General features: G+C 74.2%; 55 protein-coding genes, 1 tRNA gene and 1 riboswitch (2 of these 57 only partly in view). Of the genes, 36 read left to right on the forward strand and 20 right to left on the reverse strand.

The genetic code is table 11. From position 1 onward, the window contains the following. The 3 genes from FB458_RS15590 to FB458_RS15600 all read right to left on the reverse strand — a co-directional run. A protein-coding gene (locus FB458_RS15590; RefSeq protein ID WP_141849303.1) for a glutathione peroxidase crosses the window boundary here: on the reverse strand, positions 1–152 show its 5' portion. 331 nt of this gene lie to the left of the window's left edge; the window shows 152 of its 483 coding nt (coding positions 1–152); the start codon lies at positions 150–152; the stop codon falls past the left edge of the window. Positions 153–294: 142 nt separating this feature from the next. Beyond that, entirely contained in the window at positions 295–609 is a 315-nt protein-coding gene (locus FB458_RS15595; protein WP_141849304.1) for an AzlD domain-containing protein, read from the reverse strand. Continuing rightward, a complete protein-coding gene (locus tag FB458_RS15600; RefSeq protein ID WP_141849305.1) occupies positions 606–1346 on the reverse strand; it encodes an AzlC family ABC transporter permease in 741 nt (246 codons plus the stop codon). The genes FB458_RS15595 and FB458_RS15600 overlap by 4 nt, the downstream gene beginning before the upstream one ends. Before the next feature lie 31 nt (positions 1347–1377). Between FB458_RS15600 and FB458_RS15605 the strand changes: the two genes are divergently transcribed. Next, on the forward strand, positions 1378–1812 hold the full coding sequence (locus FB458_RS15605; RefSeq protein ID WP_141849306.1) for a DUF6314 family protein: 435 nt from the start codon (positions 1378–1380) through the stop codon (positions 1810–1812). A gap of 10 nt (positions 1813–1822) precedes the next feature. Here the strand turns inward: FB458_RS15605 and FB458_RS15610 are convergent, their stop codons facing one another. Further along, positions 1823–2668: an alpha/beta hydrolase gene (locus FB458_RS15610; protein ID WP_141849307.1), complete on the reverse strand. Its 846-nt coding sequence runs from the start codon at positions 2666–2668 to the stop codon at positions 1823–1825. Positions 2669–2746: 78 nt separating this feature from the next. On the opposite strand from FB458_RS15610, the gene FB458_RS15615 reads away from it, so the two are divergent. Further along, complete coding sequence (locus FB458_RS15615) at positions 2747–3040, forward strand: TFIIB-type zinc ribbon-containing protein (protein WP_141849308.1); 294 nt, start codon at positions 2747–2749, stop codon at positions 3038–3040. Between the two features lie 13 nt (positions 3041–3053). Here the strand turns inward: FB458_RS15615 and FB458_RS15620 are convergent, their stop codons facing one another. Then, positions 3054–3635: a GNAT family N-acetyltransferase gene (locus FB458_RS15620; RefSeq protein WP_141849309.1), complete on the reverse strand. Its 582-nt coding sequence runs from the start codon at positions 3633–3635 to the stop codon at positions 3054–3056. Between the two features lie 35 nt (positions 3636–3670). Here FB458_RS15620 and FB458_RS15625 point away from each other — a divergent pair, with 35 nt between their 5' ends. Beyond that, positions 3671–4165 carry a hypothetical protein gene (locus FB458_RS15625; protein WP_141849310.1) on the forward strand — a complete coding sequence of 165 codons (495 nt, stop codon included), beginning with the start codon at positions 3671–3673 and terminating at the stop codon, positions 4163–4165. Between the two features lie 36 nt (positions 4166–4201). Here the strand turns inward: FB458_RS15625 and FB458_RS15630 are convergent, their stop codons facing one another. Beyond that, complete coding sequence (locus tag FB458_RS15630) at positions 4202–6193, reverse strand: HNH endonuclease signature motif containing protein (protein ID WP_141849311.1); 1992 nt, start codon at positions 6191–6193, stop codon at positions 4202–4204. A gap of 108 nt (positions 6194–6301) precedes the next feature. Here FB458_RS15630 and paaA point away from each other — a divergent pair, with 108 nt between their 5' ends. The 5 genes from paaA to paaE are packed head-to-tail and all read left to right on the forward strand — an operon-like array spanning position 6302 to position 10093. Beyond that, the gene (paaA, locus tag FB458_RS15635) at positions 6302–7402 is read left to right on the forward strand and encodes a 1,2-phenylacetyl-CoA epoxidase subunit PaaA (protein ID WP_141849312.1); all 1101 of its coding nucleotides are present in this window, start codon (positions 6302–6304) and stop codon (positions 7400–7402) included. Continuing rightward, on the forward strand, positions 7392–7682 hold the full coding sequence (paaB, locus tag FB458_RS15640) for a 1,2-phenylacetyl-CoA epoxidase subunit PaaB (RefSeq protein WP_141849313.1): 291 nt from the start codon (positions 7392–7394) through the stop codon (positions 7680–7682). Before paaA ends, paaB begins: the two co-directional genes overlap by 11 nt. Next, positions 7679–8452, forward strand: coding sequence for a 1,2-phenylacetyl-CoA epoxidase subunit PaaC (gene paaC, locus FB458_RS15645; protein WP_141849314.1), 774 nt, complete (start codon positions 7679–7681; stop codon positions 8450–8452). Before paaB ends, paaC begins: the two co-directional genes overlap by 4 nt. Beyond that, entirely contained in the window at positions 8446–8964 is a 519-nt protein-coding gene (gene paaD, locus FB458_RS15650; RefSeq protein WP_141849315.1) for a 1,2-phenylacetyl-CoA epoxidase subunit PaaD, read from the forward strand. Before paaC ends, paaD begins: the two co-directional genes overlap by 7 nt. A 4-nt stretch (positions 8965–8968) precedes the next feature. Next, entirely contained in the window at positions 8969–10093 is a 1125-nt protein-coding gene (gene paaE, locus FB458_RS15655; RefSeq protein ID WP_141849316.1) for a 1,2-phenylacetyl-CoA epoxidase subunit PaaE, read from the forward strand. A 3-nt stretch (positions 10094–10096) separates the two neighbouring features. Here paaE and FB458_RS15660 read toward each other — a convergent pair whose 3' ends face one another. The 3 genes from FB458_RS15660 to FB458_RS15670 are packed head-to-tail and all read right to left on the reverse strand — an operon-like array spanning position 10097 to position 12105. Then, positions 10097–10765 (reverse strand): SDR family NAD(P)-dependent oxidoreductase, encoded by a 669-nt coding sequence (locus tag FB458_RS15660; protein ID WP_141849317.1) that lies wholly within the window; start codon positions 10763–10765, stop codon positions 10097–10099. Positions 10766–10819: 54 nt separating this feature from the next. Further along, positions 10820–11299: a dihydrofolate reductase gene (locus tag FB458_RS15665; RefSeq protein ID WP_141849318.1), complete on the reverse strand. Its 480-nt coding sequence runs from the start codon at positions 11297–11299 to the stop codon at positions 10820–10822. Continuing rightward, positions 11296–12105 (reverse strand): thymidylate synthase, encoded by an 810-nt coding sequence (locus FB458_RS15670; RefSeq protein WP_141849319.1) that lies wholly within the window; start codon positions 12103–12105, stop codon positions 11296–11298. The genes FB458_RS15665 and FB458_RS15670 overlap by 4 nt, the downstream gene beginning before the upstream one ends. A gap of 181 nt (positions 12106–12286) precedes the next feature. Here FB458_RS15670 and dapA point away from each other — a divergent pair, with 181 nt between their 5' ends. From dapA to FB458_RS15685, 3 genes are read left to right on the forward strand one after another with little or no spacing between them, the layout of a single operon-like run. Beyond that, positions 12287–13201, forward strand: coding sequence for a 4-hydroxy-tetrahydrodipicolinate synthase (gene dapA / locus FB458_RS15675; protein WP_141849320.1), 915 nt, complete (start codon positions 12287–12289; stop codon positions 13199–13201). A 58-nt stretch (positions 13202–13259) separates the two neighbouring features. Next, the gene (locus tag FB458_RS15680; RefSeq protein ID WP_246061279.1) at positions 13260–14951 is read left to right on the forward strand and encodes a ribonuclease J; all 1692 of its coding nucleotides are present in this window, start codon (positions 13260–13262) and stop codon (positions 14949–14951) included. 7 nt (positions 14952–14958) lie between these two features. After that, positions 14959–15897 (forward strand): endonuclease/exonuclease/phosphatase family protein, encoded by a 939-nt coding sequence (locus FB458_RS15685; RefSeq protein ID WP_141849321.1) that lies wholly within the window; start codon positions 14959–14961, stop codon positions 15895–15897. Between the two features lie 32 nt (positions 15898–15929). On the opposite strand, the gene FB458_RS15690 is transcribed toward FB458_RS15685, so the two are convergent. The 3 genes from FB458_RS15690 to FB458_RS15700 form a co-directional block, all read right to left on the reverse strand. Beyond that, positions 15930–16460, reverse strand: coding sequence for a hypothetical protein (locus FB458_RS15690; RefSeq protein ID WP_141849322.1), 531 nt, complete (start codon positions 16458–16460; stop codon positions 15930–15932). Between the two features lie 155 nt (positions 16461–16615). Next, complete coding sequence (locus FB458_RS15695; protein ID WP_141849323.1) at positions 16616–17986, reverse strand: aminotransferase class V-fold PLP-dependent enzyme; 1371 nt, start codon at positions 17984–17986, stop codon at positions 16616–16618. 36 nt (positions 17987–18022) lie between these two features. Then, a riboswitch (SAM riboswitch) is annotated at positions 18023–18134 on the reverse strand. A 118-nt stretch (positions 18135–18252) separates the two neighbouring features. Further along, positions 18253–19788 carry a M36 family metallopeptidase gene (locus tag FB458_RS15700; RefSeq protein ID WP_141849324.1) on the reverse strand — a complete coding sequence of 512 codons (1536 nt, stop codon included), beginning with the start codon at positions 19786–19788 and terminating at the stop codon, positions 18253–18255. A 256-nt stretch (positions 19789–20044) separates the two neighbouring features. Between FB458_RS15700 and FB458_RS15705 the strand changes: the two genes are divergently transcribed. Continuing rightward, positions 20045–22801: a DNA translocase FtsK gene (locus tag FB458_RS15705; protein ID WP_141849325.1), complete on the forward strand. Its 2757-nt coding sequence runs from the start codon at positions 20045–20047 to the stop codon at positions 22799–22801. Between the two features lie 120 nt (positions 22802–22921). On the opposite strand, the gene FB458_RS15710 is transcribed toward FB458_RS15705, so the two are convergent. Further along, positions 22922–23200, reverse strand: a complete 279-nt coding sequence (locus FB458_RS15710) for a GlsB/YeaQ/YmgE family stress response membrane protein (RefSeq protein WP_141849326.1) — start codon at positions 23198–23200, stop codon at positions 22922–22924. Between the two features lie 126 nt (positions 23201–23326). Here FB458_RS15710 and FB458_RS15715 point away from each other — a divergent pair, with 126 nt between their 5' ends. Both FB458_RS15715 and FB458_RS15720 read left to right on the forward strand, forming a co-directional pair. Beyond that, positions 23327–24001: a LuxR C-terminal-related transcriptional regulator gene (locus FB458_RS15715; RefSeq protein ID WP_342778065.1), complete on the forward strand. Its 675-nt coding sequence runs from the start codon at positions 23327–23329 to the stop codon at positions 23999–24001. A gap of 25 nt (positions 24002–24026) precedes the next feature. Further along, positions 24027–24359: a TfoX/Sxy family protein gene (locus FB458_RS15720; protein WP_141849327.1), complete on the forward strand. Its 333-nt coding sequence runs from the start codon at positions 24027–24029 to the stop codon at positions 24357–24359. Between the two features lie 234 nt (positions 24360–24593). Here the strand turns inward: FB458_RS15720 and FB458_RS15725 are convergent, their stop codons facing one another. Genes FB458_RS15725 through kdpF form a run of 6 tightly spaced genes read right to left on the reverse strand, consistent with a single transcriptional unit; the run spans position 24594 to position 32328 of the window. Beyond that, complete coding sequence (locus tag FB458_RS15725; RefSeq protein ID WP_141849328.1) at positions 24594–25274, reverse strand: response regulator; 681 nt, start codon at positions 25272–25274, stop codon at positions 24594–24596. After that, complete coding sequence (locus FB458_RS15730; RefSeq protein ID WP_141849329.1) at positions 25271–27817, reverse strand: ATP-binding protein; 2547 nt, start codon at positions 27815–27817, stop codon at positions 25271–25273. The genes FB458_RS15725 and FB458_RS15730 overlap by 4 nt, the downstream gene beginning before the upstream one ends. Positions 27818–27862: 45 nt before the next feature. Beyond that, positions 27863–28438, reverse strand: coding sequence for a K(+)-transporting ATPase subunit C (gene kdpC, locus FB458_RS15735; protein ID WP_141849330.1), 576 nt, complete (start codon positions 28436–28438; stop codon positions 27863–27865). A 40-nt stretch (positions 28439–28478) separates the two neighbouring features. Further along, on the reverse strand, positions 28479–30506 hold the full coding sequence (gene kdpB, locus FB458_RS15740; protein ID WP_141849331.1) for a potassium-transporting ATPase subunit KdpB: 2028 nt from the start codon (positions 30504–30506) through the stop codon (positions 28479–28481). After that, positions 30503–32158 carry a potassium-transporting ATPase subunit KdpA gene (kdpA, locus tag FB458_RS15745; RefSeq protein ID WP_211356064.1) on the reverse strand — a complete coding sequence of 552 codons (1656 nt, stop codon included), beginning with the start codon at positions 32156–32158 and terminating at the stop codon, positions 30503–30505. The genes kdpB and kdpA overlap by 4 nt, the downstream gene beginning before the upstream one ends. Further along, positions 32158–32328: a K(+)-transporting ATPase subunit F gene (kdpF, locus tag FB458_RS22275; protein ID WP_141849333.1), complete on the reverse strand. Its 171-nt coding sequence runs from the start codon at positions 32326–32328 to the stop codon at positions 32158–32160. The genes kdpA and kdpF overlap by 1 nt, the downstream gene beginning before the upstream one ends. Before the next feature lie 36 nt (positions 32329–32364). Between kdpF and FB458_RS15755 the strand changes: the two genes are divergently transcribed. After that, on the forward strand, positions 32365–33093 hold the full coding sequence (locus tag FB458_RS15755) for a potassium channel family protein (RefSeq protein ID WP_141849334.1): 729 nt from the start codon (positions 32365–32367) through the stop codon (positions 33091–33093). Position 33094: 1 nt separating this feature from the next. Here FB458_RS15755 and FB458_RS15760 read toward each other — a convergent pair whose 3' ends face one another. Beyond that, the gene (locus FB458_RS15760) at positions 33095–34345 is read right to left on the reverse strand and encodes a dipeptidase (protein ID WP_211356065.1); all 1251 of its coding nucleotides are present in this window, start codon (positions 34343–34345) and stop codon (positions 33095–33097) included. Positions 34346–34387: 42 nt separating this feature from the next. Between FB458_RS15760 and rimO the strand changes: the two genes are divergently transcribed. The 21 genes from rimO to polA all read left to right on the forward strand — a co-directional run. Beyond that, complete coding sequence (gene rimO / locus FB458_RS15765) at positions 34388–35929, forward strand: 30S ribosomal protein S12 methylthiotransferase RimO (protein WP_141849335.1); 1542 nt, start codon at positions 34388–34390, stop codon at positions 35927–35929. A 22-nt stretch (positions 35930–35951) separates the two neighbouring features. Further along, positions 35952–36659, forward strand: coding sequence for a CDP-diacylglycerol--glycerol-3-phosphate 3-phosphatidyltransferase (pgsA, locus tag FB458_RS15770; protein ID WP_141849336.1), 708 nt, complete (start codon positions 35952–35954; stop codon positions 36657–36659). Next, positions 36656–37153, forward strand: coding sequence for a CinA family protein (locus tag FB458_RS15775; protein WP_425460851.1), 498 nt, complete (start codon positions 36656–36658; stop codon positions 37151–37153). Before pgsA ends, FB458_RS15775 begins: the two co-directional genes overlap by 4 nt. Continuing rightward, a complete protein-coding gene (locus tag FB458_RS15780; RefSeq protein ID WP_141849337.1) occupies positions 37150–37869 on the forward strand; it encodes a ribonuclease FAU-1 family protein in 720 nt (239 codons plus the stop codon). The genes FB458_RS15775 and FB458_RS15780 overlap by 4 nt, the downstream gene beginning before the upstream one ends. A 50-nt stretch (positions 37870–37919) precedes the next feature. Beyond that, complete coding sequence (gene hisI / locus FB458_RS15785) at positions 37920–38318, forward strand: phosphoribosyl-AMP cyclohydrolase (protein ID WP_141849338.1); 399 nt, start codon at positions 37920–37922, stop codon at positions 38316–38318. Continuing rightward, entirely contained in the window at positions 38311–39873 is a 1563-nt protein-coding gene (locus FB458_RS15790) for an anthranilate synthase component I (protein ID WP_141849339.1), read from the forward strand. Before hisI ends, FB458_RS15790 begins: the two co-directional genes overlap by 8 nt. Then, on the forward strand, positions 39870–40481 hold the full coding sequence (locus FB458_RS15795; RefSeq protein ID WP_141849340.1) for a Trp biosynthesis-associated membrane protein: 612 nt from the start codon (positions 39870–39872) through the stop codon (positions 40479–40481). The genes FB458_RS15790 and FB458_RS15795 overlap by 4 nt, the downstream gene beginning before the upstream one ends. Positions 40482–40545: 64 nt before the next feature. Beyond that, the gene (locus FB458_RS15800; RefSeq protein WP_141849341.1) at positions 40546–40818 is read left to right on the forward strand and encodes an HGxxPAAW family protein; all 273 of its coding nucleotides are present in this window, start codon (positions 40546–40548) and stop codon (positions 40816–40818) included. A gap of 138 nt (positions 40819–40956) precedes the next feature. Then, a complete protein-coding gene (locus FB458_RS21655) occupies positions 40957–41508 on the forward strand; it encodes a DUF4190 domain-containing protein (RefSeq protein ID WP_211356066.1) in 552 nt (183 codons plus the stop codon). A 53-nt stretch (positions 41509–41561) separates the two neighbouring features. Next, on the forward strand, positions 41562–41990 hold the full coding sequence (locus FB458_RS15810; protein WP_141850639.1) for a DUF2752 domain-containing protein: 429 nt from the start codon (positions 41562–41564) through the stop codon (positions 41988–41990). Between the two features lie 56 nt (positions 41991–42046). After that, positions 42047–42859, forward strand: coding sequence for an indole-3-glycerol phosphate synthase TrpC (gene trpC, locus FB458_RS15815; RefSeq protein WP_141849342.1), 813 nt, complete (start codon positions 42047–42049; stop codon positions 42857–42859). Then, on the forward strand, positions 42856–44100 hold the full coding sequence (gene trpB, locus FB458_RS15820) for a tryptophan synthase subunit beta (RefSeq protein WP_141849343.1): 1245 nt from the start codon (positions 42856–42858) through the stop codon (positions 44098–44100). Before trpC ends, trpB begins: the two co-directional genes overlap by 4 nt. Beyond that, positions 44097–44912: a tryptophan synthase subunit alpha gene (gene trpA / locus FB458_RS15825; RefSeq protein ID WP_141849344.1), complete on the forward strand. Its 816-nt coding sequence runs from the start codon at positions 44097–44099 to the stop codon at positions 44910–44912. The genes trpB and trpA overlap by 4 nt, the downstream gene beginning before the upstream one ends. Then, positions 44909–45850 carry a prolipoprotein diacylglyceryl transferase gene (gene lgt / locus FB458_RS15830; RefSeq protein ID WP_141849345.1) on the forward strand — a complete coding sequence of 314 codons (942 nt, stop codon included), beginning with the start codon at positions 44909–44911 and terminating at the stop codon, positions 45848–45850. Before trpA ends, lgt begins: the two co-directional genes overlap by 4 nt. A gap of 222 nt (positions 45851–46072) precedes the next feature. Next, positions 46073–50629: a glutamate synthase large subunit gene (gltB, locus tag FB458_RS15835; protein WP_141849346.1), complete on the forward strand. Its 4557-nt coding sequence runs from the start codon at positions 46073–46075 to the stop codon at positions 50627–50629. Continuing rightward, on the forward strand, positions 50622–52079 hold the full coding sequence (locus FB458_RS15840; protein ID WP_141849347.1) for a glutamate synthase subunit beta: 1458 nt from the start codon (positions 50622–50624) through the stop codon (positions 52077–52079). Before gltB ends, FB458_RS15840 begins: the two co-directional genes overlap by 8 nt. Positions 52080–52155: 76 nt before the next feature. Next, positions 52156–53616 (forward strand): pyruvate kinase, encoded by a 1461-nt coding sequence (gene pyk / locus FB458_RS15845; RefSeq protein WP_141849348.1) that lies wholly within the window; start codon positions 52156–52158, stop codon positions 53614–53616. 49 nt (positions 53617–53665) lie between these two features. After that, positions 53666–53739, forward strand: a tRNA-Leu gene (locus FB458_RS15850). 99 nt (positions 53740–53838) lie between these two features. Next, the gene (locus FB458_RS15855; RefSeq protein ID WP_141849349.1) at positions 53839–54477 is read left to right on the forward strand and encodes an ANTAR domain-containing response regulator; all 639 of its coding nucleotides are present in this window, start codon (positions 53839–53841) and stop codon (positions 54475–54477) included. Positions 54478–54678: 201 nt separating this feature from the next. Then, the gene (locus tag FB458_RS15860) at positions 54679–55278 is read left to right on the forward strand and encodes a GNAT family N-acetyltransferase (protein WP_170185705.1); all 600 of its coding nucleotides are present in this window, start codon (positions 54679–54681) and stop codon (positions 55276–55278) included. Positions 55279–55341: 63 nt separating this feature from the next. Continuing rightward, positions 55342–57325, forward strand: the 5' portion of a protein-coding gene (polA, locus tag FB458_RS15865; RefSeq protein WP_141849351.1) for a DNA polymerase I. It continues 719 nt past the right edge of the window; the window shows 1984 of its 2703 coding nt (coding positions 1–1984); it begins with the start codon at positions 55342–55344; the stop codon falls past the right edge of the window.

The raw sequence follows: 57325 nt of genomic DNA on the forward strand, positions 1-57325 counted from the left end.
CGGTCGTGCAGCGCCTGCAGGCCCTCGTACTGCGGCGTGAACCCGCACTGCGACGCGGTGTTGACGACGAGGACGACCTCGCCCTCGTAGCGGGACAGGTCGACGTCCTGGCCGTCGATGCTGCGGGCGGTGAAGTCGGCGATGCTCGTCATGGGTCCATCCTGTCGGGTCGTGCGCGACGCCGCGGCGGCGCCCTCGTGGGGGTCGCCTGCTTTTCGGCGCCGGTGGCGTCCACGGATGGCCGGACGTCCGCACGATCGAGGCACCGGTGCCTCGATGGTGCGGACGCAGGGGTCAGGCGGCCCAGCCGGCGTGGCGCAGCAGCGCCGCGGTGAGCGCGGCGAGCACGACGACCACGACGAACGGCGCGCGCAGCAGCAGCGCGACGGCAGCCACGGCGAGCCCCGCCGCGCGGGCGTCGAGGACGAGCCGCTGGTCGGCGACCACGGTCTGCACGACGACCAGCGCGGCCAGGAGCGCGACCGGCAGCAGCCCGGTGACCCGACGCACCCGAGGCCCCTCCAGCCAGCGTGCGGGGACCAGGTGCCCGGCCAGCTTGAGCAGGTAGGCCGCGACGCACGCCGCCAGCACGGGGACCCAGGTGCTCACGCCGTCCCCTCCGGCTCGTCCCCGACCGGACCGGCGCCCGTACGGCGCCCCCACCACCCGACCGCGACCGCGGCGAGCGCGGCGACGAGGACCGGCACGCCCGGCGGGGTCACCGGCGACAGCAGGGCCGCGACGACCGCCGCCGCGACCCCCGTCGCGGCGGCCTCGCGCGAGCGCAGCCGCGGCCACAGCAGCGCGAGGAAGGCGGCCGCGGCGGCGGCGTCGAACCCGTACGTGCGGGGGTCGCCGAGCGCGTCGCCGAGCACGGCCCCGAGCAGGGTGGTGAGGTTCCAGCCGAGGAGGACCAGGGCGCCGGTGAGCCAGAACCCGCGTCGCTGGGCCGACGGCTCGCGCTGCCCGACGGCGACGGCGGTGGACTCGTCGATGGTCAGGTGCGCGGCGAGCAGGACGCGCGGGCCGTGGGCGTGCAGCAGCCGGGCCACCTGCAGCCCGTAGAGGCCGTTGCGGACCCCGAGCAGCGAGCTGGTCGCGACCGCCGCGACCCCGCTGCCGCCCGCGCCGACGATGCCGGCGAAGGCGAACTGGGACCCGCCCGAGAAGAGCAGGAGCGACAGGACGCAGGTCTGCCACACGTCGAGGCCGGAGGCGACCGACAGGGCGCCGAACGAGACGCCGTACGCGCTCGTGGCGAGCCCGACCGACACGGCCTGCCGGGTCACCGCCCGGCGCGCGGTGCGGGCGGGTGCGTCGTCCCCACCCTCGCTCACGCGCCGCATGCTGTCACAGCGCGCGTGGGAGACTGGCGGGGTGACCGAGACCCGGACCCCCCCGACGGACCTGCTGGGGGAGTGGGCCTTCCAGCGTCGCATCGACGACCGCGCGGGCCGCCGCCGCGGCACCGTCCAGGGGCGGATGCGGCTGCTCGAGCAGCCCGACGGGCGGGTGCTGTGGCAGGAGAAGGGCGAGCTGCGCTGGCCCGGGTCCGACCCCCTGCCCGTGCAGCGGACCCTGTACGTCGTCCCGCGGGAGGACGACGAGGACGCGTGGATGGTGACCTTCGCCGACGGCCGCGACTTCCACCCGTGGCGACCCGGCGAGGTCGTGGAGCACCCGTGCAACGCCGACCTCTACCGCGGGCTGGTCCACCCGCCGACGCCCGGGAGCCGGGGCTGGTCGGTCATGTGGGAGTGCACCGGACCGGACAAGGACTACTCGATGACGACGCTGGTCCGGCCCGCCTGACCGGACGCGGTCAGCCGGCCGCCGGCAGGTGCCGGTGGACGAACCCGAGCGCGTCGCCGAGGACCTCCTCCTTGTTGGTCTCGTTGAGGATCTCGTGGCGGGCGCCCGGGTACGACCTCTGCTCGGCCCGGTCGCCGGCCAGGTGCTGCCAGCCGCCGCGGGACGGCTCGATCGGCACCAGCTGGTCGTCCTCGCCGTGGAGCCACAGCACCGGGACGGCATCGACGCGTCCGGCGTCGGTGATGAGGCCGATCTCGCGGTGCAGGGCCTCGAGGGTGGGTCGCTTGAACGGCCCGTGCCAGACCAGCTCGTCGTCGACGTACGCCTGCCCGACGGCGGCGTCGCGCGAGAGCGTGTCGGGGTCGATGGGGACGTCGGGGATCTCGTCGGCGCCGAGCAGCGCCTCGACGGCGTCCCAGCGGCCGATGACCGGACCGGAGAGCACGACGGCGGCCAGCTCGGCGCCGTACCGCTGGGCGTAGCGCGCCCCGATCATCCCGCCCATCGAGTGGCCGAGCAGGACGACCGGCAGCTGCGGGTGCTCGGCGCGGGCCCGCTCGAAGAGCAGGTGCACGTCGTCGACGACGGGCTCGAAGTCGGCGACCAGGACGCGCTCGCCGTCGCTGCGGCCGTGCCCGAGGTGGTCGAGCCCGTAGACGGCGGCGCCGTCGGCGACGAGCTTCTCGGCGACCCACTGGTAGCGGCCCACGTGCTCGCCGTAGCCGTGCACGAGCAGGACGACGTACGTCGGGTCGATGCCCTCCCACGCCTTGCCGTGCAGCGCGCCGGCGTGGCCGGCCAGCTCGAAGGTCGTCGCGGTGAGGTCGTCGGGAGAGGTCGGGGACGTCGTCGTCATGGCGTCACCCTAGACCGGGGGGCCGACAGACCCGGTCGCGTCGTGGAACTCGTTGACGGACAACGGCGTTGGACCCGTATGACGCCCCAGGACGCCACGTCGCCCACCTGCCCCAAGTGCGCGGCACCGATGCGCTCCTACGAACGCAACCGGGTGCTCGTCGAGCAGTGCACCGGCTGCGGCGGCCTGTTCCTCGACCGCGGCGAGCTCGAGGCGCTCGTCGCCGCCGAGCAGGCGTGGCACGCCGGTTCGATCCCGGGCGACGCTGGTCGGCACGACGACCGGCCGCGGTACGACGACCGTCGTCACGACGACCGGTACCGCCACGGCCGGAAGAAGAACTCGTTCCTCTCCGAGCTGTTCGACGACTGACGCCCCGTCCGGCTCAGATGGCCGACGACAGCCGCAGCTCGCGCAGGACGTCGGTGTCGCTCGGACCGATCACCCGGTCGCGGAACGCCCCGTCCGGCTCGAGGCCGGCGGCGGTGAGGAAGCGGCGGACCGCGACGGCCGGGTCCGGGATCCAGGCCCGCAGCACGGTCGCGCCGGCTCCCCGGGCGGTGTCGACGGCCGCGTTGACCAGCCGCGACCCGTGGCCCTGCTCGCGGGCGCCGGGGTGCACGCCGAGGACGAGCAGCTCGGCGTCGTCGGAGCCCGCGTCGGGGTCCTCGCCGGGTCCGACGGCGGCCATCCCGACGACCTGCTCGCCCGCGCAGGCGACGAGCAGCCGGTGCCGCGCGCTCGGGGGGTGCTCCAGCGACTCGCGCCACACCCGCGCGAAGGCTGGGGGCTGGAGGTCCCCGAGGGCCTCCGGTGGCAGCAGGGCGCCGTACGTCTGCACCCACACCGCGGCCTGGACCACCCCGACGGCCGGCGCGTCGGCCGGGCGGGCGAGCCGCACGCTCGCGTCGGCGACCGGTCCGCTCCCGTGAGCGTGGCCGTGCGGGTGGTCGTGGTCGGCGTTCACCGTGCCATCCAAGCACCGCGTGGTGGGATGGCCGGGTGAGCCCCGTCCTCCCGCTCCTGCGCACGGCCCGCCTCGGGACCGTCGCCGTCGTGGCCGCCGGAGCCGTGCTGGTGGCCGGGTGCGGCAGCCCCACGCCCGGTGCCGACTCGCCGCGGGCGGCGGTGACGACGTTCTTCCACGCGCTCGGCGACAAGGACGCGGACGGCGCGTGCGCGGTGGTGTCGACCAACGGCCGACCGCTGGAGGGGGTCGCCCTCGAGCAGTGCACGCTCGGGTTCCAGAAGGTCCTCGGCAGCCTGTCCGACCAGCAGGACATCGCGGCCCTGAAGAACGCCGTGGTCTCCGGGGCGAGCGTGAACGGCAACCGGGCCACCGTGCGGCAGTCGCAGATCACCGACCTGCCGGAGGGGTTCGCCACCGACATCGACCTCGTCCAGATCGACGGTCGGTGGTACATCGACTCCAAGACCGACCCCACCGGGGACTCGACGACGTCCAGCGGCGGTCCCACCGGCGGTCCCACCGGCTGAGGGCCGCAGCTGGGCAGACGCACCCGGGCCCCGTCGTCAGGCGGCGCGGTCGGTGGGTCGGTCGGGGTGGGTGTCGTAGGTGTGGCCCAGGGGTGAGGTCCAGGTGCAGGTGCCGTCGGGGTGCAGGACGTACCGCCAGGGGGTGTGGGTCTTGAGGCGGTGGTGGCCGGTGCAGAGGGCGGCGAGGTTGGTGGCGGTGGTGGGCCCGGTCGGGTAGGGCTGGACGTGGTCGAGCTGGCAGCGGGTGGCGGTGGTGGTGCAGCCGGGAAAGCGGCAGTGGCCGTCGCGGGCGCGGACGGCGCGGACGGCGCGGGCCAGGGCGGCGCCGGGTCGGTAGGTGGTGGGGTCGTGGGTGGTCAGGGTGCCGGTGTCGGGGTGGGCGCCGTGCAGGCGGAGGCGGGTGTCGGGGTCGGCGAGGAGCCGGACGATCGCGTCGGGCAGCAGGACGCCCACGCGGGGGTGCTCGACCCCGACGAGCCAGGGCAGCGCCGTACGGATCGACGGCGACGCTGTGGGCGGCGCTGAGGGCGGCGCTGAGGCAGGCGCTGAGGGCGGCGCTGAGGGCGGCGCTGAGGGCGACGCTGAGGCAGGCGCTGAGGCAGGCGCAGGTGGTCTGCCCCGTCGGTCGGCCTCGTCGTCCGCGTCCGTCCCCGGGGAGGTGGGACGGTCGCTCACCAGCCGCAGGTGGGCGCGGGCCCGGACGACGGGGACGCCGTGGACAACGGCGTCCTCGTCCTCCAGGACCAGGCGGTCGCGCAGGACGGGATCGCGCAGCAGGGCGTGGACTCGGGCGGCCAGGTCCCGGGCGGCGAGGTCGTGCGCGCTCGCGTCGACCGGCCCTTCCATCGAGTCGTCGGCCGGCACCTCGACCGGCACAGCAGCGGCGTCGTCGGCGGCGGCGCCCGGGGACACGGGCCAGTCGACCAGCGGGACGGTGAGGTCGACGGTGGTGGTGACCGTGGCCTGGCCCAGGACCAGCGCCACGAGCGCGTCGGCCCGAGCGGCTTCGACACCGCGCCGACGCGGACGGGTCCCGTCGTCCGCCTCCGACCGCGGCCCGCCGTGTCCCACCTCGTGTCCCACCTCGTGTCCCGCCTCGTCTCCCACCTGGTCTCCCACCTGGTCTGCCACCTGGTCTCCCACCTGGTCGGGGTCGCGGAGCCGGGACGAGGCGGCGGTCTCGTCGGCGCGCAGGAACTCATCCGCCAGGGCGTCGATCACCGCCCACATCGCCAACGAGTCCTCGCTTCGCAGCACCGCCGACCACGACGACACCCCCGGCTCGAGCCCGGCCCGCACCCGCACGTGCCGGCCCTCGAGCGCCGCGGCCGTGTGCCGGCGCAGACCGTCCGGGTCGACGTCCGCGGCGACCTGCGCGACCCGCTGCCGCAGCGCGGGCGTGGCCAGGTCCGGCAGCCGCCGCCGGTAGCGCCGCTTCCCCAGCTCCGGGTGCACCGCGACGAGGTCGAACTCCCCCCGCTTGTCCACCGCGACCAGCTGCGCCTGCCCGGCCACCACCCGCGCATGGTGCCCCGACAGCCGCCCGGCCCGGGCCAACGCGAACGTCTCCGGCAACGACCCGACCAGCATCCGCGCGTCCTCGAGCACGCCCTCGGTCGCCCGGGGCGACAGCTGCAGCACCGGCAGCAACGTCGCCGCCGTGTCCTCGTGCGCGGACAGTGCTCCCCGCAGACGCTGCGGAGCGCCGTCCAGCCCCCGCTCGCGCCGGTCCGCCGCCCACTGCTCCTCCAGCGCCTCGACCGCCTCCTCGTCCCGCCGCGCGAGCGCCTCGATCGCCGCCACCTGCGCCGCGTCGACCACCGCCGACAACCGTCGGCACAGCTCGACCACCGCCACCGCCTCGGCCGGCGGCAGCGCCAGGAGGGCGGCGTCGTCGTACGAGCCCAGGGTCGGTGCCACCGACCACGGCGAGAGGAGACCGTCGGCGACCTCCTGGGCGAGCACAGCCCAGGAGACGGGCCCGGCGGCGCCGTCCGTGGCCGGACTCTCGACCGCTGCTGACGGCATGCTCACCCCCCTGGGTTCGAACGTATGTTCGAAGTCTACCGGAGTGCGACCTACCCCACAAGGCCTCCGATGCGGTGTTGACGTCGGGGAAGGAGGGATACTCGAGGCATGTACGGCACCGAGACGGTCGACGACGTCGTCACCGGACCGCCCACCCCCGACGAGCCGCTCAACGCGGCCGAGACGAGCGCGTACGACGCCGCCGTGCGGGCCGCCCAGCAGGCTCCGGACCGCGCCGAGCGAGAGGCCTCCTTCGAGGAGCTCATCGCGGCCGACCAGCGCATCGAGCCGCGGGACGCGATGCCCGAGGCCTACCGGCGCACGCTCGTGCGCCAGATCGCGCAGCACGCGCACTCCGAGATCATCGGCATGCAGCCGGAGGGGGCCTGGATCACGCGCGCTCCCTCGTTGCGCCGCAAGGCGATCCTCGTCGCCAAGGTGCAGGACGAGGCCGGCCACGGCATGTACCTCTACTCCGCCGCCGAGACGCTCGGCGTCGACCGCGGCGAGCTGCTGGAGATGCTCCACGAGGGCAAGCAGAAGTACTCCTCGATCTTCAACTACCCCACCCTCACCTGGGCCGACTGCGGCGCCATCGGCTGGCTGGTCGACGGCGCGGCGATCATGAACCAGGTGCCGCTCTGCCGGTGCTCCTACGGCCCCTACGCCCGCGCGATGATCCGCGTCTGCAAGGAGGAGTCCTTCCACCAGCGGCAGGGCTTCGAGATCCTCTGGACGCTCATGCGCGGCACGCCCGCGCAGCAGCAGATGGCGCAGGACGCCGTCGACCGCTGGTGGTGGCCGGCGCTGATGATGTTCGGCCCGCACGACTCCGGCGAGGCCGCGAGCAACGGCCACACGGCGCAGTCGATGGCCTGGGGCATCAAGCGGTTCAGCAACGACGACCTGCGTCAGAGGTTCGTCGACATGATGGTGCAGCAGGCCGACCGGCTCGGCGTCCGCATCCCCGACCCCGACCTGCGCTGGGACGAGGAGCGGCAGCAGCACGACTTCGGCGCCATCGACTGGTCAGAGTTCAAGGCCGTCCTCGCCGGCGACGGCGCGTGCAACGCCGAGCGGATCGCCCACCGCCGCCGCGCCCACGACGACGGCGCCTGGGTCCGCGAGGCCGCCCTCGCCCACGCCCGCAAGCACGAGGCCCGCCAGCAGGTCCAGCAGGACCAGCAGGAGGTCGTGCGTGCCTCCTGAGCGCGACCAGCCGCTGTGGGAGGTCTTCGTCCGGGCCAAGCGCGGCCTCAGCCACGTCCACGTCGGCTCGCTGCACGCGCCCGACGCGACGATGGCGCTGCGCAACGCCCGCGACCTCTACACCCGCCGCCAGGAGGGCGTCTCGCTGTGGGTCGTCCGCTCCGACGACATCACGGCGAGCAGCCCGGGGGAGAAGGACTCGTTCTTCGACCCGGCCGCCGACAAGGTCTACCGGCACCCCACCTTCTACGACGTCCCCGACGACGTGGAGTACCTGTGACCTCCCGTACGACGACCCCCGCCGACCCCGCGACGGCCGCCTACCTCCTCGGCCTCGCCGACGACGCGATGGTCTACGCCCAGCGCCTGGGGGAGTGGCTGACCAACGCCCCGCAGCTCGAGGAGGACATGGCCCTGGCCAACGTCTCGCTCGACCTGCTCGGCCAGGCCCGGGCGCTCTACCCCCGGGTCGGCGAGCTCGACGGCACCGGCCGCGGCGAGGACGACTTCGCGATGTGGCGCGACGAGCGCGACTGGCGCAACGTCCACCTCGTCGAGCAGCCGCGCGGCGACTTCGCCGACGAGATGGCCCGGCTGCTGTGGTTCTCCACGACCCGCCTCGAGCTCTTCTCCGCCGGCGCGTCCGACCCGGTCCTCGCCGGCGTCATGGCCAAGGGCGTCAAGGAGCTGGGCTACCACGTCGACCACGCCGCCCAGTGGGTCGTCCGCCTCGGTGACGGCACCGACGAGTCGCACCGGCGCATGCAGGCCGCCCTCGACCGCGTGGCGCCGTACGTCGACGAGCTGTTCACCGACGACGAGACCGTCCTCGCCGTCCCGGAGGCCGACCGCGGCCCGCTCCCGTCGCAGCTGCGCGAGCACGTCGTCCGGCGCGTCGACCGCGTCCTGCACTCCGCCGGCCTCACCCGCCCCGAGCCGGGCGCCTGGCGCGCCAAGGACGGTCGCCGCGGCATCCACTCCCGCCCCATGGGCAGCCTGCTCGCCGAGATGCAGTACCTCGCCCGCTCGCACCCCGGGGCGACCTGGTGACCACGACCACCCGCACCAGCCCCGCCGAGCTCGAGGCCGCGCTGCGCGACGTGCCCGACCCCGAGGTCCCCGTCCTCACCGTCGGCGACCTCGGCATCCTCCGCTCGGTGGCCGCCGACGAGGCCACCGGCCGCGCGACGGTGACGGTCACGCCGACGTACAGCGGCTGCCCGGCCACCGAGGCGATCGCCGCCCACCTCACGTACGTCGCCCGCCGGTCCGGGTGGGAGGTCGACGTCGTCACCCGCCTCGACCCGCCGTGGACGACGGACTGGATGTCGGACGCCGGCCGGGAACGCCTGCGCCGCTTCGGGATCGCGCCGCCCGGTCCCGCCGCCCACCGCGACGGCCGCAGCCCCGTCGAGCTGCACCTCACCCGTCGGGTCGTCGCCTGCCCGCACTGCGGGTCGCACGACACCGAGGAGCTCTCCCGCTTCGGCTCGACCGCGTGCAAGGCCCTGCGGCGCTGCCTCGCGTGCCGCGAGCCCTTCGACGAGTTCAAGGCGATCTGATCCGATGCCGTTGCTGGACAAGCCCGCTCGCGCGCGGGCCACCTTCCACCGCCTGCGCGTCACCGAGGTCGAGCGGCTCACCGACGCCTCGGTCGCGGTCCGCTTCGCCGTCCCCCGCGAGCTGTGGGACGACTACCGGTTCCGTGCCGGTCAGCACCTCACCCTGCGGGCGACCATCGCGGGCGAGGAGGTGCGCCAGTCGTACTCGATCTGCGAGCGGCCCCTGCCCGCAACGGGTCTGGCGGTCGGGCAGACCCTGCGCGTCGCCTCCGCCGAGGTCCCCGGCGGCCGGATGTCGACCTGGCTCAACCGGGTCCTTCAGGTCGGCGACGAGGTCGACGTCCTGCCGCCGCTGGGCACCTTCGTCCTCGAGCCGCGAGCCGAGCAGGCCCGCCACCACGTCGCGATCGCCGCCGGCTCCGGGATCACGCCGGTGCTCGCCGTCCTGCAGACCGCCCTCGCCGACGAGCCGCTCAGCCGGGCGACGCTGCTCTACGGCAACCGGCGCACCGACACGGTGATGTTCCTCGAGGAGCTCGAGGACCTCAAGAACGCCCACCCCGGCCGGTTCCAGCTCGTCCACGTCCTCAGCCGCGAGCCGCAGGACGTCGAGCTCTTCAGCGGCCGGCTCGACCGCGAGCGCCTCACCCGGATCCTCGACACCCTCGTCCCGACCGACGGCGACACGCAGTGGTGGCTGTGCGGGCCGCTCGGCCTCGTCACGACCGCCCAGGACGTGCTCGCCGAGCGCGGCGCCGCCAGGGACCACGTCCACCACGAGATCTTCCACGCCGACGACGCCCCGGCCCGCCCGTCAGCGCCGGAGCCGGTCGACGACGGCGCCCCGCCCGCCGCCGTCGTCACCGTGACCCTCGACGGCCGCAGCACCGACGTGCCGATGCGCTCGCGCGAGGAGACGGTCCTCGCCGCGACCCTACGCGCCCGCCCCGACGCGCCGTACAGCTGCACCGGCGGGGTGTGCGGCACCTGCCGCGCCCGCCTCGTCGAGGGCGAGGTGACGATGGACCGGCACTACGCCCTCGAGGACGACGAGGTCGCCGCCGGCATCGTCCTCACCTGCCAGGCGCACCCGGTCACCGACCGGGTCCGCCTCGACTACGACGCCTGACGGTCAGTCCGCGGACACCTGGTCGCGCACCTGGTCCCGCCCGGTGTGCAGCGCCCACAGCCGCTCCGCGAGGACGGCCGGGTCCTTCTCCTCGTCCCCCTCGACGATGGCCCCGCCGATGACGAGCTGGGCGACGTGGATGCCCTCGGGTCGCAGCTCCTCGTGGAGCAGGTCGATCCACGCCCGCTGCCCGGCGAAGGCGATCGACGTGCCGGTCACCGTGCGGCCCGGGGTCACCGCGGAGCCCCCGTTGACGAAGAGGATGGACGGCGAGGCGCCCTCGCCGAGGAAGCGCATGCCCGGCAGGACCTGGTGGACCGCGGCGACCGGCCCGTAGATCGAGAACTCGACGGGCCCGCGCAGGTCCTCGGGGGTCGTCTCCAGCACCGGGCGCATGAAGTCCTTCTGCGGCAACGGGCTGTACTGCAGGACCTCGATCGGCCCCACGCTCTCGGCCACCTCCTCGAGGGTGTGCCGCAGGCTGGCCGGGTCCCGCACGTCGGCGGTGAAGCCGTGCGCGGTGACCCCGTCCTGCTCGAGCTCGGAGGCGAGGGCGTCGACCCGGCCGCGGTGGCGCGAGACGAGCGCGACGGAGAACCCCTCGCGACCGAAGCGGCGGGCGGCGGCCGCGCCGAGCCCGCGCCCGGCGCCGATGATGGTGAACGTCGTCATGCGCGGGTCCCTACCCGAGACCCGCGCCGCCGACGCCCCGAGGCGCAGGGCGCCTCAGGACGCGCGGCCGCGCCGGGTGTAGGTGACCCACGCGTAGCCCTCGTGGGCGTCGCGGCCGGTCTCGTCCCACTGCTCCATGTCGATCCGCGGGAAGCGGACGTCGCCGGTGGGCAGCTGGTCGACCTCGGTGATGAGCATCCGCTGCGCCCAGGGCATCGCCTCGCCGTACACCTGCCCGCCGCCGGCGACGAAGACCTCGCCCTCGGGCCCGGCCAGCGACAGCGCCTGGACGAGCGAGTGCGCCGTCTCGACGCCCGGCTGGAGCCAGCCGAGCTGGCGCGTGACGACGATGGTGCGCCGGCCGGGGAGCGGACGGCCGATCGAGTCCCACGTACGGCGCCCCATGACGACGGTGCGGCCCATCGTCGTGCGCTTGAAGTACGCGAGGTCCTCGGGCAGGTGCCACGGCATGGTGCCGTCGGCGCCGATGACCCCGTTGCGGGCGACCGCGGCGATGAGCGAGACGGCGGTCATACCGCGATCGGCGCCTTGATCGCGGGGTGCGGGTCGTAGCCGACCAGCTCGACGTCGCCGAGGTCGAAGCCGTCCAGCGCCTTGCCTGACGCGAGCTTGAGCTGCGGCAGCGGACGCGGCTCGCGGCTCAGCTGGAGCCGCGCCTGGTCGAGGTGGTTGAGGTAGAGGTGCGCGTCGCCGAGGGTGTGGACGAAGTCGCCGGGCTCGAGGTCGCACACCTGGGCGACCATCTCGGTGAGCAGCGCGTACGACGCGATGTTGAACGGCACCCCGAGGAAGACGTCGGCCGAGCGCTGGTACAGCTGGCAGGAGAGCCGCCCGCGACCGCCGTCGCGCCCCGGCGCGACGTAGAACTGGAAGAGGGTGTGGCAGGGCGGGAGGGCCATGTCGTCGACCTCGGCGACGTTCCACGCCGACACGATGTGCCGGCGCGAGTCGGGGTTCGTGCGGATCGACTCGACGACCTTGGCGACCTGGTCGACGTGCCGTCCGTCGGGCGTCGGCCAGGAGCGCCACTGGTGCCCGTAGACGGGTCCCAGCTCGCCGTCAGCGTCGGCCCACTCGTCCCAGATGGTGATGCCGCGCTCCTGCAGCCAGCGCACGTTGGTGTCGCCGCGCAGGAACCACAGCAGCTCGCCGACGACCGAGCGGACGTGGACCCGCTTCGTCGTGACGATCGGGAAGCCCTCGGAGAGGTCGAAGCGCATCTGGTGCCCGAAGACGCTCAGCGTCCCCGTACCCGTGCGGTCCGACTTCTCCACGCCCTCGGTGAGGACGCGGTCGAGCAGGTCGAGGTACTGACGCACGTCCGGAACCTACCGCACACCCGGTGCCCGGCCCGGGGGCTCGCCCGGTCCGCCCGCCCGAGTTGGACTCCCCGCGGGCCCGTGGCACAGTAGAGCCAGTCGTGGCGCTGCCTGAACCCCCGAGCGGGCAGCGCCACGACGCATGTCCGGAGCCGTACGACGCCCCGGATACGCTGGGGGCATGCCCACCGCTCCCGCCTTCGGTCGCGCGCTCACGGCGGTCGTCACCCCGATGGAGGACGACGGCGGCCTCGACCTCGGCGGGTTCCGCCGCGTGGTCGAGCACCTCTTCGCGCACGGTCACGACGGCGTCGTCGTCAGCGGCACGACGGGGGAGTCACCGACCACGTCGGACGAGGAGAAGGTCGCGCTGCTGCGGGCCGCCGTCGAGGTCGTCGGCGAGCGCGGCGCGGTCGTCGCCGGGGTCGGCAGCAACGACACGGCCCACTCGGTGCACTGCGCCCGCCAGGCGGCGGACGCCGGCGCGACCGGCCTGCTCGTCGTCACGCCGTACTACAGCAAGCCCACCCAGGAGGGCATCGCCCGGCACGTCGAGGCGGTCGCCGACGCGACCGACCTGCCGGTCATGGTCTACGACATCCCCGGCCGGTCCGGGGTGCCGATGACGACCGAGACGCTGCTGCGCCTGGCCGAGCACCCGCGGGTGCGCGGCGTCAAGGACGCCAAGGCCGACCTGTGGGCCTCGACCCACGTCATGGCCGCCACCGACCTGCAGTACTACAGCGGGGACGACGTCCTCACCCTGGCCCACCTCACCCAGGGGGCGGTGGGCTACGTCGGCGTCGCCACCCACGTGCTCGGCGACGAGTACGCGGCCATGCTCGCCGCCGTCGACCGCGGCGACCTCACCGAGGCGGTCGCGATCCACCGCCGCACGATCCCCGTCGTCGACGCCGTGATGTTCACCTCCCAGGGCGCGATCATGGCCAAGGCGGCCCTGCACGAGCTCGGCCTCATCGGCTCGCCCGCGGTCCGCCTCCCGCTCGTCACCTCGCCCCCCGAGCACCTCGCGCGGCTGCGCGCGGCGCTGGCCGCGCTCCCGGCGTCGACCGCGCGCCTGGCCGCCGCCCCCTGACACCAGCCCGACGCCCGGCACCGCCGGGCCCCGACCTCGACAGAGAGAGTCACCACCCTTGAGCAGCTCACCGCGCGACACCGTCGTGCCCCTTCCCCCCGCCCTGCCCGACGGAGGCCTGCGCGTCGTCGCGCTCGGCGGCCTCGGGGAGGTCGGCCGCAACATGACCGTCCTGGAGACCCAGGGCCGCCTGCTCGTCATCGACTGCGGCGTCCTGTTCCCCGAGGACCACCACCCCGGCGTCGACCTCATCCTCCCGGACCTGGAGTACCTCGAGGACCGCATCGACCGCGTCGAGGCGATCGTCCTCACCCACGGGCACGAGGACCACATCGGCGCCGTGCCCTACCTGCTGCGGATGAAGGCCGACATCCCGCTCATCGGCTCGCAGCTGACGCTGGCCCTCATCGAGGCCAAGCTGCGCGAGCACCGGATCAAGCCGTACACGCTCGGCGTCAAGGAGGGGCAGCGCGAGAAGCTCGGCGTCTTCGACCTCGAGTTCGTCGCCGTCAACCACTCGATCCCCGACGCGCTCGCCGTCATGGTCCGCACGAAGGCCGGCTCGGTCCTGCACACCGGCGACTTCAAGATGGACCAGCTGCCGCTCGACGGCCGGCTCACCGACCTGCGCGCGTTCGCCCGGCTCGGCGAGGAGGGGGTCGACCTCTTCCTCACCGACTCGACCAACGCCGAGGTCCCCGGCTTCACCACCCCCGAGCGCGACATCGCCCCGGCCATCGACACGGTCTTCCGGGGCGCCCGCCGCCGCGTCATCGTCGCCTGCTTCTCCTCGCACGTGCACCGCGTCCAGCAGGTCCTCGACGCCGCCGCCCGCAACGGCCGCAAGGTCGCCATGGTCGGCCGGTCGATGGTGCGCAACATGGGCATCGCCGCCGAGCTGGGCTACCTGTACGTGCCCGACGGCGTGCTCGTCGACGTCAAGAAGCTCGACGACCTGCCCGACGACCAGGTCGTCCTCGTCTGCACGGGCAGCCAGGGCGAGCCGATGGCGGCGCTGTCCCGGATGGCCAACCGCGACCACCGGATCGACGTCGGCGAGGGCGACACCGTCCTGCTGGCCAGCTCGCTCATCCCCGGCAACGAGAACGCCGTCTACCGGGTCATCAACGGCCTGATGGTGCTCGGGGCCACCGTCGTCCACAAGGGCAACGCGAAGGTGCACGTCTCCGGTCACGCCAGCGCCGGCGAGCTGCTCTACTGCTACAACATCGTCAAGCCGAAGCACGTCATGCCGGTCCACGGCGAGTGGCGCCACCTCGTGGCCAACGCCGACCTCGCGGTCAAGACGGGCGTCCCGCGCGAGAACGTGCTCGTCACCATGAACGGCGGCGTCGTCGACCTCGTCAAGGGGCGGGCCCGGCTCGTCGGCGAGGTCCCGATCGGCTTCATCTACGTCGACGGCTCGTCCGTCGGCGAGACGACCGAGGCGCTGCTCAAGGACCGCCGCATCCTGCGCGACGAGGGCTTCATCACCTGCATCGCGGTCATCGACCGGGCCACCGGCAAGATCGCCGCCGGCCCGGAGATCACGGCCCGCGGCTTCGCCGAGGACCAGGCCGTCTTCGACCAGGTCATCCCCAAGGTGGAGCAGGCCCTGGCCGAGGCGACCGGCAACGGCGTGCGCGACGAGCACCAGCTCCAGCAGGTCATGCGCCGCACCATCGGCGGCTGGGTCGGCGGCAAGCTGCGCCGCCGGCCGATGATCATCCCCGTCGTCATCGAGGCCTGAGCCGCGGGTGCTCCGCCGCGTCGCCGGGTGGCTGCTCGCGCTGCTGCTCCTCGGCGGCACGGCGGGGGTCCTCAGCCGGTACGTCGACCTGCCCTCCCGCCTGCTGGCGGTGGTCCAGTCGCTCGTGCCGCTGTGGTGCGTCCTCGTCGTCGTGGCGACCCTCGCCGCGACGTGGCGGCACCGTCGCCTCGCGGTCGCCGGGCTGGTGCCGAGCGTGGTCGCGCTGGCGCTGCTCGGGGCGCCGTACCTGCGCCGGACGGTGCCCCCCGGCCCCGGCGCGCTGACCGTGATGTCGGCCAACCTCGAGTTCGGGCAGGCCGACGCCACGCAGGTCGTGGCCGCGGTCCAGGCCCACGACGTCGCCGTGCTCGTCCTGCTCGAGGTCACCCCCGACGCCGTACGGCGCCTCTCCGCCGCCGGGCTCGACGGGCTCCTGCCGGCAACGGCCGGCAGCGCGGAACCGGGGGCCGAGGGCTCGCTCGTGCGCAGCCGCTGGCCGCTCACCGCGCTCGCCGACGGCGACGGGCCCGCCGGCACGCCCTCCGCCTTCCGCCAACCGCTCGTGCGGGTCCAGCGGCCGGGGGCGCCGTTCGTGCTCCAGGCCGTCCACCCGCTGCCGCCCACCGCCTGGGAGCCGCAGTGGCGCACGAGCCTCACCCGGCTGGCCGAGCTGCGCCGGGCCCGGCCGACGGACGAGCCGCTCGTGCTCGCCGGCGACTTCAACGCCACCGACGACCACCCGCTCTTCCGCCGGGTCGCCGACGGGATGTCCGACGTCGCCCGCGACGCGGGGGAGGGCTGGGCGCCGACGTGGCCGCAGGACGCGGACGTCCCGCCCTTCGCGCGGATCGACCACGTCCTCGTGCGCGGGTTCTCGACCGTGGCCGCGGGCACGGTGCACCTCGACGGGACCGACCACGCCGCCGCGTGGGGGACGGTCCGCTGACCGTCCCCCGGCGAGCAGCCCGCGCGCCGCCGTCAGGCGGCCGGGACGAGGACCCGGTCGGCGGTGAGGCTCGAGGTGCCCGTGCCGAGCACGACGACGTTCGCGCCGGTCTTGAGGTCCCCGACGGAGCCGCTCTTGGCCTTGACGCCCTTGCCCTGGCCGAGGGTGACCTTGGTCGACCCGCCGAGCGCGTAGGTCTCGTTGACCCCGTCGGCGGCCTTGACCGTGATCGAGGAGCCCGAGACGGCGGTGACGGTGCCGCGGATGGCGTCGTGGGTGACGACCTTCCCGGCCTTGTCCTTCGTCGTCCACTCGGCGTGCAGGACGTCCTTGAGCCGCGCCAGCTCCTCGGCGCGGGGCTTGCGGTGCTTGGCCTTGTCGCCCTTCGTCGCGGTCGTCCCCGTCGAGGACGACGCGCCAGGGGTCGCGCTCGCGGTCGCCGACGGGGTGGTCGACGAGGAGTCGGACGCGTTCGCGACCGCGATGGTGCCGGCGGTGGCGCCGCCGACGAGCACGACGGCGGTGCCGCCGATGACGAGGGCACGGGTCCGGGTGGTCCACATGATGGTTGTCCTCCTGCTGGGACGGTCCCGACGCGGTGGGCGCCGGGGTCACCGGTGGACCGGTGACGAGGAGCATCGTGCAGCGCCCACGTTCGAGGAGCGTCAAGCCCGGGTCAGGTCGTCCTCTGAGCGGCTGTGCCCGGCCTGTGCCGGGATCACCAGGGGCGGGGCAGGGTGGTCTCGCGGTGGTCGCCCTCGGCCACCCAGCCCTGCTCGCCGCGGACCCAGCGCCGCTGCGGGCCGTGGGCGGCGAGCTCGGCGACCGCGGCGACGAGCCGCTCGACGTGCTCGACCGTCGCCGCGAGGCCGACGCTGGCGCGGACGGCCGTGCCCGGCACGTCACCCCATGGATCGGTGAGCAGGTCGTCGACGAGGACGTGGGCGCAGAACCGCCCGTCGCGCACGCCGATGCCGTGCTCGGCCGAGAGCACCGCGGAGACGAGGGCCGAGTCGAGCCGGTCGACGGTGAAGGCGACGACGCCGACCCGGTCGACCTGCGGGTCGTCGCCGAAGATCGTCCAGGTGTCGACGCCCGGGACCGCGCCGAGGCCGTCGCGCAGCCGGTCCAGCAGGTCCTGCTCGTGCGACTCGACCGCGTCGCGGTGGCGCTCGACCGTCGCGCAGGCCGCGGCGAGGGCGACGGCGCCGATGACGTTCGGGCTGCCGGCCTCGTGGCGGGCGGCGCCACGGGCCCACGTCGTGGCCAGCGGGGTGACGCGGGCGGTCGCGCCGCCCCCGCGCAGGTACGGCGTCGCCTCGTCGAGCCAGTCCGCGCGGCCGACGAGGGCGCCGGCGCCGTACGGCGCGTAGAGCTTGTGGCCCGAGAGGGCGACCCAGTCCACGCCGGTCGCGGCGAGGTCGACGCGGCGGTGCGGGGCGAGCTGGGCGGCGTCGAGCGCGACCCGGGCGCCGTGGGCGCGGGCGGTGTCGACGACCCGCTCGAGCGGCCACACCTCCCCGGTGACGTTCGAGGCGCCGGCGACGACGACGAGGGCGTACGGCGTGCTCACGGCGGCCAGCGCGCGGTCGAGCGCGTCGAGCGCGCCGTCGACGGTGCGCGGCACCGCGAGCCGGGAGACGGTGACGCCCGGGCGGTCCTCCCACGGCAGCAGCGCGGCGTGGTGCTCGGTCTCGAAGACGACGACCGTGGTGCCGACGGGGAGGCAGTGGGCGAGCAGGTTGAGCGAGTCGGTCGTGTTGCGGGTGACGACGACGGTGTCGTCGTCGCGGGCGCCGACGAAGCGGCCGATCTCCTCGCGGGCCTGCTCGTACCACTCGCTCGTCACGCGGCTGGCCCAGCCGTTGCCGCGGTGGACCGAGGAGTAGGTGCGCAGCGCGACGTCGACGGCGTCCTGCACGGCCACGAGCGCGGGGGTCGAGGCGGCGTGGTCGAGCGGGGCGTAGGTCCGCGGGCCGCGCAGGGTCGGGACGACGAGGTCGGCGCCGACGACCGCGGGCAGCGTGCGCGGCCCGCCGTCCGGCTGGGCGGCGGGACGGGTGGTCGGGCGGGACGCGACGGCGGTCACGGGGGCTCCTGGGAGGTCAGGGACCCACCGGTCGCGGGTCCGCGCTTGCCCGTGCCGGACGGCAGGGCCTGGTCGTCACCCGGAGCACCCCACCGCGGAGGAGGGTTGCTGGCCAGCGAGCCGGGGCTTGTCGCTGGCGCTCATGACCTGTCCCCGACGGTAGCGACGAGAGCGGCGTCCCGTCCAGGGACGGGGACGCCGCTCTCGCGATGTGGGACGGAACGGACGACCTCCGGTCGTCCGACCGACGACCGGGGCCGCTGCGCTCAGAGGATGCCGCGGGCCGCGAAGGCCTGCCGCACGGTCCGGGCGGCCGGGTCGCCGTACAGGCTCCGGGCGGTCGCGACCGTGACCCGCGCCGCCGCCGCGAACGAGGTGTCCGGGGTGTAGGAGAACTGGGCCTCGAGGACGATCCGGTTGGCCTCGTCGCGGCCGAGGGCCTGGTGGACGTCCCACAGGGCGTTGGACCAGATCTCGCCGTCGTCGTGGACCTCACCGGTCATGTCGGCGACGGTCTTGCCGGTGTCGGTGCGGCGCAGGCAGTGCGGGACGGTGGTCGTGTAGCTCGTCGAGTCCCAGTCCATGACGCACGGGTCGTCGAAGCCGCGGCTCGTCGGCTGGGCCATGCTCACGGCCCAGTAGTCGCCGAAGCCCTCGCCGGTCGCGCCGGCCTCCTCGCTGGAGCCGTACCCGGGCACCTGCGCGTCCTGGATGGCGTGGCCGTACTCGTGCCACACGACCTCGAGGTCCTCGGCGTCGTCGACGCCGCCGGTGCCGTAGGTGATCGTGTCCTGGGTGGGCGAGTAGAACGAGTTGTCGCCCTTGTAGGTGTCGACGTGCAGCCGCTGCGGCTCGTTGTTGACGTCGGTGAAGCCGAGCGACCGGATGTAGGCCTGGGCCTTGTCGATGCCGTAGTAGGCGTTGGCCTGCTCGAAGCGGTCGTCGGCCCGGCGGTAGGTGAAGTCGTGCCCGGCGCTCTTCGCCAGGCCGCCGGCGGCCTTGGTCACCTTGGCGTAGCGGCCGCTGAGGGTGGTGGAGCCGGGCAGCAGACGGGGGAGGGCGACCGTGACGTAGGCGCGATTCGGCACGGCCGAGTTCGCGTCCTTGCCGTCGGTCAGCGACTCGTCGCGCAGGGCGACGACCGGGTTGGGGTCGAAGACCGAGGCGGTCCCGGTGGCGTCGGTGCCGGCGGGGGTCGCCGCCGGGCCCTCGGCGTTCTTCGACAGCGAGCGCACCTCGCGGACGGCGCCGGTGCGGGCGTCGACGAGGGTGCGCGACTCGCCGTCGTCACCGGTGGTGATGACCTGCCAGACGATGGCGGCGTCGGGGCCGCCGACGACGGCGAGGGTCGCCCGGGAGTCACCGGCCACGGCCGGGGCGAGGGGGGCGTTCTTCGGGTGACCGGCCGCGACGGCCTTGCCCGCCGCGGCGCTCGCGGCGGCCGTGCGGGCGCTGGCGGCCCGTCCCAGCGCTGTCTGCGCGGTGAGGGCGGGCGTCGTGACGAGGGTCGCGGGCACGGACCGGCGGCCGTCGGCCACGCTCGTGCCCGAGGTGAGGGTGTGCACGGCGTAGTAGCCGTCGACGACCGGCAGTCCGTGGAAGGTCTGCGCGTACCAGGCGTGGGTGCCGAGCAGCGAGGTGAGGGTGCGCACGGGGACGAGCCCGGCGGGGACGGCGGCGGCCGCGGACGTGGCGGCGGGCTGGGCGCCCGCCGTGGGGGCGGCGACGCCGGCGAGCAGCGCGGCGCCGGCGGCGAGGGTGGCGCCGCCGGCGACGGTGCGGCGGAGGGATGAGCGCGACACGGGGGGTCCTCCCGGGGGTGGTGGCAGGTGGTGATGGGTGGCGGCTCCGGACGGGACACCGTCCTGGGGCGGGGCTGGGCGTCCGCGGTGAGGCGGCTGGGACGTCCCGACGTGACCCTACGAGCCGCGCGGGGGCCGCGCGCGGCGAATCCGCCCAGCCGGGGGAGGGGCGGCGGCGGACGGCCGACCCCGATGTCACCGGATGTCACCTGTGTGGCGCCTGGGTCGGATGGGGCCCGGCGGGTACCGTTCCCCCATGGCCACGCGTCCCTCCACCACGCCCTCGCGGGCCTCTCGCTCCGGGTCCGGCGCGTCCTCGACCCGCCCCGTGAGCTCGCGGTCCGGGGCGTCCGGGGCGCGCACGCCCGCCCGCAAGCCCGCGGCGCGCCCGAGCACCGCCCGCTCCGGCGGGCTCCCGCTGCCCCTGCGCGCGGTCCGGGGCACGTGGATGGGCGTCAGCCACCTCGCGGGCGGCGCGGTCCGCCGGGTCGGCGCGTCCGCGCGCGACCTCGAGCCGGAGCACCGCCGCGACGGCGTCGGCTTCTTCCTCATCGCGCTCGCCGTGCTCGTCGCGGCCCGCGAGTGGTGGGGGATCCACGGCGTCGTCGGCGACGGCGTGCACGCGGTGGTCGCCGGCACCTTCGGCCGGGTGGGGTACGCCGTCCCGCTCGTCCTGCTCGGTCTGGGGCTGCGGCTGCTGCGCGCGCCCGAGGACTCGGCGGCGACGAACCGCATCGGCGTCGGCCTCGGCGCGATGACGTTCGCCGCCTGCGGCCTGACCCACATCGCCGCCGGCCTGCCCGAGCCGCCCGACGGCGCCGACCCGATGCGCGCGGCCGGCGGCATCATCGGCTTCCTCGCCTCGAGCCCGCTCTCGACCGCGGTCTCGGTCTACGGCGCCGACGTCATCCTCGTGCTGCTCGGCTTCTTCGGGCTGCTCGTCGTCACCCGCACCCCGGTGCGGGCCATCCCCGACCGACTGGCGCAGGTCCGCGACCGCCTCATCGGCCACCCCGGCGAGCCGGAGCTCGTGCCCGAGGACGAGCCGGTCACGCCGAAGCGGCGCTCGCGGCGCCGTACGGGCCCGGACGGGGAGCCGATGGCCGGCGACGAGGCGTTCGAGCAGGCCGCCGAGGTGGCCGCCGCCAAGGGCCGCTCGCTGCGACCCGGTCAGAAGCGTCCGACGAAGCCGGGGGTGCTCGCGCCGTCGCCGGACGACACGCAGCCGGTGGCGGGCGCCCCGGCACCGAAGGCCGCGCCCGCGCCGAGCCCCGTCGTCGCCGCGGTCGCCGCCGAGGTCGGCCCGAAGGAGGACCTCGTCGCCCCGCCGACGACGACGCTGCCGGCCCGGGTCGAGCAGCTCCAGCTCTCCGGCGACGTCACCTACACGCTGCCCGACCAGGCGCTGCTGGCGCCGGGGGCGCCGCACAAGACGCGCAGCGCGGCCAACGACCGGGTCGTCGACTCGCTGACGCAGGTGTTCGAGCAGTTCGAGATCGACGCCGCCGTCACCGGTTTCACCCGCGGGCCCACCGTCACCCGCTACGAGGTCGAGCTCGGCCACGGCACGAAGGTCGAGCGCGTCACCGCGCTGTCGAAGAACATCGCGTACGCCGTGGCCTCGGCCGACGTGCGCATCCTCAGCCCGATCCCCGGCAAGTCCGCGATCGGCATCGAGATCCCCAACACCGACCGCGAGACGGTCTCGCTCGGCGACGTGCTGCGCAGCCAGACCGCGCGCAACAACACCCACCCGATGGTCATGGGCGTCGGCAAGGACGTCGAGGGCGGCTACGTCATCGCCAACCTCGCCAAGATGCCGCACCTGCTCGTCGCCGGCGCGACCGGCGCGGGCAAGTCGTCGTTCGTCAACTCGATGATCACGTCGGTGCTCATGCGCTCGACGCCCGACGAGGTCCGCATGGTCCTCGTCGACCCCAAGCGGGTCGAGCTGACGGCGTACGAGGGGATCCCGCACCTCATCACGCCGATCATCACCAACCCCAAGAAGGCCGCCGAGGCCCTGCAGTGGGTCGTGCGCGAGATGGACCAGCGCTACGACGACCTCGCGGCGTTCGGCTTCAAGCACGTCGACGACTTCAACAAGGCCGTCAAGGCCGGGACGACGAAGCCGCTGCCGGGCTCGGAGCGGGTGCTCCAGCCCTACCCGTACCTGCTCGTCATCGTCGACGAGCTCGCCGACCTCATGATGGTCGCCCCGCGCGACGTCGAGGAGTCGATCGTCCGGATCACCCAGCTCGCGCGCGCCGCCGGCATCCACCTGGTCCTCGCGACCCAGCGACCGTCGGTCGACGTCGTCACGGGCCTCATCAAGGCCAACGTGCCGTCGCGGATGGCCTTCGCGACGTCGTCGCTGGCCGACTCCCGCGTCGTCCTCGACCAGCCCGGCGCCGAGAAGCTCATCGGCCAGGGTGACGCGCTGTTCCTGCCGATGGGGGCGAGCAAGCCGATGCGCGTCCAGGGCGCGTGGGTGACCGAGTCCGAGGTCAACGCGGTCGTCAAGAGCGTCACCGAGCAGCTCAAGCCGAGCTACCGCGAGGACGTCACGGTCGTCGCGCCGAAGAAGGAGATCGACGACGACATCGGCGACGACCTCGAGGTGCTGCTCCAGGCGGCCGAGCTCGTCGTGACGACCCAGTTCGGGTCGACCTCGATGCTCCAGCGCAAGCTGCGGGTCGGCTTCGCCAAGGCCGGGCGGCTCATGGACCTGCTCGAGTCCCGCGGCATCGTCGGCCCGTCCGAGGGGTCGAAGGCGCGCGACGTGCTCGTCAAGCCCGACGACCTGGCCACGACGATGGCCCTGCTGCGCGGCGAGGAGCCGCCGGACGACGAGACGCCGTACGACGTCGCGGCGGACGTCGCGCCGGCCCCGGCGCCCGCTCCCGCCGCCCGGTGGGAGACCAAGGCCGACCTCGGGCCGGACCTCGACGCCTACGAGCAGGTCGACGGCGACGCGGACGAGGACGCCTGGGGGCTCACCGGCCGCGACTGACGGGGGCCACGGGGCGGGACGCCGACGGGCCCGGGGTGCCGTGTCGGCACCCCGGGCCCGTCAGTGGTTCCGCGTCACGCGAGTCCGCGGAGCCGCTGAACCGTCTCCCCGTGGGACGGCTCAGGAGCGGACCGAGCGCCGTCCCCCGACGCGGGTCCACACGAGCAGGACGATGACGGCGCCGATGATCGAGCCGATGATGCCCGACGGCTGGAGGAACCCGTCCGCCGCGTCCTTGTGGAACAGCAGGTAGCCGAGGAAGCCGCCGACGAACGAGCCGACGATCCCGATGACGATGGTCATGCCGATCGAGAGGTCCTGCTTGCCGGGGACGAGCAGCCGGGCGACAGCGCCGGCGACGAGGCCGACGACGACGATGGTGATGATGAGTCCGAGCATGGTGTGCCCTTCCTGTTGATGGGTGCCGGCCGGGCGGCCCCTGTGTCTCGTGGCCCGGCCGGCTCCACGAGGCAACCACCCCCAGGGAGGGTGCGGCACACCCCTGGGGGTGGTTAGCCTGCGGAGGTGACCTCCTCCCGCCGCGCGGACGGGCCGCTCACCATCGCGCTCGTCGACGACTACGACGTCGTCCTCATGGGGGTCGCGCGGATCCTCGACCAGTACCGCGACCGGGTGGTCATCGCCGAGATCGACACGAACCAGCCGCTGCACGACACCGTCGACGTCGTGCTCTACGACTCGTTCGCGCAGCCGGAGTCGGACCACGAGGAGATCGGGGTCCTCGTGCGCAACCCGGCCGCCCGCAAGGTCGTCGTCTACACCTGGAACTTCCACCCCGACCTCGTCGCCAGCGCCCGTGAGCAGGGGGCGGACGGCTACCTCTCGAAGGCCCTGCCGGCGGCGGAGTTCGTCGCTGCGCTCGAGGCGGTCCACGCCGGGCAGGTCGTCGTCAGCGACCCGCCGCGGCGCGCGGGCAGCGTCACCGGGCTCGACTGGCCCGGTCGGCACGAGGGGATCACCGACCGCGAGGCCGAGATCCTCGCGCTCATCACGCAGGGCAAGAGCAACGCCGAGGTCGCCGCGCTGACCTACCTCAGCCCCAACACGGTGAAGAGCTACATCCGCTCGCTCTACCGCAAGATCGGGGTCGAGAGCCGGACGCAGGCGGTGCTGTGGGGGGTCGCGCACGGCTTCACCCCCGACCACCACCGGATCGACCACTGGCGCGGCGGGCCGTGAGCCGCCGCGACGGCATACTGCCCGGATGACGTACGACGCCCTGCTGGCGGACCGGGTGCGCGCCTGCCTCGGCGGGAGCCCGCACGACGAGAGGGCGATGTTCGGCGGACTGGCCTTCCTCGTCGGCGGGCACATGGCCGTCGCCGCCGGCGGTGGCGGCGGGCTGCTCGTGCGCTGCGACCCGGTCGACCTGCCGGAGCACGGTGCGACCGACGGCGTCGCGCCGATGGTCATGCGCGGCCGGCCGATGACCGGGTGGCTGCACGTCGCCGCCGAGGCCGTCGAGGACGACGACGCGCTGCGGCACTGGGTCGACGTCGGGCTCGCGTACGTCGCCGGTCTGCCGGCCAAGCGCTGACATCCATCAATTGATGGCGTTCAGCAGCGCGTGTGCGGGGCGGTCCGCTGACATCCATCAATTGATGGCGTTCAGCAGCGCGTGTGCGGGGCGGTCCGCTGACATCCATCAATTGATGGCGTTCAGCAGCGCGTGTGCGGGGCGGCCCGCCGACATCCATCAATTGATGGCGTTCAGCACATCCGGCCGCACAGAGCGTGCAGATGTTGTCGGCGTGCGCGTGGGCACCGTCGCTCAGGGGTGCAGGCGGTAACCGATCCCGGGCTCGGTGAGCAGGTGGACGGGAGCGGCGGGGTCGGGCTCGAGCTTGCGGCGCAGCTGGTTGGCGTAGACCCGCAGGTAGTTCAGCTCGCGGCCGTACGCCGGCCCCCACGCGGACCTCAGCAGCTCCTCGTGCGTGACGAGGTGGCCGGGTCGGCGGGCGAGCGGCTCGAGCAGCCGCCACTCGGTGGGGGTCAGCCGCACCTCCTCGCCGCCCGGGCCGGTGGCCCGGCGCTCCCCGAAGTCGAGGACGAAGTCGTCGCCGGCCAGGACGAACGCGGCGTGCTCGTCGGCCCCGCCGCGCCGGATCGCCGCCCGCACCCGGGCGAGGAACTCGTCCATCCCGAACGGCTTGGTCACGTAGTCGTCGGCGCCCGCGTCGAGCGCCTCGACCTTGTCGTCCGAGTCGTGCCGCGCCGACAGCACGACGACCGGCACCCGCGAGGTCTGCCGGACGCGGCGCAGCACGTCGACGCCGTCGAGGTCGGGGAGCCCGAGGTCGAGGACGACGACGTCGGGGGAGCGCTCGGCGACGACCTCGAGCGCGGTGCGCCCGTCGCCGACCGCCTCGACCTCGTAGTCGCGGGCCCGCAGGTTGATCGACAGCGTCCGGCGGATGAGCGGCTCGTCGTCGACCACGAGCACGAGCGTCATGCCGGCGATCCTGTCAGGTCACCCGCGCCGGCGTCCGACCCCACCACCGCCGTACGGGGTGCCGCGGCCAGCTCGAGCACGACGGTGAGCCCGCCCCCGGGGGTGTCCTCGGCCCACACCCGCCCGTCCATCAGCTCGGCGAGGCCGCGCGAGACGGCGAGCCCGAGGCCGACGCCGTCGCCGCGCGGGGCGTCGCCGACCCGCTGGAACGGGGCGAAGATCCGCTCCTTGGCGTCCTCGGCGACCCCCGGTCCGCGGTCGACGACGCGCAGCTGGACCCGGTCCTGGAGCCGGCCGACCTGGACGAGCACCTCGCGCCGCCCGGGGAAGTGGCGCACGGCGTTCTCGAGGACGTTGCCGAGGACGCGGTCGAGCAGCCCGGCGTCGGCGACGACCCAGTCGCACCCCTCGTCGACCTGCACGCGGACGCGGTCGGGGTCGGGCAGGACGGCGGACGCGGCGCGCACCGCCTCGGCGACCGCGACGGGTTCGGCGTGCGCGGTGATCGCGCCGGTCTGGATGCGCGACATGTCGAGCAGGTTGGCGATGAGCGCCGCCAACTGGTCGGCGGACTCCTCCACGGTCTCGAGCAGCTCCTGCTCGTCCTCCTCGCTGAAGGTGACGTCGGGCTGGCGCAGGCTCGACACCGCCGCCTTGATGCCGGCCAGCGGCGTGCGCAGGTCGTGCGAGACGGCGGCCAGCAGGGCGGTCCGGGCGCGGTTGTCCCGGGCCAGGCCCTTGGCCTGCGCCGCCTCCGCCTCGAGCTCGCTGCGGGCCAGCACGCTGGCGGCCTGGGTCGCGAAGGCCCCGACCAGCCCGCGCTGCTCGGCGGGCAGGACGGACCCCACGAGCACGAGCTCGGTGTGCTCGTCGACCGGAGCCCGTACGGCGGCCCGCTCGACGTCGGTCGCGTCGACGTCACCGACCCCGCGCACGAGGGTCCACGGGTCGCGGACCGACTCGCGGCGCACGAGCGCCGCCCCGCTCATCGCGAAGGTCTCGCGGGCCTGGTCGAGCAGCGTGGCGAGCGGGTCGCTCGTCCCGACGAGGACCTGGGCCAGCGTGGCCAGCGTCCGCGACTCCTGCTGCGCCTCCCCGGCCTGCCGGCTGCGCCGGGCGGCCAGGTGGACGACCGAGGCGACCGCCGCCGCGACGACGACGAAGAGCAGCAGCGCGGCGGCGTTCTGCGGGCTGGAGATGGTCAGCGTCCCGACCGGCTCGGTGAAGAACCAGTTGATGACCAGCGACGACGCGACCGCGCAGGCCACCGCGGGCCAGACGCCGCCGACGAGCGCGCAGGCGACGGTGAGGCAGAGGTAGACGAGCATCTCCAGCGGCAGCGCCGGCGTCGTCCGCCCGGGCGCGAGGAGGAGGGTCAGCCCGAGGTTGCCCGCGGCGGCCAGCGCCCAGCCGCCCAGGCGGCGCCGGGCGCTGAGCGAGCGGCGGCGGGGGCGTCGTACGGGCTGGCGGGGGTCGTCGCGGCTGACCAGGTGGACGTCGATGTCGCCGGAGCCGTCGGCGACGGCGTCGGCGATGCCGCGGGCGAAGAGGCTGCGCCAGCCGCGGTGCCGGGAGGTGCCGATGACGATCTGGCTCGCGTTGACACCGCGGGCGAAGTCGAGGATGGCCTCGCCCACGTCGTCGCCGGCGACGGTGTGGAAGGTGCCGCCGAGCTCGCGGACGAGCTTGCGCTGGTCGGCGACGGCGCCGACGGTCTCGACGAGGCCGTCGGACTGGACGACGTGGCAGGCGACGAGCTCGCCGCCGGCGCCGCGGGAGGCGATCCGGGCGGCCCGACGCAGCAGCGCCTCGCCCTCGGGGCCGCCGGTGAGGGCGACGACGACCCGCTCGCGGGTCGGCCAGGTCGAGGAGATGCCGTGCGTCGCGCGGTAGCGCTCGAGGGTCTCGTCGACCCGGTCGGCCAGCCACAGCAGGGCGAGCTCGCGCAGCGCGGAGAGGTTGCCGGGGCGGAAGTAGTGGGCCAGGGCCGCGTCGATCTTCTCGGCGCGGTAGATGTTGCCGTGCGCCATCCGCCGACGCAGCGACTCCGGCGACATGTCGACCAGCTCGAGCTGGTCCGCGGAGCGGACGACGTCGTCCGGCACGGTCTCGCGCTGGCGGACCCCGGTGATCGCCTCGACGGCGTCGCCGAGGCTCTCCAGGTGCTGGATGTTGACCGTCGAGATGACCTCGATGCCGGCCGCGAGCAGCTCCTCGACGTCCTCCCAGCGCTTCTCGTGCCGCGAGCCGGGGACGTTGGTGTGGGCGAGCTCGTCGACGAGCACGACCTCGGGCCGGCGGGCGAGCACCGCGTCGAGGTCGAGCTCGGCGAGGCTCGCCCCGCGGTGCTCGAGGGTGCGCAGCGGCACGACCTCGAGCCCCTCGAGCTGCTGGGCCGTGTAGTCGCGGCCGTGGGTCTCCACGATGCCGACGACGACGTCGGCGCCGCGCTCGAGCCGGCGGTGGGCCTCGGAGAGCATGGCGACGGTCTTGCCGACCCCGGGGGCCGCCCCGAGGTAGATGCGCAGCAGACCGCGTCCCATGCCCCTCATCCTCCCAGCCGCCGGCCCCGGACTCTGACTGCCGGCTCAGGAGAGCCGGCTGAGAGCCAGGTTGAGCTCGGTGGTGTTGACGCGCGGCTCGCCGAGGAAGCCGAGGATCCGGCCCCTCGTGTGCTCCTGGACCAGCTGCTGGACGGCGGAGACGCTCAGGCCGCGGGCCTGGGCGACGCGCTGGACCTGGAGGGCGGCGTACGCGGGGGAGATGTCGGGGTCGAGCCCGCTGCCCGAGGACGTCAGGGCGTCGGGGGGCAGCGTGCCGGTGGCCCCGGCCTGCTTCAGGGCGGCCTCGCGCTCGGCCACGGCCTTGGCCAGGTCGAGGCTGGACGGGCCGAGGTTGGTGCCCCCGGAGGAGTCGCCCGCGTAGTCCGAGGCGGACGGGCGCGGCTGGAACCACTTCGCCGCGTCGGCCTCGGGGACCGCCTGGCCGAGGCTGCTCGAGGCGACGACGGTGCCGTCGCGGGTGAGCAGCGAGCCGTTGGCGCGGTCGTGGGCGACGCCCTGGCCGACGCCGAGGACGACGAGGGGGTAGAGGACGCCGGTGAGGACGGTGAGCGCGAGGAGCACGCGCAGCCCGGCGCCCAGCTGACGGGTGAAGAGGATCACGACGAACCTTCCTGGGAAGTCTGTGCCGAGGGGTGGTTGCTCACAGCGGCAGGTGGGAGACGACGAGGTCGATGAGCTTGATGCCGATGAACGGCGTGATGACGCCGCCGACCCCGTAGACCAGCAGGTTGCGGCGCAGCAGGCTCGCCGCGGACGACGGCCGGTACTTCACACCCTTGAGGGCCAGCGGGATGAGCGCGACGATGACGAGCGCGTTGAAGACGACCGCCGAGAGGATGGCCGACGACGGGGTGGCCAGCCGCATGACGTTGAGCGTCTGCAGGCCGGGGAACAGCCCGACGAACATCGCCGGGATGATGGCGAAGTACTTCGCCACGTCGTTGGCGATCGAGAAGGTCGTCAGCGCCCCGCGGGTGATGAGCAGCTGCTTGCCGATCTCGACGATCTCGATGAGCTTGGTCGGGTCGGAGTCGAGGTCGACCATGTTGCCGGCCTCCTTGGCGGCCGACGTGCCGGTGTTCATCGCGACGCCGACGTCGGCCTGCGCGAGGGCGGGGGCGTCGTTGGTGCCGTCACCGGTCATCGCGACGAGCCGGCCACCCTGCTGCTCCTTCTTGATGAGCGCCATCTTGTCCTCGGGGGTGGCCTCGGCGAGGAAGTCGTCGACGCCGGCCTCCTTCGCGATGGCCGCCGCGGTGAGCGGGTTGTCGCCGGTGATCATCACCGTGCGGATGCCCATGGCCCGCAGCTGGTCGAAGCGCTCGGTCATGCCGGGCTTGACGACGTCCTTGAGGTGGATGACGCCGAGCACCTGGGCGGCGCCGCCGGCGCGGACGCGGGCCACGACGAGCGGGGTGCCGCCGGAGCGGGAGATCGCCTCCACCGAGGTCGTGAGGTCGGCCGGCTCGGAGCCGCCGTGCTCGACGACCCAGGCCGCGACCTGCGCCGCGGCGCCCTTGCGGACGCTCGTCCCGTCGGGGAGGTCGACGCCCGACATGCGGGTCTGGGCGGTGAACTCGACGACGGTGGCGCCGGCCCGCTGCAGCCCCGCGACGTCCTGGTGCGCGACGCCGTACGACGTCTCGGCGAGCTCGACGACCGAGCGCCCCTCGGGCGTCTCGTCGGCCAGGCTGGAGAGGTAGGCGGCCGACGCGAGGTCGCCCTGGTCCGCCCCGGAGACGGCGACGAGGTCGGTCGCGCGCCGGTTGCCGAGGGTGATGGTGCCGGTCTTGTCGAGCAGCAGCGTCGAGACGTCACCGGCGGCCTCGACGGCGCGGCCGGACATCGCGAGGACGTTGCGCTGCACGAGCCGGTCCATGCCGGCGATGCCGATCGCCGACAGCAGCGCCCCGATGGTCGTGGGGATGAGGCAGACGAGCAGCGCGACGAGGACGACGACCTGCTGCGCCCCGCCGGAGTACGACGCCATCGGCTGCAGCGCCAGGCAGACGAGCAGGAAGACGATGGTCAGGCTGGCGAGCAGGATGTTGAGGGCGATCTCGTTCGGCGTCTTCTGCCGGGCGGCGCCCTCGACGAGCGCGATCATCCGGTCGATGAAGGTCTCGCCGGGCTTGGTCGTGATCTTCACGACGATCCGGTCGGACAGGACGGTCGTGCCGCCGGTGACGGCGCTGCGGTCGCCGCCGGACTCGCGGATGACCGGGGCGGACTCGCCGGTGATGGCCGACTCGTCGACGGTGGCCACGCCCTCGACGACGTCCCCGTCGCCGGGGATGACCTGACCGGCCTCGACGACGACGAGGTCGCCGATGGTCAGGTCGGCGCCGGGCACGTCGTCGACGCGCTCGCTGCCGCCCGCGCGGGTGAGGCGCCGGGCGACGGTCTCGGTGCGGGCGGCGCGCAGCGTGGCGGCCTGGGCCTTGCCGCGGCCCTCGGCCACGGCCTCGGCCATGTTGGCGAAGACGACGGTGACCCACAGCCACGCGGCGATGCCGATGGCGAAGCCGCTCGGGCGGACGACGGCGAGCACCGTCGTGAGGACGGAGCCGACCCACACCACGAAGATGACGGGCGACTTGACGACGTGACGGGGGTCGAGCTTGGCGACGGCCTGCGGGAGGCTGGCGGTGAGGGCGGCGACGTTCATGACAGGGCCTCGGCGATCGGCCCGAGGGCCAGGGTCGGGAAGTACGTCAGCCCCGTGACGATCAGCGCGACACCGATCAGCAGGGTGACGAACAGGGGCGTGTGGGTGGGCATGGTCCCGGCGGTGACGGGGCGCTTGCGCTGGGCGGCGAGGCTGCCGGCGAGGGCGAGCACGAGGACCATCGGCACGAAGCGACCGAGCAGCATGGCCAGGGCCAGCGTGAGGTTGAGGTACGGCTGGTCGGCGCTGAGACCGGCGAACGCGCTGCCGTTGTTGTTGGCCGCCGACGTGAAGGCGTAGACCATCTCGCTCAGGCCGTGCGGCCCGGAGTTGAGCAGCGCCGCCCTGCTCACCGGCAGCGCGATGGCGATGGCCGACAGCACGAGGGCGAGGGCCGGCGTGACGAGGATGTAGAGCGCGGCGAAGGTCACCTCCTTCTGGCCGATCGTCTTGCCGAGGAACTCCGGCGTGCGACCGACCATGAGCCCGGCGATGAAGACCGTGATGACGGCGACGACGAGGGCGCCGTACAGGCCGGAGCCGGTGCCACCGGGGGAGATCTCGCCGAGCATCATGTTGAGCAGGACGACACCGCCACCGGCGGCCGAGTAGCTGTCGTGCATCGAGTTGACCGCGCCGGTCGAGGTGGCGGTCGTCGAGGCGCCGAAGAGCGCCGAGGCCCAGAGGCCGAAGCGGGTCTCCTTGCCCTCCATCCCGCCGGCGATCCCACCGGCCGCGTGGACCTCGGACCAGGTGACGAGCGCGACGCTCCCGGCCCAGAGGATCCCCATGAAGGACAGCACGGCCCAGCCCTGGCGGCGGTCGCCGACGAGGACGCCGTACATGCGACACAGGGCGAAGGGGATGACGAGGATGAGGAAGATCTCGAGCAGGTTGGTCGCGGCGTTCGGGTTCTCGAACGGGTGCGCCGAGTTCGCGTTGAAGAAGCCGCCGCCGTTGGTGCCGAGCTCCTTGATCGCTTCCTGGGACGCGACCAGGCCACCCAGGATCGTCTGCTTCGCGCCGGTCACGCCGGTGACCTCGGTGGGGGAGGCGAGGTTCTGCACGACCCCGCCGACGACGAGCAGGACCGCGCCGACGGTGGCGATCGGCAGCAGCACGCGGGTGACGGTGCGCACGAGGTCGACCCAGAAGTTGCCGACCCGGGTCGACTCGCTGCGCGCCAGGCCCCGGACCAGGGCCACGACGACGGCGATGCCGACCGCGGCGGAGACGAAGTTCTGCACGGTCAGGCCGAGGGCCTGGACCAGCTGCGAGGTGCCGGCCTCACCGGCGTAGCTCTGCCAGTTCGTGTTGGTGACGAAGGAGATCGCCGTGTTCAGCGCGGTGTCGAGGTGCATCGACTCGCCGTGGTGCAGGGGCAGGACCCCCTGGCCGACGATGATGAGGAACAGCAGCACGATCGACAGCACGGAGAAGGCGAGGACGGAGGCGGCGTACCCCTTCCAGTGCTGCTCGGTGTCGGGGGCGACCCCGCCGACCCGGTAGAGCAGGCGCTCGACGCGCCAGTGCTTCTCCTTGGTGTACGTCGCCGCGAGGTAGTTCCCGAGCGGCACGTGCGTGAGGGCCAGCGCGAGGAGCAGCACGCCGATGGTCAGCAGACCGGAGGCGGTCTCGTTCACGCCGCCCATCAGAAACGGTCCGGACGGAGCAGGGCGTACACGAGGTAGCCGATGAGGGCCAGGGCGAGGACCCCGGCGACGATGTTCTCGATCACGTCATCGAGTCTCGGAAGGGTGAGAGCGCCGACCTGTCCGGTTGACGGGCGGTTGACGGGTCTTGACGCCGTCTTGACGGCCATCTTCGAGGGAGCCAGCCGTCGCCGTAGGGTCGCAGGATGGAACTGCGGCTGCGGCCAGAGCCCGACCCCGTGCCGGAGGGGGGAGTGGGCGGGGCGTGGCACGCCCTGCGGACCGCCCCCAGCGCGGTGCTGCTCCTCGTCCAGCTCGCCGGGGTCCTGCTCTACCCCTTCCTCGTCGACCTGTCGATCGGGCCGTGGGAGGGCGCCGGACGGTCCCTGCTGGGGCTGTTCGGGCTGCTCGTCCTCGGCCTCGCCGTGCTGGCCGTCCGCGCCACGCCCGCCCTCACCTGGGTCTCGGTCGTCGCCGGGGCCCCGGCCGCCGTCCTCACCGTCCTCGAGGGCTTCCGACCCGACCAGCAGTGGGTGGTGCTGACCTCCGCCGGGTTCCACGCCGTGTTCTACCTCTACACGGGCTACGCGCTCATCCGCTACATGTTCAACGACACCTGGGTGACGTCCGACGAGCTGTGGGCCACCGGGGCGGCCTTCACGGTCGTCGCCTGGGGCTGGGCCTACGTCTACGTCCTCGTCCAGGCCGCCTGGCCCGGGTCGTTCTCGGGCGCGGTCGCCCCCGAAGGACCACGGACGTTCTTCGACCTGCTCTTCCTGTCCTTCACCGTGCTGACCTCGACGGGGCTGTCCGACATCGTGCCGCTGCTGCCGCACGCGCGGGCCGTGGTGATGATCGAGCAGGTCGCCGGCATGCTCTACCTGGCCGTCGTCGTGGCCCGCATCGTCGGGCTGACGATCATCCGCCAGCGCTGAGTCAGCGGGCGGTGAGGTCCACGACGTCGTACGGCGTCGTGACCGGTGGCGTCGTCGCCTGCAGGTCGCGGGCGACCGCCTCGGCGTCGCGCAGGACGCGCAGGGCGTTGCGGCCGGCGACCTTGGCGAGGTCCTCGTCGGACCAGCCGCGGTCGGCGAGCGCGCCGAGCAGCCGCGGGTAGCCGCTGACGTCCTCGAGCCCGACGGGGTAGGTGTCGGTGCCGTCGTAGTCGCCGCCGATGCCCACGGCGTCGACGCCGGCGACCTCGCGCACGTGCTCCAGGTGCCGTACGGCGTCCTGCAGGCTCGCCTGCGGCTTGGGGTGCGTCTGCTGCCGCCGGAACGCGAAGCGCTGGTAGGACGGGAAGTCCTTCGGGTCGACGCCCTCGGCGCTCGCGAGGTCGGCGGTCTCGGCGCGCCAGGCGGCGACGTCGTCGTTGAGGAACTCGGGCACGAGCGCGACCATGACCGTGCCCCCGGTGTCGCGCACCCGCAGCAGGACGTCGTCGGGGACGTTGCGCACGACGTCGGTGACGGCGCGGGCGCCGCTGTGGCTGAAGAGGACCGGGGCGCGGCTGACGTCGAGCGCGGCGTGCATCGTCGCGGGGGAGACGTGCGAGAGGTCGACCATCATCCCGACCCGGTTGAGCTCGCGGACGACGTCGCGGCCGAAGGCGCTGAGCCCGCCGAGGACCGGCTCGTCGGTCGCCGAGTCGGCCCACGGGGTGTTGTCGTTGTGGGTGAGGGTCAGGTAGCGCACGCCGAGCGCGTGCAGGACCCGCAGCGTGCCGAGCGAGCAGCCGATCGACTGGCCGCCCTCGGCGCCGAGCAGGCTGGCGACCCGGCCCGAGGCGACGACCCGGTCGACGTCGTCGGCGGTGAGCGCGAGGCCGAGGACGTCCCCGTGCGCGGCGACGAGCCGGTGCACGAGCTCGACCTGCTCCAGCGTCGCCGTCACCGCCTCGTGCCCGGGCAGGTTGCTCGGCACGTAGACCGACCAGAACTGCGCGCCGACCATCCCCTGGCGCAGCCGCGGCAGGTCGGTGCGCAGGCCCGGCTCGCCGCGGACGAGGTCGACGACGTCGACCCGGGTCAGGTCGCCGCCGACGCGCTCGCGCAGCTCCCACGGCAGGTCGTTGTGGCCGTCGACGAGGGGGTGCTCGCGCAGCACGCGGGCCACGCGCTCGCTGGTGGTCCCGGGCGCGGTTTCGGGCGCGGTCTCGGGGCTGGGCGGCGTCTGGGGGTCGGGCACGGGCGTGATCCTCGCACCTGCGGGCGGCCGTAGACTCGCCCGGTGACGACGACGGCCGACCCCACCAGCCGCCCGCGACGCTCCGTGGCCCTCGTGACCCTCGGGTGCACGCGCAACGAGGTCGACTCGGAGGAGCTCGCCGGCCGCCTCGAGGCCGAGGGCTGGGACCTCGTCGACGACGCCGCGCAGGCCGACGTCGCCGTCGTCAACACCTGCGGCTTCGTCGAGCAGGCCAAGAAGGACTCGATCGACGCCCTGCTCGAGGCCTCCGACCTCAAGGCCCACGGCCGCACCCGCGCCGTCGTCGCGGTCGGCTGCCTGGCCGAGCGCTACGGCGAGCAGCTGGCGGGCTCGTTGCCCGAGGCCGACGCGGTGCTCGGCTTCGACTCGTACGGCGACCTGTCGGCCCACCTCGGCACCCTGCTGGGCGGCGGCCACGTGCCCTCGCACACCCCGTCCGACCGGCGCCGGCTGCTGCCGCTCACCCCGGTGGACCGCGCCGGCGCGGCAGGGGTCGCCGTCCCTGGCCACGGCGACCCTCGCGCCGACCTGCTCACCGACGCGGACGGTCCCGTCCCGGCGAGCGGCCCGCGGGTGCTGCGCGCCCGGCTCGACGGCCGCCCGTGGGCGCCGCTGAAGATCGCCTCCGGCTGCGACCGGCGCTGCGCGTTCTGCGCCATCCCGTCCTTCCGTGGGGCGTTCGTGTCCCGCCGGCCCACCGACGTCGTCGCCGAGGCGCGCTGGCTGGCGCAGCGCGGGGTGAAGGAGGTCTTCCTCGTCAGCGAGAACAGCACGTCGTACGGGAAGGACCTGGGGGATCTGGGGCTGCTGGAGAAGCTGCTGCCCGAGCTGACCGCGGTCGAGGGGATCGAGCGGGTGCGGGTGTCCTACCTGCAGCCGGCCGAGATCCGCCCCGGGCTGCTCGAGGCGATGGCCGCCACGCCCGGGGTCGTGCCGTACTACGACATCTCGTTCCAGCACGCGTCGGCGCCGCTGCTGCGCCGGATGCGGCGCTTCGGCTCGCGCGAGCCGTTCCTCGACCTGCTCGAGCGGGTGCGCGAGCGCTCGCCGCGGGCCGGGATCCGGTCCAACGTCATCGTCGGCTTCCCGGGGGAGACCGAGGCCGACGTCGAGGAGCTCGAGGCCTTCCTCGTCGCCGCGCGGCTCGACGTCGTCGGCGTCTTCGGCTACTCCGACGAGGACGGCACCGAGGCCGAGACCCTCGGCGACAAGCTGCCGCAGGACGTCGTCGACGAGCGGGTGGCCCGGCTCACCGCGCTCGTCGAGGAGCTCACCGCGCAGCGCGCGGAGGAGCGCGTCGGTGAGGTCGTCGAGGTGCTCGTCGAGCAGACCGGCGACGGGGAGGACGAGGACGACGAGGTCGTCGGCCGCGCCGCCTTCCAGGGCCCCGACGTCGACGGGGTGACCCGGCTCGAGCTCGACGGCGGCCCGCGTCCGGCGGTCGGGGACATCGTGCGCGCCGTCGTCGTCGCCTCCGAGGGCGTCGACCTCGTCGCCCGCCCGCTCGGCGCCGGCGACACCCCCGCCGACACCCCCGCCGACCGTGGGGACACCACCGCCTGAGCGGTGGCAGCATGAGGGCTCGATGAGCGACGTGGACCAGGACCCCGTCACCCGGCCCGTGAGCCCCCGGCAGCCGACCCCGCCGACGCCGGCCACGGTGCCGGCGCGTCCGAGCGCGTGGAACCTCGCCAACACGCTCACCGTCCTGCGGATCCTCCTCGTCCCCGTCTTCGCGTGGCTGCTGCTGGCCCACGGCGGCACGTCGACCACCCAGCGGCTGGGTGCCTTCGCGGTCTTCGCGGTGGCCGCCATCACCGACAAGATCGACGGCGACCTGGCCCGGCGGCGCAACAGCGTCACCGACTTCGGCAAGGTCGCCGACCCCATCGCCGACAAGGCCCTCACCGGCACCGCGCTCGTCGGGCTGTCGCTCGTCGGGGTCGTGCCCTGGTGGGTGACCGTCGTCATCGTCGTGCGCGAGGTGGCCGTGACGGTCATGCGGTTCGTCGTCATCCGGCACGGCGTCATGCCCGCCAGCCGGGGCGGCAAGGTCAAGACGGTGCTGCAGGCGGCGGCGCTGGGGCTGCTCGTCTTCCCGCCGCACGCGGTGCCGTTCGACGCGGTCCTGTCGCTCGTCGCGCACGTCCTGCTCGCGGCCGCGCTCGTCGTCACCGTCGTCACCGGGGTCGACTACGCGGTCAAGGCGCACATCCTGCGCCGCACCAGCGCCCGCGCCGTCGCCAAGCGGGCGGCCCGCGAGGCCGCGCGCGAGCAGCGGCGCCAGCCGTGAGCACGCCGTACGGCGACCTGGACGTCCCCGCCCTCGTCGGTGCCCTGCGCGCGGCGGGGGCCACCGTCGCCTGCGCGGAGTCGCTGACCGGCGGGCTGGTCACCGCGCGGCTCGTCGAGGTCCCGGGGGCGTCCGCGGTCGTGCGCGGCGGCGTGGTCGCCTACGCGACCGAGCTCAAGGCGGCGCTGCTCGGCGTCGACGAGGGGCTGCTCGCGGAGCACGGCGCGGTCCACCCGGAGGTGGCCCGGCAGATGGCGCACGGCGTGCGGACCCGGCTGGGCGCCGACTGGGGCACCGCCACCACCGGCGTCGCCGGGCCGGACCCGCAGGACGGTCAGCCGGTCGGGACGGTCTACGTCGCCGTCGCCGGGCCGCGCGGCGACGCCGTCCGGCGGCTCGCGCTCGAGGGGGACCGGCCGGCCGTGCGCGCCGGGTCGGTCGACGCGGTCCTCGCGCTGCTCGCCGAGCGGCTGCGCCCCGACCCGCCCGCATGAGCGCCCCCGCCCCCTGGACCCCGCGCTGGTCGCCCGGTGACGTCGCCTGGTGGCACTACCGGCGACCGGGCTGGCGGGCCGGAGACCCGCAGACCGTGCACCCGGTCCGGGTCGTCGAGGACTCGCCGGAGCGGCTCGTCGCCTGGCTCGCGGGCGGCACCCCGGTCCTCGCGCCGACCCTCGTCGACGGCCGGCCACCGCGGGCGGCGGGCACCGGCGCGATGTTCTCCGCGCCGCGCATCCAGGGCCGGATGCTGTGGAAGGGCGGCGGGACGCTGCGCATCGTCCGGCCGGGGGAGCGCTGGTCGGTGTGGCTGTTCTGGGACGGGCCCGACCTCGACGGCTGGTACGTCAACCTCGAGGCGCCGCACCGGCGCGAGGGGTCCCGCACGGTGAGCACCGACCACGTCCTCGACGTCCTCGTCGACCCGGGCCGCCGCTGCCGGCTCAAGGACGAGGACGAGCTGGTCGCCGCCGTGACCCAGGGGCGGATGACCGCCGGCGAGGCCGGCGAGGTGCGGGCCGACGCCGACGCCGTACGGCGTGCCGTCGCCGCCGGCGAGCCGCCCTTCGGCGCGGACGACGAGCACTGGGCCACGTGGCGCCCCGACCCGGCCTGGGACGTCCCCGGCCTGCCACCCGACCTCACCCCGCCCGCCCCGCCACCGGTCCGCACCGCGCCGCGGCTCGTGCGGCCGGGGGAGTCGCGCTACTGACGGGCAGCACGCCGTACGGCGCCCCGCCCACCCCACGGCAGAATGGTCCCGTGCCCGACCCCACCACCGGCCAGCCCGTCCTCGACCCCGCCATCGCCGCGCAGCTCAAGCGCGACCCGGCCGGCCTCGTCGCCGCCGTGGTCCAGCAGCACGACACCGGCGAGGTGCTCATGGTCGGGTGGATGGACGACGAGGCGCTGGCCCGCACCCTCACCGAGGGCCGGGTGACCTTCTGGTCGCGCAGCCGCCAGGAGCTGTGGCGCAAGGGCGACACCTCGGGCCACGTCCAGTGGGTCCGCTCGGTCGCGCTCGACTGCGACGGCGACGCCCTGCTCGTCCGGGTCGACCAGGTCGGCGCCGCGTGCCACACCGGTGACCGCACGTGCTTCGACGCGCGCCCGCTGCCCGCCGTCGTGACCACCCCGAGCGAGGTCCCCACCGGTGCCTGAGCACGCCCCGCAGCCCGACGTCCACCCCGACCTCACCTTCGGCGCGACCTGGCCGAGCCTGGCCGTCTTCGCCGAGCTCGCGCCGACCCGCCGGGTCATCCCCGTCGTGCGCCGCCTGCTCGCCGACGGCGAGACCCCGCTCGGGGTCTACCGCAAGCTCGCGCAGGACGCCCCGGGCACCTTCCTGCTCGAGTCGGCCGAGCAGGGCACCTGGTCGCGCTGGTCGATCGTCGGCGCCCGCAGCGCCGCGACCCTCACCGAGCAGGACGGCGAGGCGCACTGGATCGGCACACCGCCGGTCGGCGTCCCGACGTCCGGCGACCCCACGGTCGCCCTGCGCGACACGGTGGCCGCGCTCGCGACGAGCCGGCTGCCCGGGCTGCCGCCGCTCACCGGCGGCATGGTCGGCGCGATCACGTACGACGCCGTCCGCCGCTGGGAGAAGGTCCCCGACACCGGGGTGGACGTGCTGCGCCTGCCCGAGCTCGGGATGGTCCTCGCGACCGACCTCGCCGTCCTCGACCACTCCGACGGGTCGGTCCTCCTCGTCGCCAACGCGGTCAACTACGACGACACCGACGAGCGGGTCGAGTGGGCCTGGGCCGACGCCGTCGAGCGCCTGGACCGGATGACCGCCGACCTGCTGGCCCCGGCGGAGAGCACCGTCGCGCTCGTCGAGCCGGTCGACCTGCCGACGACGAGCACGCACACGACCGAGGAGTTCCTCGAGCTCGTCGAGCGCAGCAAGGAGGAGATCCGCGCCGGCGAGGCGTTCCAGATCGTCGTCTCGCAGCGCTTCTCGATGCCGTGCCCCGGTGACGCGCTCGACGTCTACCGGGCGCTGCGCGCGTCCAACCCCAGCCCGTACATGTACCTCGTGCGCCTCCCGCACCCCGACGGGTCGACGTACGACGTCGTCGGCTCCAGCCCCGAGGCCCTCGTCACCGTCTCCGGCCGCCGGGTCGTCACCCACCCGATCGCCGGCTCCCGCCCGCGCGGCAAGACCCCCGAGGACGACGTCCGGCTGGGGGAGGACCTGCGCGAGGACCCCAAGGAGCGGGCCGAGCACGTCATGCTCGTCGACCTCAGCCGCAACGACCTGCAGCGGGTCTGCCGCCCCGGGACCGTCGACACGGTCGAGTTCATGACCCTGCGGCACTACTCGCACATCATGCACCTCGAGTCGACCGTCGTCGGCGAGCTGCGACCCGACCGGTCGGCGTACGACGTCCTCGTCGCCACCTTCCCCGCCGGCACCCTCTCGGGCGCGCCCAAGCCGCGCGCGATGCAGCTCATCGACGAGATGGAGGGCACCCGCCGCGGCCTGTACGGCGGCGTCGTCGGCTACCTCGACTTCGCCGGCGACCTCGACCTGGCCATCGCCATCCGCACCGCGGTCGTCCAGGACGGGCAGGCCCACGTGCAGGCCGGCGCCGGCATCGTCGCCGACTCGGTGCCGATGTCGGAGTACGAGGAGACGCACGCCAAGGCGGCCGCGGTCGTGCGCGCCGTCCGGGCCGCGGCCGGCCTGCGACGGCCGGTGACCCGCTCGTGACGGCCTGGCTGACCAAGCGCCGCGCCGCCCCGCTGCTGCTCGTCCCCGCGCTCGCGGTCGTCCTGCTGGCCACCCGCACCTGGGTGACCGGGCGCTCCGGCGACGCCGTCCTCGCCGGGCGCTCGCTCTCGGTCACCGGCGACCAGGCCGCCCCCGGCCTGGTCGCGCTGGGCCTCGTCGCGCTGGCCGCCGGCGTCGCCGTCCTCACGACCGGGCGCCGGCTGCGGCTCGTCTCCGCCGTCCTGCTCACCCTGGCCGCGCTCGGGACCCTCGCCCTCACGCTGACCATCGTCCGCGACCCCACGGCGGCGCTCGCCGCCGGCGCCGGCCCGGGCGGGTCCCCCAGCGGCGGGGTCGGCGGCACGACGCGCTCCGCCACCGGGGCGACCACCCCCGGTGCGCTGACGGTCTGGCCCTGGCCGGCCCTCGTCGCCGCGCTGCTGCTCACCGTCGTCGGCGCCGTGACGACCGCCGCGGGTCGCGGCTGGGACGGCCTGTCCAGCCGGTTCGAGCGCTCCGGGGAGGACGCCCCGGCCGACGCGCCCGAGCGCCGCTCGGCCTGGGACGAGCTGTCGGAGGGTCGCGACCCCACCGACGGCGAGGCGTGAGCGCGGCTGCCACAATGGTCCCCGAGCACCACCCCCGTGACACCACGACGAGCGAAGGACACCGATGAGCGAGACCGCCCACGAGAGCCACGGCCACAGCACCGCGGCGTGGACCAGCGTCGGTGTCATCCTGCTCGGCGGCCTCATCAGCTCGCTGGCGCTGATCTTCCCCAGCGCGTTCTTCTTCTGGGTCGGTGTCGCCGTCATGGTCGTCGGCGCGGCGCTGGGCAAGATCCTCAGCATGGCCGGCTACGGCGACAAGGCGTCCTCCCACGCCGCCCGCGCCGCCGGCCACGCCGAGCCCGGCCAGAACCGCCACGACAGCGGCACCGCCTGACCTGCGCCCCTCGCTCGGCCCGGGAACCGCTCGCGGCACGGCGTCGTCGCACCGGGTGACGCTCCCCGCGAACGGATAGGGTCCTTCCACTCGCGTCCCAGGGGGCGCAGGAACGACACGAGCCCGAGAGAGGTCCCCATGTCCTACGGCACGCCGCCCCCGAGCGGCAACGACCCCACCGAGAACGACCCCACCGCGCCGGGCGGCTACGGCAGCAACCCGCCGCCTCCGCCCTCCTACGGCTCGCAGGACCAGCCGTCGTACGGCGCGCCGCAGCAGCCGTCCTACGGCTCGGACCGGCCGGCGGACGCCCCGTCGTACGGGCAGACCCCGCCGCCCCCGGCGCCCGGCTCGTACGGCGCCGCCCCGACCTACGGGCAGCCGTCGCCCTACGGTCAGACCCCGCCCCCGCCCTACGGCGGCGCCAACCCCTACGGCGTGCCGGCCGCCAACAACACCAAGGCGATCGTCTCGCTCGTGCTCGGCATCGTCGGGATCCTCCTGTGCGGTCTGCTCGGGCCGGTCGCGCTCATCCTCGGCCGCCAGGCCAAGAGCGAGATCGCGGTGTCCAACGGTGCGCAGAAGGGCGCCGGGATGGCCCAGGCCGGGTTCATCCTCGGCATCGTCGCCACCGTGTTCCTCGTCATCCAGATCATCTACGTCGCCAGCGTCTACTCCGGACGCGGCTGACGGACCCCGTGACGACGCGCCCGGCCGGTGCCCGACCCCCCGCCACCCTCGCGGTGGCGGGGGGTCCGTCGCCCGGGCGCCGGCTGCGCGCGGCGGGCGCACCGCTGGTCGTCGGGACGCTCGCCCTCGCCGCGGCCCTCGCGGTCGGCCGACAGGGCGGGGTGACCGGGGTCGACCTGTGCCCCTTCCACCGGGTCACCGGGTTGTGGTGCCCCTTCTGCGGCGGGCTGCGGGCCACCGCCGCGCTGGTCCGCGGCGACCTGCCCGCGGCCCTGTCGCTCAACGTCGTCGTGCCGCCCCTGCTGCTGCTCCTGGCCGTCGTCGGGCTGCGGACCACGGCGAGGGCGCTGCGGACCTGCGAGCCCGCCCGGCTCCCCGTGGTCCCGCTGCGCCCGCTCCTGGTGGCGCTGGTCCTCCTGGCCGTCTTCACCGTGTGGCGCAACGTGCCCGAGCTGCCGCTCGCGGCCTGGCTGGCCCCCTGACGGTCGGGCCCGGGCGGGCTCACGGCGGGGTGCCGCGACCCGCGTAGGCTGGCCGTGTGGCACCCACCGTCCTCGACGACATCATCGTCGGCGTCCGCTCCGACCTCGCCGAGCGCGAGGTGCGGGTCACCCGCGACGAGCTGCGGGCCCGGATCGCCGACGTCCCCCCGGCCCTCGACGCGGCCTCGGCCCTGCGCGACGCGCCGGGCCTCGCGGTCATCGCCGAGGTCAAGCGCTCCAGCCCCAGCAAGGGCGCGCTGGCGACCATCGCCGACCCCGCCGCCCTCGCAACGTCGTACGAGGCCGGGGGCGCCACCGCGGTGAGCGTCCTCACCGAGCGGCACCGCTTCGGCGGCAGCCTCACCGACCTCGCGGCCGTCCGCGACGCCGTCCGGATCCCGGTGCTGCGCAAGGACTTCGTGGTCGAGGCGTACCAGGTCGACGAGGCGCGCGCCTGGGGCGCCGACATCGTCCTGCTCATCGTCGCGGCGCTGACGCAGGAGCGTCTCGTCGCGCTGCACGAGCAGGCCACGGCCCTGGGCATGACCGTCCTCGTCGAGGTCCACGACGAGGAGGAGACCCGCCGCGCGCTCGACGCGGGCGCCCGGGTCCTCGGCGTCAACGCCCGCGACCTCAAGACCCTGCAGGTGCACCGTGACGTCTTCGCGCGGCTGCGTCCGCTCGTGCCCGACGACGTCGTCACCATCGCCGAGTCCGGCGTCCGCGACGTCGAGGACGTGCGCGCCTACGCCGCCGCCGGCGCGCGGGGCGTGCTCGTCGGCGAGGCCCTGGTCACCCACGGTGACCCGGCCGCCACGGTGGGGGAGTTCACCCGCGCCGCACCCGTCACCACCGGAGGTCCCCGATGACGACCACGCAGCACCAGCCCGAGGGCGCGCCGTCGCCCGGCCGCTTCGGGGAGTACGGCGGCCGCTACGTGCCCGAGGCGCTCATCCCCGCCCTCGAGCAGCTCGACGAGGTCCGCCGCAAGGCGATGGTCGACCCGGAGTTCGTCGGCGAGCTCGAGCGGCTCCAGCGCACCTACACCGGTCGGCCCAGCATCGTCACCGAGGTGCCGCGGTTCGCCGAGCACTGCGGCGGCGCGCGGGTGGTCCTCAAGCGCGAGGACCTCAACCACACGGGGTCGCACAAGATCAACAACGTCCTCGGCCAGGCCCTGCTGACCAAGCGGATGGGCAAGACCCGGGTGATCGCCGAGACCGGCGCCGGCCAGCACGGTGTGGCCACGGCCACGGCGGCCGCGCTGCTCGGGCTCGAGTGCGTCGTCTACATGGGCGAGGTCGACACGCGGCGCCAGGCGCTCAACGTCGCCCGGATGCGGCTGCTCGGTGCGGAGGTCGTCGCCGTCACCAACGGCAGCCGCACCCTCAAGGACGCCGTCAACGAGGCGCTGCGCGACTGGGTCGCCAACGTCGAGACCACGCACTACGTCCTCGGGACGGTCACCGGCCCGCACCCCTTCCCCGAGATGGTCCGCGACTTCCACCGGGTCATCGGGGTCGAGGCCCGCAGCCAGGTGCTCGACCTCGTCGGCCGGCTGCCCGACGTCGTCCTCGCCTGCGTCGGCGGCGGGTCGAACGCCATGGGGATCTTCCACCGCTTCCTCGACGACGAGCAGGTCCGCCTCGTCGGCCTCGAGGCCGGCGGGCGCGGGGTGAGCACCGGCGAGCACGCCGCCCGGTTCGCCGCGGGCGAGCGCGGCGTCCTGCACGGGGCGTTCACCTACGTCATGCAGGACGAGGACGGCCAGACGATCGAGTCGCACTCGGTCTCGGCCGGCCTGGACTACCCGAGCGTCGGACCCGAGCACTCCTACCTGCTCGACATCGGCCGCGCGGAGTACCGCGCGATCACCGACGACCAGGCGATGGAGGCCTTCGCGCTGCTGTGCCGCACCGAGGGGATCATCCCGGCCATCGAGTCGGCCCACGCCCTCGCCGGGGCGATGCAGGTCGGGCGCGAGCTCGGCCCGGACGCGGTGCTGCTCGTCAACCTCTCCGGTCGCGGCGACAAGGACGTCCACACCGCCGCGCAGTGGTTCGGGATGCTCGACGACGAGGAGCTGCGCGCGACGGGGGCCCAGCAGTGACCGCCACGACCAGCGCCAGCACCGCCGTCGCCGACGTCTTCGCGCGCTGCCGCGCCGAGGGTCGGGCCGCCCTCATCGGCTACCTGCCGGTCGGCTTCCCCGACGTCGAGGGCTCCCTGGCCGCGATGCGGGCCATGGTCGAGGCCGGTGTCGACCTCGTCGAGGTGGGCGTGCCCTACAGCGACCCGCTCATGGACGGGCCCGTCATCCAGCGGGCGGTCGAGGCCGCCCTCGAGCGCGGCGCCCGGGTCTCCGACGTGTTCAGGGCCACGCAGGCGGTCCACGACGCCGGCGCCCCGTCGCTGGTCATGACGTACTGGAACCTCGTCCTGCGCCGCGGGGTCGACCGGTTCGCCGAGGACCTCGCCGCCCACGGCGGCGCCGGGCTCATCACCCCCGACCTCATCCCCGACGAGGCCGGCGCGTGGCTCGCGGCCGCCGACGCCCACGGGCTCGAGCGGGTCTTCCTCGTCGCCCCCAGCTCGACGCCGGAGCGGCTCACCGTCGCCACGGCCGCGTCCCGCGGCTTCGTCTACGCCAGCGCGGTCATGGGCGTGACCGGCGCGCGGGCCGAGCTCGGCCCCGCCGCCGAGCAGCTCGTGGCCCGCACCCGCGAGGTCACCGACCTGCCGGTGTGCGTCGGCATCGGCGTCTCGACGGGGGAGCAGGCCGCCCAGGTCGCCCGGTTCGCCGACGGGGTCATCGTCGGCTCGGCCCTCGTGCGCTGCCTGCTCGACGCGCCCGACCTCGAGTCCGGGCTCACCGCGCTGCGCGCGCTCGTCGGCGAGCTCGCCGCCGGGGTCCGCGCGTGAGCGCCCTCCCGGTCACCATCCCCAGCCCCACCCAGGGGGTCTGGGACCTCGGGCCGCTGCCCGTGCGCGGCTACGCGATGTGCATCCTCGCGGGGATCGTCGCCGCCGTGTGGATCACCCAGAAGCGGCTCGAGGACCGCGGCGGCCGGCAGGGTCTGACCCTCGACATCGCCGCCTGGGCGGTGCCGTTCGGCATCCTCGGCGGCCGGATCTACCACCTCATCACCTCGCCGCAGGCGTACTTCGGCGAGGGCGGCCACCCGCTCGACGCGCTGAAGATCTGGAACGGCGGGCTCGGCATCTGGGGGGCGATCGCGCTGGGCGCCGTGGGCGCGCTCATCGGCTGCCGCCGCCAGGGCATCCCGCTGCGCGTCTTCGCCGACGCCTGCGCCCCCGGCCTGCTCGTCGCGCAGGCCATGGGCCGGTGGGGCAACTACTTTAACAACGAGATCTACGGCTCGCCCACGACGCTGCCGTGGGGCCTGAAGATCTACGAGTGGGACCAGTCCGCGGGTCACGCCGTGCGCGACGCGGCGGGGAACGCCGTGGTCAAGGGCGTCTACCAGCCGACCTTCCTCTACGAGTCGATCTTCTGCCTCGCCCTCGCGCTCGTCCTCGTCCTGCTCGACCGCCGTCGCGACTTCCGGCCGGGGCAGCTCTTCGCCCTGTACGTGGCCGGCTACCCGGTGGGTCGCATCGTCATGGAGTTCATGCGCACCGACGACGCCAACCACATCCTCGGCCTGCGGGTCAACGTGTGGGTGTGCGTGCTCGTCTTCCTCCTGGGGGTCGTCCTCTACGCGCGGTTCGGGCGGACCGGGCCGCCGCCCGCCGCCCAGGATCCCGACGCGGCCCCCGACGAGGCCCCCGACGAGGCCCCCGACGAGGCCACCCGAGAGGCACCGGACCAGGTCGTGTCGTCTCGCGCCCCGGACTGACGGCGCGGTCGAGGACGTCGTCGGGCACCCTCCCGTTTATCCTTCCGGCGGCTTATCCTGCCGTCGACCACCGCGTGCGAGACCCGTGCGCCCCGCCCACCGACGAAGGCCACCCTCCGGGGGGCCCGCACCTGCGCACCGGCCACCGTCGTCCGGTCGACCCCGAGGCCCGGCCGCCCGCCGGCCGGGCCCCCGACCCGCCCTGAAGGACGGTGAACCGCGTTGTCCGCACAGCGCCCCCTGTTCACGGCCCACCCGGCTGACACCGGTCTCTACCGCCGCGCCCACGAGCACGACGCCTGCGGCGTCGCCATGGTCGCCACGATGCGGGGCCGCGCCGGGCACGACATCGTCGAGCACGCCCTCACCGCCCTGCGCAACCTCGACCACCGCGGCGCCACCGGCGCCGACCCGCTGGTCGGCGACGGCGCCGGCATCCTCACCCAGGTGCCGGACGCGTTCCTGCGCGGCGCCGTCGACTTCACGCTGCCGGCCACCGGCGCGTACGCGGTCGGGCTGGCCTTCCTGCCCCGCGACGCCGACGAGCGCGCGGGCGTGGTGTCCGCCATCGAGGAGATCGCCGCGCAGGAGGGCCTCAAGGTCCTCGGCTGGCGCGACGTCCCCGTCGTCGGCGACCTCGTCGGCGAGGTGGCCCGGGCGTGCATGCCGCACTTCGCCCAGCTCTTCGTCGGCTCCGCGGTCGGCCGCCACGTCGGGATCGACCTCGACCGGTTCGCCTTCTGCCTGCGCAAGCGCGCCGAGCGGGAGACCGACGTCTACTTCGCGTCGCTGTCCTCGCGCACCCTCGTCTACAAGGGGATGCTCACGACCGGCCAGCTCGAGCCGTTCTTCCCCGACCTCTCGCACCGCGACTTCGAGACCGAGCTGGCGCTGGTGCACTCGCGCTTCTCGACCAACACGTTCCCGTCGTGGCCGCTGGCCCACCCGTACCGGTTCATCGCCCACAACGGCGAGATCAACACCGTCAAGGGCAACCGCAACTGGATGCGGGCCCGCGAGAGCCAGCTGACCTCCGACATCATCCCGGGCAACCTCGAGCGGATCTTCCCGGTCTGCACGCCCGACGCGTCCGACTCGGCCAGCTTCGACGAGGTGCTCGAGCTGCTGCACCTCGGCGGTCGGTCGCTGCCGCACGCGGTGCTGATGATGATCCCCGAGGCGTGGGAGAACAACCCCGACATGGACCCGGCCCGCCGGGCCTTCTACGAGTTCCACTCCACCTTCATGGAGCCGTGGGACGGGCCTGCGTGCGTGACCTTCACCGACGGCACCCTCATCGGCGCGGTCCTCGACCGCAACGGCCTGCGCCCGGGCCGGTACGCCGTCACCGACGACGGCCTCGTCGTCCTCGCCTCCGAGTCCGGCGTCCTCGACCTCGACCCGAGCCGGGTGGTCAAGCGCGGCCGGCTCCAGCCGGGGAAGATGTTCCTCGTCGACACCGAGCACGGCCGGATCATCGGCGACGAGGAGATCAAGTCCGGTCTCGCCTCGCGCCACCCCTACGAGGAGTGGCTGCACGCCGGCCTCATCAACCTCACCGACCTGCCCGAGCGCGAGCACATCGTGCACACCGCCTCGTCGGTGGCCCGTCGCCAGCAGACCTTCGGCTACACGCAGGAGGAGCTGCGGGTCCTGCTCACCCCGATGGCCCGCACCGGCGGCGAGGCGCTCGGCTCGATGGGCACCGACACCCCGATCGCCGTGCTGTCCAGCCGGCCGCGGCTCGTCTTCGACTACTTCACCCAGCTCTTCGCGCAGGTGACCAACCCGCCGCTCGACGCCATCCGCGAGGAGCTTGTCACCTCGCTCGGCACGACGATGGGCCCCGAGGGCAACGCCCTCTCGGCCTCGCCGGCGCACGCCCGGCTGGTGCAGCTCGACTTCCCGGTCATCGACAACGACGAGCTGGCCAAGATCGTCCACATCAACGCCGACGGCGACCTGCCGGGCTACGCGACGCACGTCGTCCAGGGCCTGTACGACGTCACCGGCGGCGCCGAGGCGATGCGCGCCCGGATCGAGGAGATCTTCGCCGAGGTCAGCCAGGCCATCCGCCGGGGCGCCCGCTTCGTCGTCCTGTCCGACCGCGACTCCGGCCGCGACCTCGCGCCGATCCCGTCGCTGCTGCTCTGCTCCGCGGTGCACCACCACCTGATCCGCGAGAAGACCCGCACCCAGGTGGGTCTGCTCGTGGAGGCCGGCGACGTCCGCGAGGTGCACCACGTCGCCCTGCTCGTCGGATTCGGTGCCGCCGCGGTCAACCCGTACCTGGCCATGGAGAGCGTCGAGGACCTCGTGCGCTCCGGCACCCTCACGGGGGTCACCCCCGAGAAGGCGGTGGCCAACCTCATCAAGGCGCTCGGCAAGGGTGTCCTCAAGGTGATGTCGAAGATGGGCATCTCCACCGTGGCGTCGTACCGCGGAGCGCAGGTCTTCGAGGCCATCGGCCTGTCCCAGGAGCTGGTCGACCGGTACTTCACCGGCACGGTGAGCCAGCTGGGCGGCATCGGTCTCGACGTCCTCGCCGACGAGGTCGCCGCCCGGCACGCGGTCGCCTACCCGCCGGAGGGCATCCACCAGGCCCACCGCAAGCTGTGGGTCGGCGGCGAGTACCAGTGGCGCCGCGAGGGCGAGCCGCACCTGTTCGACCCCGACACCGTGTTCCGGCTGCAGCACTCGACGCGGCAGCGCCGCTTCGACATCTTCCGGCAGTACACCTCGCGGGTCGACGAGCAGAGCCAGCGGCTGATGACGCTGCGCGGCCTCTTCGAGCTCGCCGACGCCGAGTCGACGGGTCGCGCCCCGGTCCCGCTCGACGAGGTCGAGCCGGTCACCGAGATCGTCAAGCGGTTCTCCACCGGCGCGATGAGCTTCGGCTCGATCAGCCCCGAGGCCCACGAGACGCTGGCCGTCGCGATGAACCGCCTCGGCGGCAAGTCCAACACCGGCGAGGGCGGGGAGTCGGAGGACCGGCTCATGGACCCGGCCCGCCGCTCGTCGATCAAGCAGGTCGCCTCCGGCCGCTTCGGGGTGACCAGCCTCTACCTCACCCAGGCCGACGACATCCAGATCAAGATGGCCCAGGGGGCCAAGCCCGGCGAGGGCGGGCAGCTGCCCGGCCCGAAGGTCTACCCCTGGGTCGCCCGGATCCGGCACAGCACCCCCGGTGTCGGCCTCATCTCCCCGCCGCCGCACCACGACATCTACTCGATCGAGGACCTCGCCCAGCTCATCCACGACCTGAAGAACGCCAACCCGCAGGCGCGGGTCCACGTCAAGCTGGTCAGCGAGATCGGCGTGGGCACCGTCGCGGCGGGGGTCTCCAAGGCGCACGCCGACGTCGTCCTCGTCTCGGGCCACGACGGCGGCACCGGCGCCTCGCCGCTCACCTCGCTCAAGCACGCCGGCGCCCCGTGGGAGCTCGGCCTGGCCGAGACCCAGCAGACGCTGCGCCTCAACGGCCTGCGCGACCGGATCGTCGTGCAGACCGACGGGCAGCTGAAGACCGGCCGCGACGTCGTCATCGCCGCGCTGCTCGGGGCCGAGGAGTTCGGCTTCGCCACCGCGCCGCTCGTCGTCTCCGGCTGCATCATGATGCGGGTCTGCCACCTCGACACCTGCCCCGTCGGCGTCGCGACGCAGAACCCCGACCTGCGGGCGCGGTTCTCCGGCAAGCCGGAGTTCGTCGAGACGTTCTTCGAGTTCATCGCGCAGGAGGTGCGCGAGTACCTCGCGCAGCTCGGCTTCCGCTCGGTCCAGGAGGCCGTCGGCCACGTGGAGTCGCTGCGGACCGAGCGGGCCGTCGCGCACTGGAAGGCGTCCGGGCTCGACCTCGCGCCGATCCTCACCGCGGTGCAGGACCCGACGGGCGGGACGCCGTACGCCTCCGCCACGCAGGACCACGGCCTGGAGAAGGCGCTGGACCACCAGCTCCTCGCCCTGGCCCGACCGGCGATCGAGGACGGCGAGCAGGTCCGCGCCGACATCGCGGTCCGCAACGTCAACCGGACCGTCGGCACGATGCTCGGCCACGAGGTGACCAAGCGGCACCCCCACGGCCTGCCCGACGGCACCGTCGAGCTGACCCTCACCGGGTCGGGCGGGCAGTCCTTCGGCGCGTTTCTCCCGAAGGGGGTCACCCTGGTCCTGCGCGGCGACTCCAACGACTACGTCGGCAAGGGCCTGTCCGGCGGCCGGATCGTCGTGCGCCCCGACCTCGCGGCGCACCTGACGGCGGAGACCAACGTCATCGCCGGCAACGTCATCGGGTACGGCGCCACGGAGGGGGAGATCTTCCTGCGCGGCCAGGTCGGCGAGCGCTTCTGCGTGCGCAACTCGGGCGCGACCGCCGTCGTCGAGGGCGTGGGCGACCACGGCTGCGAGTACATGACCGGTGGCGTGGCGCTCGTCCTCGGCGCGACCGGGCGCAACTTCGCGGCCGGCATGTCCGGCGGCGTCGCCTACGTGCTCGACCTCAACCCGCGGCTGGTCAACGCCGAGCTGGTCGACCTGCTGCCGCTGCGCGAGCAGGACCTGCCCGTCGTGCAGGACCTGCTGCGCTCGCACCGCGAGTGGACCGACTCGGCCGTCGCCGACCGGCTGCTGCAGGACTGGGACACCGCGAAGGAGCGGTTCACCCTCGTCCTGCCCCGCGACTACCAGCGCGTCCTCGACGTGCGCGCCACCGCCGAGGCCGAGGGCCTCGACCCGGACGGCGCCGAGGTCTGGGACCGGATCATGGAGGCATCCCGTGGCTGACCCGCAAGGCTTTCTCAAGGTCCGCGAGCGCGAGCTCCCGGCTCGCCGGCCGGTGCCGGTCCGGATCAAGGACTGGCGCGAGGTCTACGAGGAGCAGGAGCTCGGCCAGCTGCAGCGGCAGGCCGGGCGCTGCATGGACTGCGGCATCCCGTTCTGCCACAACGGCTGCCCGCTGGGCAACCTCGTCCCCGAGTGGAACGACCTGGCCTGGCGCGGCGACTGGACCGAGGCCATCGAGCGGCTGCACGCGACGAACAACTTCCCGGAGTTCACCGGGCGGCTGTGCCCCGCGCCGTGCGAGGCGGCCTGCGTGCTGGGGATCAACCAGCCGCCGGTGACGATCAAGCAGGTCGAGGTGACGACCATCGAGCAGGCCTTCGCGTCCGGCTCGGTGCGCCCGCAGCCGCCGGAGCGCCTGTCCGGCAAGACGGTCGCCGTCGTCGGGTCCGGCCCGGCCGGGCTCGCCGTCGCCCAGCAGCTGACCCGCGCCGGGCACACCGTCGCGGTCTACGAGCGGGCCGACAAGCCCGGCGGCCTGCTGCGCTACGGCATCCCCGAGTTCAAGATGGAGAAAGCGGTCCTCGACCGCCGCCTCGCGCAGATGGAGGCCGAGGGCACGCGGTTCCGCAACGGCGTCGCGGTCGGCGAGGAGATCACCGGCCCGCAGCTGCAGGACCGGTACGACGCCGTCGTCCTCGCCGTCGGGGCCACGGTCCCGCGCGACCTCACCGTCCCGGGCCGCGAGCTCGCGGGGATCCACCAGGCGATGGACTACCTCCCGCCGGCCAACCGGGTCGCGCTGGGGGAGCAGGTCGAGGGCCAGGTCAGCGCGGAGGGGCTCGACGTCGTCATCATCGGCGGCGGCGACACCGGCGCCGACTGCCTCGGCACGGCGACGCGCCAGGGCGCCCGGTCGGTGACGCAGCTGGAGATCATGCCGCGCCCCACCGAGGAGCGTCCGGGCAGCCAGCCGTGGCCGACGTACCCGATGACCTACCGCGTGGCCAGCGCGCACGAGGAGAACGGCGAGCGCGTCTACGCCGTCAACACCGAGTGCTTCCTCGGCGACGAGGACGGCCGGGTCCGGGCGCTGCAGCTGGTCGAGGTCGAGCTCGTCGACGGCCGGTTCCAGAAGGTCGAGGGCAGCGAGAAGGAGGTCCCGGCGCAGCTCGTGCTGCTGGCCATGGGCTTCCTCGGCCCGGAGAGGGCCGGTCTCGTCGAGCAGCTCGGGGTCGAGCTGGACGAGCGGTCCGCCGTGCGCCGGGACGCGTCGTACATGTCCTCGGTGCCGGGCGTCTTCGTCGCCGGCGACGCCGGCCGCGGGCAGTCGCTCATCGTGTGGGCCATCGCCGAGGGCCGGGCCTGCGCCAACGGCGTCGACGAGTACCTCACGGGCAGCAGCTCGCTGCCGCGCCCCATCAACCCGACCGACCGGCCGCTGGCGGTCTGAGAGTTCACCCGGAGGACACCGGGGCGCCCGCGCGCCCCGGTGTAAGCCAGGTCACAGCACGCAATAGGCTCGCGTCATGCGTCGCGCGAAGATCGTCTGCACCCTCGGCCCCGCCACCTCCTCACCCGAGCAGGTCCGCCGCCTCGTCGACGCGGGCATGGACGTCGCGCGGCTCAACCTGTCGCACGGCGAGTACGCCGTCCACGAGGAGATCTACCGCTCGATCCGGGCCGCGGGCGACGCGACCGGACGCGCGGTCGGCGTGCTCGTCGACCTGCAGGGCCCGAAGATCCGGACCGGGCGCTTCCCCGACGGGCCCATCACCCTCGTCAGCGGCGACCGCTTCACGATCACCACGCTCGACGTGCCGGGCGACCAGACCCGGGTCAGCACGACGTACAAGGGCATGCCGGGTGACGTCCGGCCCGGCGACAGCCTGCTCGTCGACGACGGCAAGGTGCACCTGCGGGCCCTCGAGGTCACGGCGACCGACATCCTCACCGAGGTCGTCGAGGGCGGCGTCGTCTCCAACAACAAGGGGATCAACCTGCCCGGCGTCGCGGTGAGCGTGCCCGCGCTGTCGGAGAAGGACAAGGCCGACCTGCGCTGGGCGCTGCACCTGCGCGCCGACATGATCGCGCTGTCCTTCGTGCGGTCGGCCGCCGACCTCGAGGACGTCCACGCGATCATGGACGAGGAGGGCGTGCGGCTGCCCGTCATCGCCAAGGTCGAGAAGCCGCAGGCCGTCGACAACCTCGCCGAGATCGTCGACGCCTTCGACGGGGTCATGGTCGCCCGCGGCGACCTAGGCGTGGAGATGCCGCTCGAGGACGTGCCGATCGTGCAGAAGCGCGCGGTCGAGCTGGCCCGGCAGTACGCCAAGCCGGTCATCGTCGCCACGCAGGTGCTCGAGTCGATGATCGAGAACTCGCGGCCGACCCGCGCGGAGGCCAGCGACTGCGCCAACGCCGTGCTCGACGGCGCCGACGCGATCATGCTGTCCGGCGAGACGAGCGTCGGCGCCTGGCCGATCCAGGCGGTCCGCACGATGGCCCGGATCATCGAGAGCACCGAGGACCACGGCCTGGACCGGATCGTGCCGCTCGGCACCCGGCCGCACACCAAGGGTGGCGCCGTCACCTGGGCCGCGGTCGAGATCGGGATGCTGCTCGGCGTCAAGTACCTCGTGACGTTCACGCAGTCGGGCGACTCGGCGCAGCGGCTCAGCCGGATCCGGCCGCAGCTGCCGATGCTCGCCTTCACCCCGCTGCAGGACACCCGCTCGAAGCTGGCCCTCGTCTGGGGCGTGGAGACCTTCCTCGTGCCGATGGCCCGGCACACCGACCAGATGGCGCTCGAGGTCGACAACTCGCTGCTCGCCTCCGGTCGGGCGGTCGAGGGCGACCTCGTCATCATCGTCGCCGGCTCGCCGCCCGGGATCCCCGGCTCGACCAACGCGCTGCGGGTGCACCGGATCGGCGACGCGATCAACCGGGTCGCGCCGGCGTACGAGGACTTCGCGGCGCCCCAGGCCTGAGGGCGCGTCGGCGGGGGGCGCGGGCTCCGCTACCCTCGGCTCGGCGCCGGCCCCGGTATCCCAACCGGCAGAGGAAGCGGTCTCAAACACCGTCCAGTGTGGGTTCGAATCCCACCCGGGGCACGTCCGGCGGCCCGCAGGCCGTCCCCGAGGGCGTCCACGAGGCGCTCACAGGGCGACCGCGTCGCGCCGCGGTCGCGGGGCCCCGATAAACTCGCGCGCATGACGACCACGCCCGACGCGACCGACGAGCAGCCCCAGGCCCCCGCCACCGAGCAGGAGCCGCAGCGGCTGCGCATCGTCGTGGCCGAGGACGAGGCGCTCATCCGCCTCGACCTCGCGGAGATGCTCGGCGAGCTGGGGTACGACGTCGTCGGCCAGGCCGGCGACGGCGAGCAGGCCGTCGAGCTGGCCCGCGAGCACACCCCCGACCTCGTGATCATGGACGTGAAGATGCCGGTGCTCGACGGCATCAGCGCCGCCGAGGTCATCGGCAAGGAGCACATCGCCCCGGTCGTCATGCTCACCGCCTTCAGCCAGAAGGAGCTCGTCGAGCGGGCCCGCGACGCCGGCGTCATGGCCTACATCGTCAAGCCGTTCACCCAGGCCGACCTCGGCCCGGCCATCGACATCGCCCGGTCGCGGTGGACCGAGCTGACCGCGCTCGAGGCCGAGGTCGCCGACCTCGGGGAGCGGCTGGAGACCCGCAAGGCGGTCGACCGGGCCAAGGGCATCCTCATGACCCAGCTCAAGCTCAGCGAGGCCGACGCCTTCCGCTGGATCCAGAAGACGGCGATGGACCGCCGCCTGGGCATGCGCGAGGTCGCCGACACCGTCATCAAGGGCCTGGCCAAGAAGTAGGCGGCGGCCGGCGAGGGACGCGTCCTCGCTGATTTCGCTGATCCCCTTCCGGCAGCGGCCTCCTCGGTCCTAGAGTCGGGGCACCCGGGGTGACGTCCCGGGTGTCGTCACGGGGAACGACGACGGCCGCCCGGGGGTCCCGACGGGGCGGCACGGTCCACCACCGACGTGTGTCCGTTCCTCGTAGCCCAGGAGGCTCGTGTGTCCCGTCCCCAGGTGCTCGTGCGCCGGATCGACAGCTCGCAGACCCCGTCGCTGGCGCCGCTCTGGCTGGCGCAGCGGGTCGAGAGCGGGACCAGCGCGGAGGCCGCGGAGCGGGCGCTGAGCGAGGGCACCCTCGAGCAGGCGCTGGCCCGCCCGGAGGTCGTCGCGTTCCTCGCGACGACGGACGCCGGGGAGGCCGTCGGCTACGCCGTGCTCACCGACACGACCGGCGCGGTCTTCAGCGACGCGCCGAGCGTCGGGCTCGACCAGCTCTTCGTCGCCACCGCGTGGCGCCGGCACGGCGTCGCCCGGCACCTGCTGTCGGCGGCGGCGACGTACGCCGACCGGTCGGGGGCCGAGCAGATCGTCGGCCACGTCCCCGCCGGGCAGCGCGACGCCAACCGCTTCTTCGCCCGCCTGGGGTTCACCCCGACGACGGTGCGCCGGGTCACGACCCCCGCCGCGCTGCAGCGGCGGCTCGCGGCCGCGACGTCGGGGGCGGTGAGCCGCGCCCCGCTCGGCAGCCTCGAGCAGGTGCTGCTGCGGCGCCGCTCGGCCCGCGGGCGCGCCCTGCGCGAGGCCGCCGGGGCGCGCTGACGCACGACCCGCGCGCCGTCGGGGCCGTCGGGGCTGTCGGCGCCGTGGCCTAGGCTCCTGGCCGTGGCTCGACTGCTCCTGCTGGATGGACACTCGCTGGCGTACCGCGCGTTCTACGCGCTGCCGGCGGAGAACTTCGCGACGAAGACGGGGCAGACGACCAACGCGGTCTTCGGCTTCACGTCGATGCTCATCAACATGCTGCGCGACGAGGAGCCGACGCACGTGGCGGTCGCCTTCGACCGGTCGCGGCAGACGTTCCGGCTGGAGGAGTACGCGGAGTACAAGGCCGGTCGCGCGCAGACGCCGTCGGAGTTCTCCGGGCAGATCCCGCTCATGCGCGAGGTCCTCGACGCCCTGCGGATCCGGCACGTCGAGGCCGACGGGTTCGAGGCCGACGACATCATCGCCACGCTGACGACGGCGGGGGAGGCGCAGGGCCTCGAGGTCCTCATCTGCTCCGGCGACCGCGACGCGTTCCAGCTGGTGAGCGACAAGGTGACGCTGCTCTACCCGGTGCGCGGGGTGTCCGAGGTGTGGCGGATGACGCCGGCCGCGGTGACCGAGCGGTACGGCGTGCCCCCGGAGCGCTACAGCGACCTGGCCGCGCTGGTCGGGGAGTCCTCGGACAACCTGCCGGGGGTGCCGGGGGTGGGGCCGAAGACGGCGGCCAAGTGGATCACCCAGTACGGCGACCTGCCGGGCCTGGTCGCGCACGTCGACGAGGTCAAGGGCAAGGCGGGTCAGTCGCTGCGCGACCACCTCGACGCGGTGCTGCGCAACCGGCGGCTCAACCAGCTGGTGCGCGACGTGCCGCTGGGCATCGAGGTCGACGAGCTGGAGCGGCAGGCGTGGGACCGCGAGCAGGTCCACCAGGTCTTCGACGGCCTGGAGTTCCGGGTCCTGCGCGAGCGGCTGTTCGCGACGCTGGAGTCGGCGGTGCCGGAGGCGGAGTCCGGGTTCGACGTCCTCGGCGAGGTCCTCGAGGCCGGTGACGTGCCGGGCTGGCTGACGGAGCACGCGAAGCCGGGGGAGCGGGCCGGGGTCTCGGTCGTGGGCCGGTGGGCGCGCGGCACGGGGGACGTGGCGGCGCTGGCGCTGGCCACGGCGGACGGGCACGCGGCCTACGTCGACGTGACCCGGCTCGACGAGCCGGGGGAGCAGGCGGTCGCGGCGTGGCTGGCCGACCCGGACCGGCCCAAGGCGCTGCACGACGCGAAGGGACCGCTGCAGGCGCTGACCGCGCGCGGGTGGACGCTGGGCGGCCTGACGAGCGACACGGCGCTGGCGGCCTACCTCGTGCGCCCCGACCAGCGCTCCTACGACCTGGAGGACCTCGCGCTGCGGATGCTCAAGCGCGAGCTGCGCAACGACACCGAGGTCGCCGGCGACACCGTCCAGGGCACCCTCGACTTCGACGGCGAGGAGGACGGCGAGCAGGCGCAGGCCCGCGCGTCGATGGTCGTGGCGCGGGCGGTGCTCGAGCTGGCCGACGCGCTCGACGGCGAGCTGGCGACGCGGGCGGCGGCGGGGCTGCTGCGCGACGTCGAGCTGCCGCTGGTGCACGTGCTGGCGCGGATGGAGCGGGCGGGGATCGCGGTCGACGTGCCGGCGCTGGAGGCGCTGGACGCCGACTTCGCCCAGCAGGTGTCCCGGGCGCAGCAGGCCGCGTGGGACGCGATCGGTGACGACACGGTCAACCTCGGCTCGCCCAAGCAGCTGCAGGAGGTGCTCTTCGAGCGGCTGTCGCTGCCGAAGACCAAGCGGACCAAGACGGGGTACACGACCGACGCGGACGCGCTGGGCGAGCTGGGCCGCAAGGTCGACCACCCGTTCCTCATGGGGGTGCTGGCCTTCCGCGACGCGTCGCGGCTCAAGGTCACCGTCGAGGGGCTGCTGAAGTCCGTGGCCGAGGACGAGCGGGTGCACACGACGTACCTGCAGACCATCGCGGCGACCGGCCGGCTCAGCTCGACCGACCCCAACCTGCAGAACGTGCCGATCCGCACGGAGGAGGGGCGCCGGATCCGCGGGATGTTCGTCGTCG

It is taken from the genome of Lapillicoccus jejuensis (genome assembly GCF_006715055.1).
Classification (GTDB): domain Bacteria; phylum Actinomycetota; class Actinomycetes; order Actinomycetales; family Dermatophilaceae; genus Lapillicoccus; species Lapillicoccus jejuensis.

Coding starts and splice junctions, on each gene's coding strand:
- FB458_RS15720 (WP_141849327.1), top strand. CDS start 24,027: ATGACGTACGACGCCCTGCTGGCGGACCGGGTGCGCGCCTGCCTCGGC.
- FB458_RS15705 (WP_141849325.1), top strand. CDS start 20,045: ATGGCCACGCGTCCCTCCACCACGCCCTCGCGGGCCTCTCGCTCCGGG.
- kdpA (WP_211356064.1), bottom strand. CDS start 32,158: ATGGGCGGCGTGAACGAGACCGCCTCCGGTCTGCTGACCATCGGCGTG.
- trpB (WP_141849343.1), top strand. CDS start 42,856: ATGACGACCACGCAGCACCAGCCCGAGGGCGCGCCGTCGCCCGGCCGC.
- FB458_RS21655 (WP_211356066.1), top strand. CDS start 40,957: ATGTCCTACGGCACGCCGCCCCCGAGCGGCAACGACCCCACCGAGAAC.
- FB458_RS15665 (WP_141849318.1), bottom strand. CDS start 11,299: ATGACCGCCGTCTCGCTCATCGCCGCGGTCGCCCGCAACGGGGTCATC.
- FB458_RS15780 (WP_141849337.1), top strand. CDS start 37,150: ATGAGCGCCCCCGCCCCCTGGACCCCGCGCTGGTCGCCCGGTGACGTC.
- FB458_RS15755 (WP_141849334.1), top strand. CDS start 32,365: ATGGAACTGCGGCTGCGGCCAGAGCCCGACCCCGTGCCGGAGGGGGGA.
- FB458_RS15725 (WP_141849328.1), bottom strand. CDS start 25,274: ATGACGCTCGTGCTCGTGGTCGACGACGAGCCGCTCATCCGCCGGACG.
- pyk (WP_141849348.1), top strand. CDS start 52,156: ATGCGTCGCGCGAAGATCGTCTGCACCCTCGGCCCCGCCACCTCCTCA.
- FB458_RS15610 (WP_141849307.1), bottom strand. CDS start 2,668: ATGACGACGACGTCCCCGACCTCTCCCGACGACCTCACCGCGACGACC.
- FB458_RS15600 (WP_141849305.1), bottom strand. CDS start 1,346: ATGCGGCGCGTGAGCGAGGGTGGGGACGACGCACCCGCCCGCACCGCG.
- FB458_RS15855 (WP_141849349.1), top strand. CDS start 53,839: ATGACGACCACGCCCGACGCGACCGACGAGCAGCCCCAGGCCCCCGCC.
- FB458_RS15690 (WP_141849322.1), bottom strand. CDS start 16,460: ATGTGGACCACCCGGACCCGTGCCCTCGTCATCGGCGGCACCGCCGTC.
- FB458_RS15730 (WP_141849329.1), bottom strand. CDS start 27,817: ATGGGACGCGGTCTGCTGCGCATCTACCTCGGGGCGGCCCCCGGGGTC.
- kdpB (WP_141849331.1), bottom strand. CDS start 30,506: ATGAACGTCGCCGCCCTCACCGCCAGCCTCCCGCAGGCCGTCGCCAAG.
- FB458_RS15660 (WP_141849317.1), bottom strand. CDS start 10,765: ATGACGACGTTCACCATCATCGGCGCCGGGCGCGGGCTCGGCGCGGCC.
- dapA (WP_141849320.1), top strand. CDS start 12,287: ATGCCCACCGCTCCCGCCTTCGGTCGCGCGCTCACGGCGGTCGTCACC.
- pgsA (WP_141849336.1), top strand. CDS start 35,952: ATGAGCGACGTGGACCAGGACCCCGTCACCCGGCCCGTGAGCCCCCGG.
- FB458_RS15710 (WP_141849326.1), bottom strand. CDS start 23,200: ATGCTCGGACTCATCATCACCATCGTCGTCGTCGGCCTCGTCGCCGGC.
- FB458_RS15615 (WP_141849308.1), top strand. CDS start 2,747: ATGACGCCCCAGGACGCCACGTCGCCCACCTGCCCCAAGTGCGCGGCA.
- FB458_RS15630 (WP_141849311.1), bottom strand. CDS start 6,193: ATGCCGTCAGCAGCGGTCGAGAGTCCGGCCACGGACGGCGCCGCCGGG.
- FB458_RS15800 (WP_141849341.1), top strand. CDS start 40,546: ATGAGCGAGACCGCCCACGAGAGCCACGGCCACAGCACCGCGGCGTGG.
- kdpF (WP_141849333.1), bottom strand. CDS start 32,328: ATGGCCGTCAAGACGGCGTCAAGACCCGTCAACCGCCCGTCAACCGGA.
- paaE (WP_141849316.1), top strand. CDS start 8,969: ATGCCGTTGCTGGACAAGCCCGCTCGCGCGCGGGCCACCTTCCACCGC.
- paaA (WP_141849312.1), top strand. CDS start 6,302: ATGTACGGCACCGAGACGGTCGACGACGTCGTCACCGGACCGCCCACC.